The organism is Pseudomonas sp. Pseusp3 (genome assembly GCF_047304225.1).
Lineage (GTDB): Bacteria > Pseudomonadota > Gammaproteobacteria > Pseudomonadales > Pseudomonadaceae > Aquipseudomonas > Aquipseudomonas fluorescens_CD.
Map to the genome: position 1 here is coordinate 1 of NZ_JBGLYV010000035.1, position 57,671 is coordinate 57,671.

Consider the following 57,671-nt stretch of genomic DNA (forward strand, 5'->3'; position numbering starts at 1 on the left):
TCCGTTTATTATTACCATTGCGTTTATGAACTTTTATATCGACTTATCGAGAGTAGCATTGCTCTCGTACCCACTTTCTCGCCCCCCCCCCCAAGGAGCAAAACAATCATGAAACGCCAACTACTGCTTAGCCTTTCCCTCTCGATGCTGGCCAGCACTGCTTTTGCCCTGCCAGCCGCTGACCAGGCTACGCCACAAGTGAAACAGAACCACTCGGTGTTCAGCCAGACTGTCGCCGCCGATGGCTCTGAACGCACTCCACAAGGTCAGACCCTTGCCGAAGGCGGTAATGATCGCCTGAAAGAAAAAGGCCTGATCACTCAGGATGGCTCGGACCGTACTCCACAAGGCCAAACCCTGGCTGCCGATGGTTCCGATCGCACTCCACAGGGCCAGACCCTTGCCGCTGACGGTTCGGATCGCACCCCACAAGGTCAAACCCTTGCCGCTGATGGCTCGGATCGCACCCCACAAGGTCAAACCCTTGCTGCCGACGGTTCCGACCGCACTCCACAAGGTCAAACCCTCGCTGAAGGCGGTTCGGATCGTACCCCACAAGGTCAAACCCTTGCTGAAGGCGGTTCGGATCGTACCCCACAAGGTCAAACCCTTGCTGAAGGCGGTGGTGATCGTGTGATCGAACGCAACAGTGCCCTGAGCTAAGCCCCATGGCCGCCCTGAAAAGAAGCCCAATCCCCGGATTGGGCTTTTGACTTTTCAGCGGTCCGCTTGATAGATGTCGCACTTCCCCGCTCGATCCCCCCACAGTCGTTCGACGCAGGCAAAGCCGATTTGCTAGAGTGCGCCGCGTCCCTGTCCAGAAAACGCCCTTGCGATGCTGCCCCGCGCCGAACAGAAGCAACAGACCCGTAACGCCCTGATGGACGCTGCCCGGCGCCTGATGGACGGCGGCCGAGGATTCGGCAGCCTGAGCCTGCGCGAAGTAGCGAAAACCGCCGGCATCGTACCGACCGGTTTCTACCGCCATTTTGCCGATATGGATGAACTGGGCCTGGTGCTGGTCAGCGAAGTCGGCCAGACATTCCGCGAAACCATTCGCCTGGTACGACACAACGAATTCGTGATGGGCGGCATCATCGATGCCTCGGTGCGGATCTTTCTCGATGTGGTCAGCGCCAACCGTTCGCAGTTCCTGTTTCTCGCCCGCGAGCAATACGGCGGTTCGCTGCCGGTACGCAAGGCCATCGGCCGTTTGCGTGAAGACATCAGTTCGGACCTGGCGGCGGATTTGTCACTGATGCCGAAACTGCAGCATCTGGACATCGCAGACCTGAGCGTCATGGCGGATCTGATCGTCAAAAGCGTGTTCGCCACCCTGCCAGATATCATCGACCCGCCAACCGAAGCCTTGCCCGAGCACCTGACGCCCCAGGCGAAAATCACCCAGCAACTGCGTTTTATCTTTATCGGCCTCAAACATTGGCAAGGGCTGGGCAGCACTGAGTAAACCTGTGGGAGCGGGCTTGCTCGCGATGGCGTCGGCACAGTCAGCATTCATATGACAGACACACAGCCATCGCGAGCAAGCTCGCTCCTACAGTGACGCGCATCGCATCATCTTGGTGCGCAGCGCAAAAGCAGCGCACTAAATTCATCCAAAAACCTCACATCAAAAAATCCCGTCCTACACCACCGTCAGGCATTTCCTACGCATCACGTCGATTGGCAAGCCCCTTGCTCTAGCCTGAACAATGTTCATAGCTGGAAGCCTTCCGATGCTGGTGATTCACCGCAGAATCGACCCTCAACCCGTTTGGGCCGCCGAACTGCACCTTACGTTCGAAGCCCGCAGCAAAAGCCGTTTGCGCTGTTTCAGTGCCGAAGGCGAAGACGTCGGGTTGTTTTTGGAGCGCGGCCAGCCGCCGTTGCATGACGGCGAATGCCTGCAAGCCGAAGACGGGCGAATCGTGCGTGTCTGCGCCCGCCCCGAACAATTGCTGCACGTCACCTGCGCCAATGCCTTCGAACTGACTCGCGCGGCCTATCACCTGGGCAACCGCCATGTCGCCCTGCAGGTCGGCGACGGCTGGTTGCGCCTGCTCGACGATTACGTGCTCAAGGCTATGCTCGAACAACTCGGCGCCGTTGCCACGAACATCGAAGCGCCGTTCCAGCCGGAACACGGTGCCTATGGCGGTGGCCACCATCATTCGCGTCACGGCGATGAAGACTTCAACTACGCGCCGAAACTGCACCAGTTCGGCGTACGCCCATGAACCCGGCCTGGGCACTGCTGCGCCTGGCCAGCCCACAATTGCCGATTGGCGGCTACAGCTACTCCCAAGGGCTGGAAATGGCGGTGGATAACGGCCGCATTCACGACTCCGACAGCGCCCGACGCTGGATCAGCGATCAGATGTTGCTGAACCTGGCCCGCTTCGAGGCACCGTTATTGCTCGCCCATTGCATGGCCGCCAGTGAGGACAACTGGGGCCAATTGCTGCAACGCTGCGAGGAACACCGCGCCAGTCGCGAAACCCGCGAGTTGCATCAGGAGAGCCGGCAGATGGGCTACTCGTTGCAGCAACTGCTCAATGGCTTGCCGGAACTCGACACTGCCGCCCGCGCCTTCCTCGAACAACGCACCGAGCCACATCTGGCCCTGGGTTGGGCATTGGCCGCACGCGCCTGGCAGATCAACCCGCAGGACGCCCTGGCCGCGTGGCTGTGGAGCTGGCTGGAAAACCAGTTGGCGGTGCTAATGAAGACCTTGCCATTGGGTCAGCAAGCCGCCCAGCGCCTGACCAGCGAACTGTTGCCGCTGCTTCAACAGGCTCAACAGAACGCCACTCGAATCGATCCCGATCATTACGGCAGCGCCGCTTTCGGCCTGTCCCTGGCGTGTATGGCCCATGAGCGCCAATACAGCCGCCTGTTCCGTTCCTAGGGCCCCTTATTTTGGAGAATCACATGAACACACAACCCCTGCGTGTCGGCATCGGCGGCCCGGTCGGTTCCGGCAAAACCGCCCTGACCCTGGCCCTGTGCCTTGCCCTGCGCGAGCGCTACAACCTGGCCGTCGTGACCAACGACATCTACACCCGCGAAGACGCCGACTTTCTGGTGCGCAATGAAGCCCTGGCGCCGGAACGCATCATTGGCGTGGAAACCGGCGGCTGCCCGCACACGGCCATCCGCGAGGACGCCTCGATCAACCTCGAAGCCGTGGATCAACTCAATCGCCGTTTTCCGGGGTTGGACCTGATTCTCGTGGAGTCCGGTGGCGACAACCTCTCCGCGACCTTCAGCCCGGAACTGTCAGACCTGACCATCTACGTGATCGACGTATCCGCCGGCGACAAACTGCCGCGCAAGGGTGGGCCGGGGATCTGCAAATCCGACCTGCTGGTGATCAACAAGATTGACCTGGCGCCGCTGGTCGGCGCCTCACTGGACATGATGAACAGCGACACCCTGCGCATGCGCAACGGCAAGCCATTCGTGTTCAGCAATCAGAAAACCGGCCTGGGCCTGGAAGAGATCATCGCCTTCATCGAACGCCAGGGTTTGCTGAACGCGGCCTGATTACGAATTATCAACAAGGAAGCTTATCCATGACACTCAAACGCATTTTCGGCGCCCTGGCCCTGCTGCTGACTCCGGCCCTCGCCTTCGCCCATCCGGGGCACGGCGACAATGGCTTGATCGCCGGTATCAGCCATCCGCTTGGCGGTCTCGATCACCTGCTGGCGATGCTCGCGGTGGGGTTGTGGGCGGCGCAGCAGAAAGGTGCTGCGCGCTGGGCCCTACCATGCACATTCGTGGGCACCATGCTGATCGGCGGCTTGCTGGGCTTTGAAGGTTTGAACCTGCCGGCACTGGAAAGCGGGATTGCGGCATCGGTACTGGCGCTGGGCCTGGCGGTGGCATTGGCAGTGCGTCCACCACTGGGCATGGCGCTGGCTGCGACGGCGTTGTTTGCGCTATTCCATGGTGTGGCCCATGGTCTGGAACTGCCGGAGATGTCGAGTCCCTGGACCTACGCCGCAGGCTTCGTCGCGGCGACGGCTGTGTTGCACGCGGCAGGTTATGCGCTGGTGCGGGTGTTGCCGCAGGCGGCGGCACCGTTGGTGCGATTGGCGGGTGCGGCTTCGGCGGCGACCGGCGTGTGGTTGTTGGCGGGTTGATCACGTGAAGCGGCAAGCTGAACTGCTCTTGCTTGCAGCTTGCCGCTTGAGCTTGATTCCTGCCCCTCTGCTAACATGTCGCGCAATCGCCCCTGCCGTGACGACGCCAGCCAATGCCGCCTGTTTCCCGCTCCGCCTCTCAGCCTGAATTGACCGCTCTGTTCGCCTCGGTGCAACAGCATTTCCTGAACGTCATCGTGCCGCTCTGGCAGGGCCCGGGCTGGAATGCCGACATGGCGTTGCCCTACGAAGCGCTGGATGCCGAACATCGGCCGCTGCCCCCACAACGCTACCGGGCCATGGCCTGTGCGCGGCAGTTGTACCTGTTTGCCAGCCTGATCGGTCAGGTGCCCAAGGCTGAAGAACACGCGGCGGCGCTTTTCCGTTCCTTGCAACGGCATTTCCACGATGCCGAGCATGGCGGCTGGTTCTACAGCATCGACCCGCAAGGTACGCCGCTGGATCAGCGCAAGGACCTCTACACCCACGCCTTTATCCTGTTCGCCTGCGCGCATTATTGGGACAAGGTCCGCGAGCCATTGGTGGAATCAGTGCTCAACGCCGCACTGGAAGTGGTGTCGCAGCGCTTCGCCACCGGCGACGGCCTGTACGAAGCCAGCCTTGATCGTGATTGGTCCTCGCTCGACTCCGGGCCATTGCAGAATCCTCTGATGCATTTGGCCGAAGCCTTCCTCGCCACTCTGTCGGTGCGCGAAGACGCGGCTGTGCAGAACGCGCTCGTCGAGTTATGCACAGCCATGCAAAAGCGCTTCATCGACCCGCAACGCGCGGTGTTGATGGAGAAGCCGCTCGGAGCTGTGGATAACTGGTTCGAGCCGGGCCATCAGTTCGAATGGTATTTCCTGTTGCAATCCTCGCCACTGCTGCGCGGCTCGACACTGCATGCCTCGCTGGAGCGCGCGTTTGCGTTCACCGAGCAAAGGGGTGTCGATCCGCAGACCGGTGCCGTGGGAGCGATGCTGGAACTGGACGACCACCCTCGCGACGCAACCCAACGCATCTGGGCACAGGCCGAATACTTGCGTGCCCTGACCTTGCGCCCGGGCAGTGAAGCATCGGTACAACGCCAATTGCAGGCGTTGCAACAGCGCTTTCTGCATACGGGCGGTTGGTATGAGTGTCGCGATGAGCAGGGCGAAGTGAGCCGCAAGGACATGCCGTCAACCACGCCTTATCACCTGGCGACCTGTTATCGCGGGTTGGCGGAATATCTCGCCACAAGGTGAAATCCAATCACTCAATCCACTTGCGATCCCCGGTAAAGCTGATGGTCAGCCATCGCGCGGCGTCCGGCTCGCCAAGCCTTGTGGAAATTTCCTCACGCAGACTGTCCAGTTGCCCCACGCCGTCCAGCCAGTAATCCTTCGGCAACACGATGTGTATTTCGATGAAACAGGCCCTGCCGTGTTTCTGCACGTAGGAAATGTAATCGTCGAAACCATGCTCGACCTTCGCCACCTCCATCACCTGACGCACCTTGTCGTCCAGTTGATCCGGGACGATCCCCAGCACATCGCGTAAGGCCGGGCCAAGGATTTTGAAGGCCGGGGGGAGCATGCCCAAGGCCAGCAGAATCAGGATCATCGGATCGACATACACCGCCCACTTGTCGTACCCCTGAGTCTTGAGCAGCAGCGCGATCAGGAAACTCACCAGCAGGCCCGCCGACAGCATCGCGTCCACCAGCCAGCTGATGTTGTCGAACTGGATCAGTGATGATTTGAGTGTGCGATTGCGATGGCGGACGTAGAAGAAATAAATGAGCTCGACGACGGTGAACACCGCCGCATAGACGATCACCAGGCCTAGTTCGACCTCGCGGCCACCACTGATGATGCCGAACACACCGTTGAGAAACGCATAAACGGCCACCAGGAATATGAAACAACCTTCGATCACCAGCACCATGGGCTCCAGGTGCCAGGAACCGAATTGGAAGCGCTGATTGCTTTCTTTGGCGATCAGCCGGGCGGTGATCAGCATCAGGACCTTGATGAAGGCCGCGATTAACGAAAAGAAGCCATCGAACAGGATGGATTGGGCACCTGAAACAAAACCGGTGATGATCCCGGCAAATGTCACGGCGAGCATCAGGAAGGTCGATTGTTTGAGCAGCGACTGCTCGCCTCGATTACTCACTTGATCTCCTCTGGTACCTCTGGACCGCCGGGTGTGGCGGGTAGCTTGAGGGAGGAGTCTAGCTGATGTCCGGTTTTGCCTGTTCCGGCCCCTTCGCGAGCAAGCCCGCTCCCACAAGGATTACGTTGAACCTGTGGGAGCGGGCTTGCTCGCGAATAGCCGTTATACGGTCTTAAGATTTACGGTCGATGGCAAACCCGGCCCAGGTCTGGCTCACCGGCATCAGCTCCAGGCTGTTGATGTTGATGTGTGCCGGGGCGTTGAGCACCCAGAAGATGGTTTCGGCGATGTCTTGCGGCTGAATCGCCTCGGCGCCCGCGTAAGTGGCGTTGTAGCGCTCCTGGTCACCGGCAAAACGCACCAGCGAAAACTCGCTCTCGCACAGGCCCGGCTCGATGTTGCTGACCCGTACGCCCGTGCCTTGCAGGTCGCAGCGCAGGTTCAGGGAGAACTGTTTGACGAACGCTTTGGTCGCGCCATACACGTGGCTGCCCGGGTACGGATAGTTGCCGGCGATGGAACCCAGGTTGACGATGCCGGCACCACGACCGTGGGCAATCAGGCGTGGCAACAGCAGACGTGTGCTGTACATCAGGCCTTTGACGTTGGTATCGACCATCGTGTCCCAATCGTCCAGGTCGCACTTGGGTGCCGGGTCAACACCCAGGGCCAGCCCGGCGTTGTTGATCAACCCGCGCAGTTTGGCAAAGGATGGCGGCAGATTGGCAATCGCCTCCTCCATGGCCTTGCGATCACGCACGTCGAGCACCAGGCCATGGACTTCCGTTTGCTGGGACAGCTCGGCGCACAGCGCATTGAGGCGCTCTTCACGACGCCCCGTCAGCACCAGTTTCCAGCCGGCCTCGGCAAAACGACGGGCACAGGCTTCACCAAAACCGGAGGTCGCGCCGGTAATAAACAGGGTGTTGGACATCGTGTTCTCCTTGCTTCGGCTGATCGCCAGCCATTGGAATAGAAAATCAGCAGGCAGCATGCCCGGCCTTGTTCGCAGCGGCAACCACCGCTCAAGCTGTGCAAAAAACGCTCAACTCCGGCAAGCCCTTTACCAACGTGGCCTGCAGCCATGTGCGCGCACGTTATCCACAGGCCGGTCCACAGTCTTTGGGGGCAAGTGGAAAAGCTGCAAGCCGCTATCCACAAGGCTTTGCGTGGGGTTTTAAAACTTTTTTGCTTGACCCTCAAGTACCGGCTGTGTAGCCCTTGGCCATTTTCATGACTGACGGGTCAAACCGGCGATGGCGCCAAGCCAGTAACCACGGCCTTCAGCCGAGTCTTTCCAGAGTTTAATCACAGACTTATCCACAGGCTTGTCCACGCTGATTCCGCACACTTTCATCACGAACAAAAAGGTTGACAAAGCAGCCTTGAAGTTGCGCAAAACTGCCTGATCAAAAAACAATCACAGCTCTGCAGGCCACGGATTCAAAGGCCTCCAGCCAGCTACTCCCACGTTATTCACAGCCGGCTCCACAGCAAACGGGGACAAGTCAAAACCGTGGCAAAACAACTATTTGCAGCGGCTTTATGTCGCGCTTCGGGAGCTTTGGAATATTGTTTTCCACAATTTCCCGGATCCCCCTGTAGGAGCGAGCATGCTCGCGAAGAGCGTCGGGATAATGCGGGCATTCAGGTAGCCCGCGTCATCGTTGACGACCATCGCGAGCATGCTCGGCTCCTACAGGAGGCGTGGTGTTCGGGATAAGAAAAAGCCCCGGCGATTGCTCGACGGGGCTGTGGGTATTTCAGAAAGGTATCAGTGCCCGCCGAGGTAGGCGTTGCGCACATCCTCGTTGACCAGCAGCTCCTTGCCGGTGCCGGTCATGCGGATTTCGCCGTTGACCATCACGTACGCCCGGTCCGACAGACGCAAGGCGTGGTTGGCGTTCTGCTCCACCAGGAAGATGGTCATGCCGGTCTTGGCCAGTTCACGCAGGGTCGCGAAGATCTGCTTCACCACGATCGGCGCCAGGCCCAGGCTCGGCTCATCCAGCAGCAGCAACTTGGGCCGGCTCATCAGGGCCCGGGCGATGGCGAGCATCTGCTGCTCGCCGCCGGACATGGTCATCGCCCGCTGGGTACGCCGCTCTTCGAGCCGCGGGAACAGCTCGAACATGCGTTGCATGTCTTCCTTGGCGTACTTGTCACCGATCGGGATAGTGCCCATCAGCAGGTTTTCCTCGACTGTCATGTCGGGGAACACCCGCCGCCCTTCCGGCGACTGCGCGATGCCGTTGGAGGCGATGTAGTGGGACGACTTGTGAGTAATGTCCACGCCCTGATAAAGGATCTGCCCGTCGGCTGCCCGTGGCTGGCCGAAGATCGACATCAGCAGGGTCGACTTGCCGGCACCGTTGGAGCCGATCAGGCTGACAGTTTCGCCTTCCTTGATGTGCAGCGAGACTTTCTTCAAGGCCTGGATCGGCCCGTAAAACACATCCAGTTCCTTGAGTTCGAGGATGGGTTGGCTCATAGCACCACTTCCTCTTCATCGGCGCCCAGGTAGGCCGCAATCACTTTCGGATCGTTACGAATCGCATCGGGGCCGCCCTCGGCGATGACGATGCCGTGGTCCAGCACCACGATGTGGTCGGAAATGCTCATTACCATGCCCATGTCGTGTTCGATCAGCACCACGGTCAGATCGTGCTCGTCGCGCAGCAGCCGGATCATCGCGCTCAGCGCTTCGGTTTCCTGAGGGTTGAGGCCGGCAGCCGGCTCGTCGAGGCAGATGATCTGCGGACGGGTGCACATGGCGCGGGCGATTTCCAGGCGGCGTTGCTGACCGTAGGACAGCTCACCGGCCAGGCGGTTGGCGCAGTCCACCAGATCCACCACTTCCAGCCAGTAGAACGCGTGGTCCAGCGCATCGCTTTCGGCCTTGCGATAGCCCTTGGTGTTGAGGATGCCGGCCAGCATGTTGCGGTTGACCCACATGTGCTGGGCCACCAGCAGGTTTTCCAGCACCGACATTTCCTTGAACAGGCGAATGTTCTGGAAGGTCCGAGCCAGCCCGGCACGGTTCACCAGGTGGGTGCCGCCGAACGCCTTGTAGAACAGCCGACTGGCGAAGGATTTCGGCGAGACGAAATCGGTCGGCTTGAACGATTCGCCCAGCAATTTGATGACGTTGGTCTGCTGACCACGCACATTGAGTTCGATTTTGCCGCCGGTAGCCTTGTAGAACCCGGTCAGGCAGTTGAACACCGTGGTTTTGCCGGCGCCGTTGGGCCCGATCAGGGCGAAGATCGAATTGCGGTGGACTTTCAGGCTGACATCGTTCAACGCCTTGATGCCGCCGAAGTGCATCATCAGCTTTTCGACACTGAGTACGACTTCGCTCATGGCGCTACTCCTTTACGCGGGGTCACACCGGTACGGCTGATCCGAATCAGGCCGCGCGGTCGCCAGATCATCATCAACACCATCAGGATGCCGAACAGCAGCACGCGGTATTCGGCGAAGCCACGCAGCAGTTCCGGAGCCACGGTCAGCACGAATGCCGCAATGACGACGCCTATGGTCGAGCCCATGCCGCCGAGTACCACGATGGCAAGGATCAGCGCCGATTCGAAGAAGGTGAACGACGTCGGGTTGACGAAGCCCTGGTAAGTGGCGAAGAACACCCCGGCCAGACCAGCCGTCGAAGCGCCGATGGTGAACGCCGAGAGCTTGACCAGTACATGGTTCAGGCCCATGGAGCGGCAAGCGATTTCGTCTTCACGCAGCGCTTCCCAGGCACGGCCGACCGGCATGCGGGTCAGGCGGTGCTTGATGTGCAGCACGGCCAGGACCACCAGGAACAACACGGCGTAGATGAAGTAGTACTTCACATCAGGGTTGTAGGCGATGCCGAAGAACTCATGGAACGGCACCCCGCCCTCTTTCGCCCTTTTGCCGAACTCGATGCCGAAGAAGGTTGGCAACGGCGCTGCCATGCCATTCGGGCCGCCGGTCAGGGACAGCCAGTTATTGAGGATCAACCGGATGATTTCACCGAAGCCCAGGGTCACGATCGCCAGGTAGTCACCGTGCAGGCGCAGCACCGGGAAACCGAGGATGCAACCGGCCAGGCCGGCCGTGATCGCCGCCAGCGGCAACACCGTCCAGAAACCCAGCCCCAGGTACTGATAACCGAGCGCCAGGCCGTAGGCGCCGATGGCGTAGAACGCCACGTAACCCAGGTCGAGCAGGCCGGCCAGGCCGACCACGATGTTCAAACCCAGCCCCAGCAATACGTAGATCAGCCCGAGGATAACCACGCCCAGCAGGTAGGAGTTGGAGAAAAACGGGAACACCACGGCGATGGCAATCATCAGCGGGATGATCCAGCGCAACCGGGATTTGTAATCAGGCGCCAGTACATGAACCCCGGAGCCGGTGCTTTCAAAGCCTTCGAGAATTCTCAGGCCCTTTGGGGTTTGCAGGAACAGGCTCAAGGCAAAACGACCGGCCATGACGATAGCGACAATCCAGGCCACCCGGGTCGCTTCCAGGTTGAAGCCATAGCCATCGAGGACGATGCCGACAATCGGGCCGAATACAATCAGGGCCACGAGGCCGGCAAGAATCGCGTCAACCAGGCTTTTTTTGAGATCAATGGTTATTTTAGTGGTTGAAGACATCGCTTACACCTTCGACACAAGAGGACGGCCGAGCAGGCCCTGGGGCCGAAAGACCAGAACGAGAACCAGCAGCGAGAAGCTGAAGACGTCTTTGTAGTCCGAGTTGACCAGACCTGAGAACAGCGACTCGGAGATGCCGAGGATGATCCCGCCGAGCATGGCACCAGGCAGCGAGCCAATCCCGCCGAGCACCGCTGCGGTGAACGCCTTGATGCCGATGACGAAGCCTGCATAGAAGTCGAACGTGCCGTAGTTCATGGTAATCAGCACACCGGCCAGGGCTGCCATCGCTGCACCGATGATGAACACGTAGGAAATGATGCGGTCGGTGTTGATCCCCAGGATCGAGGCCATCTTGCGGTCTTGCTGGGTCGCTCGGCACATGCGGCCGAGCTTGGTGTATTTGATGACATAGGTCAGCAGGCCCATCCCGACAAACGCTGCGACCAGAATGAAGATCTTGGTGTAAGTGAGCTGGACGAAGCCGGTCCCGACTTCTACTCGCCATGCACCCGTCAGCAGTGTCGGAACGCCTTGTTGGCGGGCACCCTGGGCGATCTGTGCATAGTTTTGCAGGATCAGCGAAATCCCGATGGCGCTGATCAGCGGTGCCAGCCGGGTGGAGTTACGCAGGGGTTTGTAGGCAACACGCTCGATGACCCAGCCATACACCGCCGTGACGACGATGGTGAAGATCAGTGTACCGAGCATCAACAGGGGGAAGGATTCAATACCGAAGTATGCCAGCAGAGCCAGACTGATTGCCGCGAGGTAAGCGGAAATCATGTAAACCTCGCCGTGGGCGAAGTTGATCATGCCGATGATGCCATAGACCATTGTGTAGCCGATGGCGATCAGGCCATAGACCGACCCGAGGGTCAGGCCGTTGACCAGTTGCTGCAGGAAAATACCATCCATAACGCAATCTCACGCAATGAGAACCTGCACATGTGGCTGTGCGGTTCTTCTAAGGAAAATACAGATTTACGTCGGAGCAATGTCAGCCACGATCAGGCAGCCCATCACCGCCCCCTGTAGGAGCTGGCTTGCCAGCGAAAGCGGTGTATCAGCCAACATTGATGTCGACTGATCTGGCGCATTCGCGGGCAAGCCCGCTCCTACAAGGGATCAGTGGGCTCAGCCGATCAGGTCAGCCCTTACTTCTGTTTTTCCAGTTGGTGGTATTTGCCGTCCTTGTCCCACTGGTAAACCACGTAGTCGGAGACTTTCAGGTCGCCCTTGCTGTCCCAGGTCTTCTCGCCCATGACGGTCTTGACCGGGTTGGCTTTCAGCCATTTGGCAGCGTCTTCGCCCTTGTTGGACTTGGCGCCATTGAAGGCTGCGGCCAGGGTCTGAACCGAGGCGTAGGCGTACAGGGTGTAGCCTTCAGGTTCGGTGCCGGCCTTGCGGAAGGCGTCTACCACGGTCTTGCTGTCTGGCAGCAGACGTGGGTCGGCGCCGAAGGTCATCAGTACGCCATCAACGTTCTGTGGGCCACCGGCGGTGGTCACCAGTTCGTCCGTCACGATGCCGTCATCGGACATGAACTTGACGTCCTTGAGGCCCTGTTCACGCAGTTGCCGAACCAGTGGACCGGCTTCCGGGTGCAAGCCGCCGAAGTAGACCACGTCGGCACCGGCCGCACGGATCTTGGTGACGACGGCGCTGAAGTCTTTCTCGCCGCGGGTCAGACCCTCGTACAGCACCGGCTTCACGCCGCGTTTTTCCAGCTGAGCCTTGGTTGCGTCCGCCAGGCCCTGACCGTAGGTGTCCTTGTCGTGCAGTACGGCGACTTTCTTGCCCTTGAGCACGTCGACGACATAGTCGCCTGCCACGATACCTTGCTGGTCGTCACGCCCGCACATGCGGAACATGGCACTCAGGCCGCGCTCGGTCACCTTGGGGTTGGTGGAACCCGGGGTGATCGTGATGATGCCGGCTTCGTCGTAGATCTCGGAAGCAGGGATGGTGGACGAGGAACAGAAGTGACCTACTACGCCAGCGACTTTCTTTTCGGTCAGGTCCTTGGCGACCGTCACAGCCTGTTTCGGTTCGCAGGCATCATCGCCCTTGACCAGTACGATTTTTTCCCCGTTCACGCCGCCCGCTGCGTTCACCGCATCGGCCGCTGCCTGTGCACCCTTCATGTACTGCTCGCCAAATGCCGCGTTGGCGCCTGTCATCGGGCCCGCCACACCGATTTTCACGTCAGCTTGTGCAAATGCAGAAACACCCAGCGCAGTTGCCACTGCGAGAGCCAGAAAGCCTTTCTTGTAAAACGTATGGGACATGAGGTGGTGCTCCATGGTTTTTTTTTAATTGGCACTGCGACTTCACTGAATGCTCAGAGCAAGGGCCGTGCCATCGGTTTTTTATTCTGAAAAAAGTCGCTGCTTTCTTGTTATTTCGACTGTTTCGGGCCCATTTTCATTGGGCGTGCAACCGTCTAAACCGCGGAAGGTAAAACCATTATTTTTTTGAGGCGCAACCCGCCTGCGCCATCATTGCAACCGCGGCATTAAACGACGTGCAACCAGCCTGTAACAACGTGCGTCACCGAAGTGCACACTGCTGGTGCGGGGACTGCTACAACCCGCACCATTGACAGGCTAGCTGCAGATCGAAAAAGCGCCGCTTCCCGCTGCAAAAATCAACATTCAGATCACGATCCGCAGGCACTGGCCTGCGTGATACAGCGAGAATCCCGCCTCATACAGACAGCTGCGCAACCCCACCCCGGCCAGTGGCTGCATGGGGGCAAAGGGGATCGGTAGCGCTTGAGGATTTCCGTTACACAGGTAGTCGGCAAAGGCCTTGCCGACCACCGTCCCCGTGGTCACGCCCCGCCCGTTGTAACCGGTGACGGCCACCAGACCGGGCGCAGGTTCGAACAGGCGCATCAAATGATCGGGGGTGAAGGCGATGCGACCGGTCCAGGTGCACTCCCACTCCACCGGCTTGAGGTACGGGAAATAGTGTCGTTGTACCCGATCGGCCCAGGCCTTGAGAAACCAGGCCGGTTTCTGATTGCCATTACCGAGGCTACCCAGCAGCAGCCTTCCGTCTTTATCCCGACGGATGCTGCTCAGGACCTGGCGGGTGTCCCAGGAACCCTGGCCGCCGGGAAGAATCTGCCGGGCGGCCTCTTCGGTCAGCGGGACCGAGGCCACCTGATAGTAATAACCGGGGAAAAAATTGCGTCGCAGCTCCGTCCAGTCGCCTTCGGTGTAGGCATTGGAGGCAATCACCACTTTCTCGGCCATGACCGAACCCTGGGCGGTTTGCACTGACCAGCGCTGACCCTGGCGTTCGAGCCGGGTGACCGGAGAATGATCGAACAACTGCCCGCCCAGACCGATGGCCGCCTTGGCCAGCCCGGTGGTGTAGGCCATCGGGTTAAGCGTGCCGGCACGGCGATCGAGCAGCGCGGCGGCAATCTTTTGGGTGCCCGTGGCCTGCTCGCAAGCCTGACCGGTCAACAATTCCACCGGCGCCCCGCGGCGTTTCCATTGCTCTTCACGACTGCGCAAGTCGGCCTCGCCACGGGCGTTGTGCGCCATGTGCAGCGTGCCCTCGCGGCGCAGCTGGCAATCGATGTCGTACTTGTCCACCAGGCTGAACACCAGGGATGGCGCCGCGCCCAGCATGCGGTTGAGCTGGCTGCCGACTTGCGTGCCGAACCCGGCTTCGATCTCGTCCGGGGGAATCCACATCCCGGCATTGACCAGCCCGACGTTGCGCCCCGAACCACCGTGGCCGGCGCGATGGGCCTCCAGTACACAAACGGTCTTGCCTTGCTCCAGCAGATGCACCGCCGCCGACAAACCGGTAAAACCGGCGCCGATGACGCAGACATCCACCGTGACCTCACCCTTGAGGGCCGAATTGTCCGGCCTTTGCGGCGTCAGTTTTTCCCACAGACACTCTTCGCGTAACGGCATTGCCAGACTCCAACAGAAACCTAACCAACACACCATTCAACTGTAGGAGCAGCCGGTCGACGCTCGATTGCTCGCGATGGACGCCAACGATAACGCGTGCTTGCTGCATAAACGCGTTGCCTTGACGTTTTTCGCGAGCAAGCTCGCTCCTACAGGGGATCACCGATCAGTCGAACGTGATGCCCTGCGCCAACGGCAACTCCAGCGAATAGTTCACGGTGTTGGTCTGGCGGCGCATGTAGCCGCGCCATGCATCGGAGCCGGATTCACGACCACCGCCGGTTTCTTTCTCGCCACCGAATGCGCCGCCGATTTCCGCGCCGCTCGGGCCGATGTTGACGTTGGCGATGCCGCAGTCGCTGCCCACCGCCGACATGAACTGCTCGGCTTCACGCACGTCGGTGGTGAAGATGCACGAGGACAGGCCTTGTGGCACGGCGTTGTTCAGGCGCAGGGCCTCCTGGAAATCGCTGTAACCGACCACGTACAGGATCGGGGCGAAGGTTTCGTGGCAGACCACGTCGCTCTGCTCCGGCATTTCGACGATGGCCGGCGACACGTAGTAGGCATTCGGGAATTTGTCTTCCAGCTGACGCTGGCCGCCGAACACCCGACCGCCTTCGCTCAGGGCCTGTTCCAGCGCGTCCTGCATGTTGTCGAAGCTTTGCTTGTCGATCAGCGGACCGACCAGATTGCCTTCCAGCGGATGGCCGATGCGTACTTTCGAGTACGCGGCTTTCAGGCGAGTGACGATTTCTTCTTTCACCGACTCATGCGCAATCAGGCGACGCAGGGTGGTGCAGCGCTGACCGGCGGTGCCCACGGCGCTGAACAGGATCGCGCGAACGGCCATGTCCAGGTCGGCGCTCGGGCCGAGGATCATCGCGTTGTTGCCGCCCAATTCCAGAATGCTGCGGGCGAAGCGTGCGGCGATTTTCGGAGCCACTTCGCGCCCCATGCGGGTGCTGCCGGTAGCGCTGACCAACGCGACACGCGGGTCATCGACCAGCGCTTCGCCAGCATCGCGACCGCCGATGATGACCTGGCTCAGGTGTGCAGGTGCATCGCTGAAGTTCTTCAGCACGCGGTCGAACAGCGCCTGACAGGCCAGGGCGGTCAGCGGGGTTTTTTCCGACGGTTTCCAGATCACCGGATTACCGCAGACCAGCGCCAGCGTGGCGTTCCAGGCCCAGACCGCTACCGGGAAGTTGAAGGCGCTGATCACCCCGACGACGCCCAGCGGATGCCAGGTTTCGCGCATGTGGTGGCCTGGACGCTCGGAAGCGATGGTCAAGCCGTACAACTGGCGGGACAGGCCGACGGCGAAATCGCAGATGTCGATCATTTCCTGAACTTCACCCAGTCCTTCCTGAGTGATCTTGCCGGCTTCCCAGGAAACCAGTTCGCCGAGGTCGGCCTTGTATTCGCGCAGAATGTCGCCCAGTTGACGCACCAATTCGCCACGGCGCGGTGCCGGGACTTTACGCCACAGTTCGAACGCATGATCTGCGCGACTGATGTGCTGCTCGACTTCAGCCGCGCCTTCCCAGTTCACGGCGGCGATCCTGCTGCCATCGATCGGCGAATGCACCGGCACTTTGCCGTTCTGGTACAGGGCCGGATTCACACCTAGACGATCAAGCAATGCGGCAACCATGGGTCACTCCTCAAGCAAAAGACAGAACACGTGCAGCCGGAAAATCACGGCTGATCAGACCTGTAGTTTTAGCTGCCCGGAGGTTACTCAACAAACGACCTTTAAGAGAGATATCATTCCGTTTATTCATGCTGTGCATTGCTGGCAATAAGAAACAAGAACCAAGGACCGCCCATGCTGAATAAACGCTACTTGCCATCGATCGCTGCGTTGCAGTGCTTCGAAGCCGTCACCCGGCACTTGAGCTTCACCCGGGCCGCCGAAGAGCTGAACCTGACCCAAAGCGCCGTGAGCAAACAGGTCGCGCAACTCGAAGAGTTGTTGCAGCACCTGCTGTTTCGCCGGGTGCGCCGCCGCCTGCAGATGACGCCGGCTGGCGATCTGTACCTGGTTGAGGTGCGAAAAATCCTCACTCAGGTCGAGATGTCGACCCATTACCTGCGTTCCTACGGTGGCGAAACAGAAGTCCTGCGGGTTTCGACGCCCCCCACCTTCGGCGCGCGCTGGCTGGTGCCGCGCCTGAAAGGCTGGCGCTTGCGGCACCCGTCGATCCACCTGGACCTGTGCAGCGAGCAGGAAGCCGACGATCTGCTGCAAGGTCGCAGCGACCTGGCGTTCTACTTCGGCCAGGGCTCACGGCCCGGTACCGAATGCCTGAAGCTGTTCGGCGAAGAGTTGGTGCCGGTGTGCGCCCCCGGCAGCCTGCCGGACACGCCATTTACCGATCCGACGCAACTGACCGACCTGGTCCTGCTGCAAAACGCTTCCCGCCCCCAGGCCTGGCATGACTGGTTCGACCACCAGGGCTACCACACCGAGCACAGCTACCACGGCCCGCGTTTCGAAACCTTCTACATGTGCATCCGCGCCGCCCAGGTTGGCTGCGGCGTGGCGCTGCTGCCACGGTTTCTGGTGGAAGAGGAACTGGCCGACGGCAAGCTGGTCATTCCCTGGCAGCATGCAATGCCCAGCAGCGATGCCTATTACCTGGCATACCCGGAGCACTCGGCGGAAGTGCCCAAGGTGCGGGACTTTGTGAAGTGGATGCTGGAGCAGATCGATAGCCCGGAGATCTCGCAAATTTAGCGTTGCACGCTGTACCTGTGGGAGCGGCGGTGCGGCGATCCGACTTGCTCGCGAAAGCGGTGTGTCAGTCACCGTAAATGTTGAACGAGAAGCCGCCTTCGCGAGCAAGCCCGCTCCCACAGGGTTCTGTTGCGAACCAAAAAATTGCTGGCAATCCCTGCCACCGATATGCGCCACTAGCGCCATTGATCAATACCGCTGCAACGCTGGAGATTCCCGTTATGAGCGAGAGTGTGTTTGCCGATCGCATCGTGCAGAACCTGCTCGACACCGACTTCTACAAACTGACGATGATGCAGGCGGTGCTGCACAACTACCCGAACGTCGAAGTCGAATGGGAGTTTCGTTGCCGTAACAGCGAGGACTTGCGCCCCTACCTGGCGGAAATCCGTTTCCAGATCGAGCGCTTGGCCGAGTTGAGCCTGAGCGCCGATCAATTGAGCTTTCTGGAGCGCATCAGCTTCCTGAAGCCGGATTTCCTGCGTTTCCTCGGGTTGTTTCGCTTCAACCTGCGCTATATCCACACCGGCATCGAAAACGGTCAGCTGTTTATCCGCCTGCGGGGCCCCTGGCTGCATGTGATCCTGTTCGAAGTACCGCTGCTGGCGCTGGTCAGCGAGGTGCGCAACCGCTATCGCTACCGCGAAGTCGTGCTGGAGCGGGCCCGCGAGCAGCTCTACCGCAAGTTCGACTGGCTGAGCGCCAACGCCAGCAGTGATGAATTGTCCGAATTGCAGGTGGCCGACTTCGGCACCCGCCGTCGCTTCTCGTATCGCGTGCAGGAAGAAGTGGTGAATGTGCTCAAGCACGATTTCCCCGGACGCTTCGTCGGCACCAGCAACGTGCACCTGTCCCGGGAGCTGGACATGAAACCGCTGGGCACCATGGCCCACGAATGGATCATGGCGCACCAGCAACTCGGCCCACGGCTGATTGACAGCCAGATCGCCGCACTCGATTGCTGGGTCCGCGAATACCGTGGCCTGCTGGGGATCGCCCTGACCGACTGCATCACCATGGACGCCTTTCTCGGCGATTTCGATCTGTTTTTCGCCAAGCTTTTCGACGGTTTGCGCCACGACTCGGGCGATCCGGTGGTCTGGGCGGAAAAAGCCATTGCCCACTATCACAAGCTCGGCATCGACCCGATGAGCAAGACGCTGACCTTCTCCGACAGCCTGACCCTGCCCAAGGCCCTGGAGATATTCCGGGCGTTGCGCGGTCGGATCAATGTCAGCTTCGGCATCGGCACCAACCTGACCTGTGATATTCCGGGTGTCGAACCGATGAGCATCGTGCTTAAAATGAGCGCCTGCAACGACCAGCCGGTGGCAAAGATTTCCGACGAGCCAGGCAAGACGCACTGCAAAGACCCGAATTTCGTCGCTTACTTGCGACACGTTTTCCAAGTACCTGCCGCCCTTTCAAGTACATCAAGCAAGGAGTGAATTCATGCAAGCCGTACAGCGTGAGATTGCTGAACAGCTCAAGGTCCAGCCGCCATTCGCCGACGAAGCCGCCCTCGAGGCCGAAGTCGCCCGGCGGGTGACCTTCATCCAGGACTGCCTGGTCAACTCCGGGCTCAAGACCCTGGTATTGGGCATCAGTGGCGGTGTCGACTCCCTGACCGCTGGCCTGCTGGCCCAACGTGCCATCCGTGAACTGCGCCAGCGCAGCGGTGATGCCGCCTACAAATTCATCGCCGTGCGCCTGCCCTACGAAACCCAGTTCGATGAGCACGACGCCCAGGCTTCGGTGGATTTCATCAAGCCGGACGAGCGCCACACCGTGAACATCGGCCCGGCGGTCAAATCCCTGGCCAATGAAGTGGCGGCCTTTGAAGGCAAACATGCGGTGTCGGTGGATTTCGTGCTCGGCAACACCAAGGCGCGCATGCGCATGGTCGCCCAGTACACCATCGCCGGCGCGACCCATGGACTGGTGATCGGCACCGATCACGCGGCAGAAGCGGTGATGGGTTTCTTCACCAAGTTCGGTGACGGCGCCTGCGACCTGGCGCCACTGAGTGGCCTGGTGAAAAACCAGGTCCGCGCCATCGCCCGCAGCTTCGGCGCGCCGGAGTCGCTGGTGGAGAAAGTCCCGACCGCCGACCTTGAAGACCTGTCGCCCGGCAAACCGGACGAAGCTTCCCACGGCGTGACCTATGCCGAGATCGATGCGTTCCTGCACGGCAATCCGGTGCGCGAGGAAGCATTCAGGATCATTTGCGACACCTACAACAAGACCCATCACAAGCGCGTGATGCCGTTTGCACCTTGAGGTGTGAGTGAATGAAAAAGCCCGCTGAAGTGTTGAGCTTCAGCGGGCTTTTTCTTTGGCCAGAACATGCGTTGATGCTTCTGGCCCCTTCGCGAGCAAGCCCGCTCCCACAGGTACTGTGTTGTCCCTGTGGGAGCGGGCTTGCTCGCGAAGAACGATGACGCGGTGTGCCTGATTACTTCAGGGTCACGGTACCTTTCATCATCGAGATGTGGCCCGGGAACGAGCAGAAGAAACCGTATTTTTCAGCGGCATCCAGCTTCGACACGTCGAAGGTCACCGAGTCGGTTTCATTGGCGCCGATGATCTTGGTGTGGGCGATCACGCGGGCGTCGCCTTCCTTCAGGTAGTTCTTGTCGATGCCGGCGCTCAGGCCGTCGGTGGCGATCGGCTGCATGTCGGCTTCTTTGCTCAGCACCCAGTTATGGCCCATGACGTTCTTCGGCAAGCTGCCGGAGTGCTTGAGTTCCACGGTAAACGTCTTACAGCTCTTGTCGATTTCAATGGCCTTCGTGTCGAAAGACATCTGGTCGGTGGAGTCGACGGTGACTTTGCACTCTGCAGCCATCAATTGGCTGCTGGCCAGTGTCAGCAGGGATACCGCAACAAGTTTGGCAAACATGGTGAATCTCCAAGGCAGGGTTAGCAGAAATGCGAATGGACAGAAGACTGCCTGAAAACTTCGCAAGTTCATATGACTTGAATCAAAAATTGTATACAACTTTCGGGCTATGGGCACGATGCAAACAATCTACCGGCCAGGCGTCTGGTCCGGCCCTATCATCAGGCCGTCCCCCCCTCTCCACCCAAAAAAGCCGGAGCACTGATCATGTCCATCAACAGCCTGTTGTGCAGTTTGCTCGCCGCCTACGCCTGCGGCGCCAGCGGAACGTACGAAACGCCGAAACACGAAGTCTAGCCCTTGGAGGGCCGTGCGCATGCCTTTACTCTGTGGCCCTGATCGACCAAGGAGCAAGGCATGTCTTTAACATCCGTTTGTGTATTTTGTGGTGCCAGCACCGGCACCAACCCGGCTTACCATGAAGCAGCCGTGGCTCTTGGCCGGGCTTTGGCCGAACGCAAGCTGACCCTGGTGTACGGCGGTGGCGCCGTGGGCCTGATGGGCATTGTCGCTGATGCGGCCCTGGCGGCCGGCGGTGAAGTGATCGGCATCATCCCGCAAAGCCTCAAGGACAAGGAAATCGGCCACAGCGGCCTGACTCGCCTGGAAGTCGTTGATGGCATGCACGCGCGCAAGGCCCGGATGGCCGAGCTCAGTGATGCCTTTATCGCGCTGCCCGGTGGCCTTGGCACCCTCGAAGAACTGTTCGAAGTCTGGACCTGGGGCCAGCTCGGCTACCACGGCAAACCGTTGGGTTTGCTGGAGGTGAACGGTTTCTACAGCAAATTGACGTCTTTTCTCGATCACATCGTCGGCGAAGGCTTCGTTCGCGGGCAGCACCGTGACATGCTGCAAGTGAGCGAGTCGCCGCAAACCCTGCTCGATGCCCTGGATGCCTGGCAACCGTCCATAGCGCCAAAATGGGCCGAGCAAAAACCCAGCTAACGGCTCGACACCGATACAGGGCAGAATATGCGCCGCTCAACCTCACCTTCGACCCCAGAGGATCGCCCATGGCCAAACCTAATTACTCCTTCGCCAAACGTCAGAGAGACTTGGCCAAGGAGCAGAAGAAAGAGGAAAAGCTTCAGCGCAAGAAAGCTACAGCTGAAGAAGCTGCCCTGAACCCTGAGGGTGAAGTGGCGGCAGGAGATGATGTTGATGCACCGAAAGACTCGGCGCCCGACGCCTGAGAACCTCCGGGCCGGTTGATCTGATCCGGCCCACCGGATCTGTGTCCGTGTAGGAGCGAGCTTGCTCGCGAAGATATCGAAGACAGCGCGTTTTTCCAGACAGGACGCGTCATCGTTGACGTCCATCGCGAGCAAGCTCGCTCCTACAGGGTGGATCGTTGTTATTCCAGTGGCATCACCGTTACCCGAACTTCCGGGTCGTGGTTCCCTCCTCCCAGTATTACCCCCCGCAATGGCGACACATCGGAAAAATCCCGGCCCCAGGCCAGGGTGATGTGCTCCAGCGCCGGTTGCACATTGTTGGTCGGGTCGAAATCCACCCACCCCAGCACCGGGCAAAACACCGATACCCAGGCGTGAGACGCATCAGCACCAATCAGCCGTGGCTGGCCCGGCGGTGGCTGGGTCAGCAAATAGCCGCTGATGTACCGTGCCGCCAACCCACGGGAGCGCACGCAAGCGAGCATCAGGTGAGCAAAGTCCTGACAGACCCCGCGTCGGCGCTCCAGCACCTCTACCAGCGGCGTCGCCACCTGTGTCGCTTCGGCATCGAAGGTGAACTCGCTGAAGATTTTCTCCATCAGCGCCTGCACGCCGAGTAGCAACGGTCGACCCGCCGGGAAGCAACTTTCGGAAAACTCCACGAAGTTTTTCTTCAAATGCACATACGGCGATTCAAACCGGTATCGGCAGGCTTCCAGCAATTGAGGCGACAGCGGCTGGCTGCTGTAGGTCAGCGCACTTCGTGTGCCTTCCCACGCCGGAGACCGGCTGAAGTCCGACACAGGTCGGGGCAACACCTCGATCGTGAGGCTGGCGTTGACCAGCAGTTCATCGTGGGGACGCTCGAACGCCAGCCGGGTCAGCGGGTTGCCGAATACATCCAGTTCATCGCGACGCGAGGTCGGCTGCGGACTGATCTGCAACTGCCGGTCGGTGCAGCGCTGCCATTCACAAGGCCGCGGCCACAAATGCGCCAGTTGCTGGGCCAGGGACACCGGGCTGTCGTAGTGATAATGGGTGTCGTGGAAAATCTGGTAGTGAGCGCTCATCAGACGGACACCGTGCGCTGGCTGACATCGTCGACATGGGCGAAGTGTCGCAGCGCCAGGCGATCGGAAACCTGCCCGCTGGCGTCAGCGATCTCTTGCAGCAGCGCGGCCAGCCCCTCGATGGCGGCGCGAACACTCGCGTCACCGAACAGCGGGTTTTCCAGGCAGCCCAGATCGAATCGCGCCAGACGCTCGACCAATTGCGGCAGTGCGGCTTCGCGCGGCACCGCAAAGTCATCATTGAGGCGCTTGAGGGTGCGCGTCACCAGTTTCAACTGGAACAACACGGCGTGAGGGTTCTGCTCGTCGAGCAACAACAGGTCGAGCACCGGGATCAGCTGCGCCACCGCCAGGTAGCGAGAACGGTAGGTGATACTGCTGTTGCCCAGTTCCAGCAACCATTCCAGCCCGGCCTGATCGAAAGCCCCGGCACCCCGCAGGAACGCCGCCAGGCTGCCGCTGAGAAATTGCAGTCGCTCGAGCCGCCGGCCAATCATCAGGAAACGCCAGCCTTCGTCCCGGGTCATGTCATCCAGGGCAAAGCCGGACAGCGCCGCCAGGGACATCACCAGACGGTTGAGGAAGTCCAGCAACTCGCCGAAATCCGGCTCTTCGGTTTCCAGCTCCATGGCTTCACGCTGCAATTCCACCAGCGCCTGCCAGTTTTCCCGCGAGAGCTTGCCGCGCACCTGCGAAGCCGCCCACTGCAAGCGTTGCAGGTTGGAACGCAGGCTGAACGGCCAGTCATCGCCGAGCAGCGCCGCCAACAAGCGTTCCGGCAACTCACCCTCATCGGGCAGCAGCATCAGCCGCTCGCCCAGATCCACCGCCGCCTGCAGGGCTTGCGGGTCGTCGCCATCGACATAGCGCGCCAGCATGATGCGCAGCAAACGGGCACTGTCGTCGCAACGTTCGCAGTAACGACCAAACCAGAACAGGTTTTCCACCACCCGCGATGGCAGGTACGGATCGCGCCGCACCAGGTCATGCACACCGATGTTGCGTTGGGCCTTCCATTGCTCGCCGCTGGGCGCACGATCGCCCAGCACCCAGGTGTCCTTGCTGGCGCCGCCGCGCTGCATCGACACCACTTCGGCATCGGCCTGGGCGGCGACCCGGGTCAAGCCACCGGGCAGCACCCGATATCCCTCGCGGCTGGCGACCGCATACACGCGCATGCCGATGGCACGAGGTTGCAACTGACCGTCTTCGGCTTGCCAGATCGGCGCCTGAGACAATTGCGCAAGTTCTTGCGCCACATAAGCGTATGGCCGTGCCTGCATGCGCTCGGCGAGCTCCTGGCGCTGTTTTTCACTCAAGTCACGGCCAAATACCGGTGCAAAGCTCTGGGACGGAAACGCCGGCTTGATCAGCAGTTCCGGCAGTTTTTCCAGGGCCTGGGCCAATACCGGCGCCTCGCCGCACCACCAGGTGGCGATGGACGGCAGGATCAGTTCTTCGCCGAACAGGAATTGATTGATCTTCGGCAGGAAACCCAACAGACCGGGCGACTCCAGCACACCGCTGCCCAGAGCGTTGGCCACCAGCACCCGCCCCTGCCGCACAGCCTCAAGCAGCCCCGGCACCCCCAGGGCCGAGTCGGTACGCAGCTCCAGCGGGTCGCAGAAATCATCGTCGAGCCGGCGCATGATCGCGTGGACCCGGCGCAGGCCACTGAGGGTCTTCAGGTAGACCGTGGCGTCGCGCACCGTCAGGTCGCCGCCCTCCACCAGTGGGTAGCCAAGCTGTCGAGCGAGGTACAGATGTTCAAAATAGCTTTCGTTGAAACGCCCCGGCGTCAGTAGCACGACCAGTGGCGCGTCCCCGTCACTCGGGGCCTGACGAGCCAGCGTTTCCTGCAAGGTGCGGAAGAACCCGGCCAGGTGTTGCACTTTCAGATCGCGGTACAACTCGGGAAAGGCCCGGGACACAATCGTGCGGTTTTCCAGCGCATACCCGGCACCCGAAGGCGCCTGGGTACGATCCGCCGTGACCCACCAGCGGCCATCGGGTGTGCGCGCCAGATCCACGGCATACAGATGCAGAAAGACCCCGTCAGGCGGGCTGATGCCCTGACAGGGCCAAAGAAAATTATTGTGACCGAACACCAGTTCCGCCGGCAGCAACCCCTCGGCAATCAGGCGCTGTGGCCCGTACAGGTCAGCCAGCACGGCATTGAGCAACCTGGCCCGTTGTGCGATGCCGACCGCCAGGCGCTCCCACTCATCATCAGCGATGATATGCGGCAGCAGGTCCAGCTCCCATGGCCGGTCAGCGCCCTTGGGATCGGCATAAACGTTATAGGTAACGCCGTTTTCCTGAATCTGCCGGGTCAGCAGGGCCTGACGCTGCACCAATTGCGCCGGCGTGCTGCGTTGCAACTGCTCGAACAGCCGGCGCCAGTGCGGGCGCACGGCGCCACAGTCGTCGAGCAGTTCATGATAGGTGCCCGCCGTCAGCGGGTAGCGGTCTAGCAGGTCAGGCATGGAAAGCTCGGCAGACAGCAATGAATGGTCAGACTAACGCAGGCTCGTGACGCCCGGATATACGAAAAATCCGAGCGTCGCGCACGGTTCAGAAACGTCGCAAATCGAGTGTCATCGGTAGCTCGTCGTTAATTTCCATGTTGGGTACAGGAAGCTTCCCTGGCGTGTGTCCGATACGGAAGAAACGCGCCATGCGCCGGCTCTCGGCCTCGTTGGCATTGACCGGCAAGCTGTCGTAATTGCGCCCGCCCGGATGAGCGACGTGGTACTGGCAGCCGCCCAGCGATCGCTGCATCCAGGTATCGAGCAGGTCAAATACCAGCGGCGCATGGACCGGGATGGTCGGTTGCAGGCAGTTGGCCGGTTGCCAGGCTCGAAAGCGTACGCCGGCCACGAACTCGCCGACCCGCCCCGTGGGCTGCAACGGCACCGGGATACCATTACAGGTCAGCAGATATCGCTGGGGCGGCAAGCCGCTGAGCTTGACCTGCAAACGCTCCAGCGACGAATCCACGTAACGCACCGTACCGCCCATGGCGCCCTCTTCACCCAGCACGTGCCAGGGCTCGAGCGCCTGGCGCAGTTCCAGCGCGATACCACTGACGGCGTAATCGCCAACCTTGGGAAAACGGAACTCCAGATGCGCGGCGAACCATTCGGCCCGCACCGGATAACCGGCGGCGTTGAGGTCGACGATGACATCGGCGAAGTCTTGCTCGATAAAGTGCGGCAACAGGAAGCGATCGTGCAGCTCCGTGCTCCAGCGCGCCAGTTTCTGCGGTGCATAGGGCTCGCGCCAGAACCGCGCCACCAGCGCCCGCAGCAACAACTGTTGCGCCAGGCTCATGCGGGCGTGGGGCGGCATCTCGAACGCACGCAGCTCCAGCAATCCGAGACGTCCGGTGGCACCGTCCGGCGAATAGAGTTTGTCGATGCAGAACTCGGCGCGGTGGGTGTTGCCGGTCACATCGATCAGCAGGTTGCGCAGCAGTCGATCCACCAGCCATGGCGGACATTCCTCACCCGCTTCAGGCATTTGCGCGAAGGCAATTTCCAGTTCGTACAAGGCATCGTTGCGTGCTTCGTCGACCCGCGGTGCCTGGGACGTCGGGCCGATGAACAATCCGGAAAACAGGTAGGACAGCGACGGATGGTTGTGCCAGTAGCTGATCAGGCTGCGCAGCAGATCCGGGCGACGCAGAAACGGCGAGTCCCCCGGGGTCGCGCCACCCAGCACGAAATGGTTACCGCCTCCCGTACCGGTGTGCCGACCGTCGATCATGAATTTCTCAGTGGTCAGCCGGGTCTGGCGCGCTTCTTCGTAAAGGAATTCAGTGCGCTCGACCAATTCATCCCAGGTTGCGGACGGCTGCACGTTGACTTCGATCACCCCCGGATCCGGGGTGATACGGAAGTTGCTCAGGCGTGGATCGCTCGGCGGCTCGTAGCCCTCCAGCAATACCGGGCACATCAGCTCTTCAGCGGTGGCTTCGATGGCAGCGACCAGTTCGAGGTAATCCTCGACCCGCTCCAGCGGTGGCATGAACAGGTACAAACGGCCTTCCCGCGCCTCGGCGCAGAACGCCGTGCGGGTCAGCCAGTCGGCGGATTCATCGATCTTCGGTACGCGCTCCTGCACCTCGGCAGTCTCGCCCCGGCTTTGCAGTTGCGCGGTGTCGGGCAGCGGCGGGAAATCCTGATTCGGGTCTCGCGGATGAATAAACGGATATTCCGCCGCTTTCACCCACGGCTGCGAACCCAGCGGCAAGCGATAACCCAGCGGCGAGTCCCCCGGCACCAGTCGGCAGTGCTCATCGCGCAGATACCAGCGGCCGCTCTGCCACTGATCGCCCTTGGCGGTGCGCGCCAGCGGAAGGACCTGGCCGATGACCTTGTCCAGGCCTTGACTGAAGACCTTGCGCAGACGCGCACGCTCCAAAGGCTCTTCCAGGCGCGAATCTTCGGCGCTGACGTTTTGCGGCAACATCCCTTCGCGCCAGAGGTAATAAAAATTGTCTTCGTAGGCTGGAAACACAAAGCGTGTCGGAATGTTCAAACGCTCGGCCACGCTTGCCAGAAAACGCCCGGCCAGTGCGCCATCGACACCGTAGTCTTCCTGTTCATCGGCGATCAGCGCGCTGTTGTGCCAGATCGGCACGCCGTCACGGCGCCAATAGCAATTGAGCGACCAGCGCGGCAGTTGCTCGCCGGGGTACCACTTGCCCTGCCCGAAATGCACCAGCCCCTTGGGCGCGTAGTGTCTACGCAGGCGCTGGAACAGCTCGGCGGACAGCCGCCGTTTATCCGGCCCCAGTGCCGTGGTGTTCCACTCGGCGCCGTCCGGGTCATCAATGGACACGAAGGTCGGCTCGCCGCCCATGGTCAGGCGCACATCGCCTTCCAGCAAATCGGCATCGATCTGTCGGCCCAGGGCTTGAATCGCCAGCCATTGGTCGTCGGTGTAGGGCTTGGTGACCCGTGGTGCTTCCCAAACCCGCTCCACAGACATTTCGTGGCTGAATTCACACTCGCACGGTTCCACCAGGCCACTGATCGGCGCCGCAGAGGACGGATCGGGACTACAGGCCAACGGAATATGTCCTTCACCGGCAAACAGCCCGGAGGTCGCATCCAGGCCGATCCAGCCGGCACCGGGCAAGTACACCTCGCACCAGGCGTGCAGGTCAGTGAAATCCACTTCGGTGCCGGACGGGCCGTCAAGACTTTTGACGTCGGCGGTCAGCTGGATCAGGTAGCCCGATACGAAACGCGCCGCCAGTCCCAGGTTGCGCAACAGTTGCACCAGCAACCAGGCGGAATCGCGGCACGAACCGGAGGCCTGTTCGAGGGTGTGTTCAGGTGTTTGTACGCCGGGCTCCATGCGAATCAGGTAGTCGATGTCTTCGCTCAGGCGCTGGTTGAGCGCGACGAGAAAATCCACGGCAGGCAACGGCGTGCGGTCGATGCCGTCCAGATAGGCCTTGAACTTCGGCGTCAGGGGCAGGGTTTCCAGGTACGGCGCCAGTTCCTTGCGCTCGTCGGCGGCATAGGTAAAAGGGATTTTTTCCGCGTAGGGCTCAAGGAAGAAATCAAACGGATTGAAGATCGCCATCTCAGCCAGCAGGTCGACTTCGATCCGCAGCTCTTCAGTCTTCTCCGGGAACACCAGCCGCGCCAGATAATTGCCTTGAGGATCCTGCTGCCAGTTGATGAAGTGCTGCTCGGGCGAGACTTTCAGCGAATAGGACAGAATCCGCGTGCGGCTGTGAGCGGCGGGACGCAGGCGAACAATCTGCGGGCCAAGCTCGACAGCGCGGTCATAGCGGTAATGCGTGACATGGTGCAATGCGACATGAATCGACACGGCGTGCCTCCTGCGAGCCTTGAGCGTTTTGGAAAGCGCGCAAGACTTATGCCATCCAGCAACGCTGGCGCTTTCCTCGGTTGCCTGAGGCAGTACAGCACCAAAATCGGGCGATGCGCAGAATTGGCTTGCAAGAGTTGCACGTATTTGTGGCGTTCAGTTGCATAGTCGCCGCCAAACCCGGCCTCTTCGCGAGCAAGCCCGCTCCCACAGGGGGGAATGCATTTCATTGTGGGAGCGGGCTTGCTCGCGAAGAGGCCAGTTGCCACACCCCACTTTCAGGCTGTGATACAGCTTTTACTCCTCCAGAAACGCAAAACGCCAACCCGAAGGTTGGCGTTCTGTTCAGCGCAGGCGCGGCTTAGCGCGGCACGACCGGCTTGCGAGCCGGCTTCGGCCCCTTGCCCTTGGCCGCTTCCTTGCGCTCCTTGGCCGCCTGCTGGTTGCGGGCGAACGCCGCAGCCTTGGCCTGTTCGCGCTTGTCCCACGGATTGCCGCCATCGCTGGCACGCGGTGGCAGGCCAGTGTGCTGGGTGAGGATCTTGGTGGTCTTTTCCTTGGCCACTTTATGGCTGCCGGCCGGCGTCGAATTCTTGCGACGGGCGCTCTGGTAGCTGTCGGTCGATGGCTGGTGCAAAGGAATCAACTGGTTCTTGCCCGGCCCGATCAGGTCGGCGCGGCCCATGCGGGTCAGAGCCTCACGCAGCATCGGCCAGCCTTTCGGGTCGTGATAACGCAAGAACGCCTTGTGCAGACGACGCTGCTCTTCGCTCTTGACGATGGTCACCGCGTCACTCTTGTAGGTGACCTTGCGCAGCGGGTTCTTGCCCGAGTGGTACATCGCGGTGGCGGTGGCCATCGGCGACGGGTAGAACGCCTGCACCTGGTCGGCACGGAAGCCGTTGCCCTTGAGCCACAGGGCCAGGTTCATCATGTCTTCGTCGGTGGTGCCCGGGTGGGCGGCGATGAAGTACGGAATCAGGTACTGCTCTTTCCCGGCTTCCTTCGAATACTTCTCGAACATGCGCTTGAACTTGTCATAGCTGCCGATGCCCGGTTTCATCATCTGGTTGAGCGGACCTTCCTCGGTGTGTTCCGGGGCGATCTTCAGGTAGCCACCGACGTGGTGGGTCACCAGTTCCTTGACGTACTCCGGCGACTCGACCGCCAGGTCATAGCGCAGGCCGGAAGCGATCAGGATTTTCTTCACACCCGGCAACTCACGGGCACTGCGGTACAGCTGGATCAGCGCCGAGTGGTCGGTGTTCAGGTTCGGGCAGATGCCAGGGAACACACACGATGGCTTGCGGCACGCGGATTCGATTTCCGGGCTCTTGCAGGCGATGCGGTACATGTTCGCGGTCGGGCCGCCGAGGTCGGAGATCACGCCGGTAAAACCCGGGACCTTGTCGCGAATCTCTTCGATTTCGCGAATGATCGATTCGTGGGAACGGTTCTGGATGATCCGGCCTTCGTGCTCGGTGATCGAGCAGAAGGTGCAGCCGCCGAAGCAGCCACGCATGATGTTCACCGAGAAACGGATCATCTCGTAGGCCGGGATCTTTTCCTTGCCGTACGCCGGGTGCGGAATGCGCTGATAAGGCATGCCGAACACGTAGTCCATTTCTTCGGTGGTCATCGGAATCGGTGGCGGGTTGAACCAGACGTCCACTTCGCCGTGCTTCTGCACCAAGGCGCGGGCGTTGCCCGGGTTGGTCTCCAGGTGCAGCACGCGGTTGGCGTGGGCGTAGAGCACCGCGTCGTTGCGGACCTTTTCCACCGACGGCAAACGGATAACGGTCTTGTCGCGGGTCATGCGCGGGCTGGCCAGGATCTGCACGACCTTGGCTTCCTGCGGATCCTCGACCGGGCCCTTCTCCTGCTCGATGGCGCAGGCGGCGGTGTCCTGGGTGTTGACGTACGGGTTGATGATCTTGTCGATCTTGCCCGGACGGTCGATACGCGTGGAATCGACCTCGTACCAGCCTTGCGGCGTGTCACGACGGATGAACGCGGTGCCGCGCACGTCGGTGATGTCTTCGATCTTGTGACCATAGGACAGGCGCTGGGCAACCTCGACGATGGCCCGCTCGGCGTTGCCGTACAGCAGGATGTCGGCGCTGGCGTCGATCAGGATCGAGTTACGCACACGGTCCTGCCAGTAATCGTAGTGAGCGATGCGGCGCAGCGACGCTTCGATGCCGCCGAGGACGATCGGCACGTGCTTGTAGGCTTCCTTGCAGCGCTGGCTGTACACCAGGCTGGCGCGGTCCGGACGCTTGCCGGCCAGGCCACCCGGCGTGTAGGCATCGTCGGAACGGATTTTCTTGTCGGCGGTGTAGCGGTTGATCATCGAGTCCATGTTGCCGGCCGCGACACCGAAGAACAGGTTCGGCTCGCCGAGCTTCATGAAGTCGTCTTTGGACTGCCAGTTCGGCTGGGCAATGATCCCGACGCGGAAGCCCTGGGACTCCAGCAGCCGGCCGATGATCGCCATGCCGAACGACGGGTGGTCGACGTACGCATCACCGGTGACGATGATGATGTCGCAGGAATCCCAGCCGAGCTGATCCATCTCCTCCCTGCTCATGGGCAGGAACGGCGCTGGCCCGAAACATTCGGCCCAGTACTTGGGATAGTCAAATAACGGCTTGGCTGCTTGCATGTCGATAACCGGTGTTGGCTTTCATTGAATTTCGCGGGCGCGGAATATAGCACAAATTTTGACCAATTCCGACGGCTGTGGTCGGAAATTGCGTGCACCCCATGTGGGAGCGGGCTTGCTCCGGGCGGCGCTCCGACGAAGGCGGGGTGTCAGTCGATATTGATGTTGCCTGACACTCCGCCTTCGCGAGCAAGCCCGCTCCCACAGGTTATTCGTCGTCATCGAAGTTGTAGCTACCCGGCGCCAGGTTCTCGAAACGGGTGTATTTACCGATGAAGGCCAGACGGATAAAACCGATCGGGCCGTTCCGCTGCTTGCCGATGATGATCTCGGCAATGCCCTTGTGCTCGGTTTCCGGGTGATACACCTCGTCGCGATAAACGAACATGATCACGTCGGCGTCCTGCTCGATCGCTCCGGATTCCCGCAAGTCGGAGTTCACCGGACGCTTGTTCGGCCGCTGTTCCAGGGAACGGTTGAGCTGCGAGAGCGCCACCACCGGGCAGTTGAATTCCTTGGCCAGGGCTTTCAGGGATCGGGAGATCTCGGAAATCTCGTTGGTCCGGTTGTCACCGCTGGAGCCCGGGATCTGCATCAATTGCAGGTAGTCGATCATGATCAGGCCGACATCGCCATGCTCACGCACCAGGCGGCGGGTCCGGGCGCGCATTTCCGACGGGCTGATGCCCGCGGTATCGTCAATGAACAGCTTGCGGTCGTTGAGCAGGTTGACCGCCGAGGTCAGGCGCGGCCAGTCGTCGTCTTCCAGTTGACCGGAACGGACCTTGGTCTGGTCGATGCGCCCCAGGGACGACAACATACGCATGATCAGCGATTCGCCTGGCATCTCGAGGGAGTAAACCAGGACAGCCTTCTCGCTGCGCAATACGGCGTTTTCCACCAGGTTCATCGCAAAGGTGGTTTTACCCATGGACGGACGGCCGGCGACGATGATCAAGTCGGCCGGTTGCAGGCCGCTGGTCTTCTCGTCGAGGTCGGTGTAGCCGGTGGACAGGCCTGTAATGGCGTTGTCGGTGTTGAACAGGGTGTCGATGCGGTCGATGGCCTTGGTCAGCAGGTCGTTGACGCCCACCGGGCCACCGGTCTTTGGTCGGGCCTCGGCGATCTGGAAAATCTGGCGTTCGGCTTCGTCGAGAATCTCGGCGGCGGTGCGACCTTCCGGGTTGAAAGCGCTATCGGCGATTTCAGTGCTGATACCGATCAACTGGCGCAGTGTCGCCCGTTCACGAACGATCTGCGCATAAGCCTTGATGTTGGCGACGGATGGCGTGTTTTTCGCCAGCTCACCGAGGTAACCGAGGCCGCCGACTTGCGAAGTCTGACCTTCCTTGTCCAGTTGTTCGGACAGGGTCACGACGTCGATCGGCATGTTCTGATCGGCCAGCTTGGCGATCGCACGGAAAATCAGGCGGTGGTCATGTCGATAGAAATCGCCGTCAGAGACTTGATCGAGCACGCGTTCCCAGGCGTTGTTGTCCAGCATCAGACCACCGAGCACGGCCTGTTCGGCCTCGATGGAGTGCGGCGGCACCTTCAGGGCGGCGGTTTGCAGATCGTATTGCTCGGGAGCGGAGATATCGTTCATGGCCACTTGTGTTTTGGGTGATGAAAAGCAGGGGGTTCAGAAAGACAAAGGGCACGACCTGTAAACAGGATCGTGCCCGATGTTACCGGCAAGCACCCGAGGGTGCCAGCCGACAAGTGCTGCTTAAGCTGCTACCACGACAACGCGTACGGTGGCTTCAACTTCGGCGTGCAGGTGCACGGCTACGTCGAATTCGCCTACGTTGCGGATGGTGCCGTTCGGCAGACGAACTTCGCTCTTCTGCACTTCAACGCCGGAGGCGGTCAGTGCGTCAGCGATGTCGTGAGTACCGATCGAACCGAACAGCTTGCCTTCGTCGCCAGCGGTGGCAGTGATGGTCACTTCCAGCTCGGCCAGTTGGGCAGCGCGGCTTTCAGCCGATGCTTTGCGATCTGCTGCAGCTTTTTCCAGCTCGGCACGACGCTCTTCGAACGCAGCCAGGTTGGCTGGGGTCGCAGCGGTAGCTTTGCCGTAAGGCAGCAGGTAGTTACGACCGTAACCAGCCTTAACGTTCACTTTGTCACCCAGGTTGCCCAGGTTGGTGACTTTTTCCAGAAGGATCAGTTGCATGTGAAAATCCTCTTAACTTTTAACCTTCACCGTTCGCGTTATCGGCATCTTTCGGTGCCGAACGACCGCGAAAATCAATCAGGCTGTCGACGATGGCCAGGACCACCAGCAACGGATAGATCAGCTGCATGAACAGCAACAGCGTCACGTACAACCCCACCAGCCAGAACCTGGCCAGTCGCTTCTGCGCCACCAGCCCGTGAATCAGGGCCAGCCCGGCGAACACCAGCGGTACGCTGCACAACGGCGTCAACATGGCCATCTGCGAGCCGATGTTCGGCCCCAGAAGCATGCACGCCAGCAGCAACATCGCCGGCAACAGCGGGAAGCGGATGGCGCGAAACTCGCGACCAAAACCGCCCGGGTTGTACAACAACGCCTGCCAGTAGCGCCCGACAAGCAGGCTCAGCAAGCTGACGATTTGCAACAACGCCGCAATCAGGCCGGTCAGGACCGGTGCAATCAGGGACGCGAAACGCGCTTGTTCGTCTACCGACATCTTCTGGTAGACATCACCGAGTAGCGACGGCATGACCTTGATCAAAGCCTGCGCCAGCATCTCGATCTGGGGAGCAAAAGCTGTCCCCAACACCACTGAAAACACCACTCCCATCGCTATGCTGACCAGCAGCACGCGGTTCCAGGACTCGCTTGCGCGCAAAACCAACGCAAGGCTCGCAGACCCCAGCAGCACCAGAAGTGCCCGTGGGTCGTCGGAGTACAGCCACCAGACCAATGCCGGCAGCAGTCCCAGAGCAAGAACGCCCAGGGCGTCCCTCAATCCGCGCCGCAGGAGCACAAGGCATCCGGCGGCAGCACCCAACCAATACAACAACGGCATCGCCGCGCATCCAGCCACTACGAGAGTGGCCTGCATACGGCCGCGCATGATGAACTCAGCTATGGCCCGCATGCATTCAATCCTTTGCTACGAGTCGACTGCCCGGTCTCAGCGGCCGTGGCTGTCGGTGTAGGCCAGCAGGGCCAGGAAGCGGGCGCGCTTGATAGCGGTGGCCAGCTGACGCTGATAACGAGCTTTGGTACCGGTGATGCGGCTTGGAACGATTTTGCCGGTCTCGGATACGTAGGCTTTCAGGGTGTTGAGATCTTTGTAATCGATCTCTTTCACGTCTTCAGCGGTGAAGCGGCAGAATTTACGACGACGGAAGAAACGTGCCATTTGATAGGCTCCTTAAAAGGTCCGTGGATTACTCGTCAGCGTTATCGCTGTTGTCGCTGTCATCACTGTCAACGCTTTCAGCGCCTTCGTGCTCAGGACGGTCGCGACGCTCACGGCGCTCACTGCGGTTTTCTTCAGCCTTGAGCATCTCGGACTGGCCGGTAACGGCTTCGTCGCGACGGATGACCAGGTTACGGATCACTGCATCGTTGTAGCGGAAGTTGTCTTCCAGCTCGGCCAGGGCCTTGCCAGTGCACTCAACGTTCAGCATCACGTAGTGAGCCTTGTGAACATTGTTGATTGCGTAGGCCAGTTGACGACGGCCCCAATCTTCCAGACGGTGGATTTTGCCGCCGTCTTCTTCGATCAGCTTGGTGTAACGCTCAACCATGCCGCCGACTTGCTCGCTTTGATCCGGGTGGACCAAAAAGATGATTTCGTAATGACGCATGAATGCTCCTTACGGGTTGTAGCCTGCCGCTCAAAAGCGGTCAGACAAGGAGTGAATGACACTTATGGACTTGCGTGGGTAAGGCACATGAATGCCTGCCGTCACAGCAAGGGGCGCAATTGTAGAGAAGGGGCGAGGGAGGCGCAAGGTAATTGGTGATTATTTGAACAAACCTCGACACCCAAAAGCACTGTAGGAGCGAGCTTGCTCGCGAAGGTCGTCAACGATAACGAGGGGAAGCTGATGCCCCGCGGTGATCTTGAGTCCTTCGCGAGCAAGCTCGCTCCTACAAGTCGGTCGTGCGCCAATCAGGCTTTCTTGGCGGCCGCCGCAGCTTTCGCACCACGCTGACGCCGCGCCTCGAACAGGCACACGCCAGTCGCTACCGACACGTTGAGACTGCTGACGCTACCGGCCATCGGCAGATGCACCAGGTAGTCACAATGCTCGCGGGTCAGGCGACGCATGCCCTTGCCTTCGGCACCCATGATCAGGATGGTCGGCCCGGTGAGATCCTGGTCATACAGACTGACTTCGGCCTCCCCCGCCGTACCGACAACCCACAAGCCACGCTGCTGGAGCTTTTCCAGGGTGCGCGCCAGGTTGGTCACGGCCACCAGCGGAATCACTTCCGCCGCACCGCAGGCAACCTTTCGCACTACCGGCGTCAGGGTCGCGGACTTGTCCTTCGGCACGATCACAGCCAGTGCACCCGCCGCATCGGCAGAACGCAGGCAGGCGCCGAGGTTGTGCGGATCGGTCACGCCGTCGAGCACCAGCAACAACGGGGCGCCCTCGGTACGATCAAGCAGTTCGTCGAGCATCGCCTCGCCCCAGACCTGGCTAGGACTTACGTCCGCCACCACGCCCTGGTGCACGCCTTCAACCCAGGCGTCCATTTCACGACGCTCGGCCTGGCCGATCTGGACACGGTTTTCGTTGGCCAGTTCGATCAACGTCTGCACCCGCGGATCACCGCGACCTTCGGCCAGCCAGATCTGCTTTACGCGTTTCGGGTGATGACGCAACAACGCTTCTACAGCGTGTACGCCGTAGATCTTTTCCAACTGACTCATGGCTTGGCCTTAGGTTTACGCGCCCCGCCAGTCTTGGCTGGAGCCGAGCCCGCTTTTGGCGGACCTTTACGATGTTTGCTCGGTTTGGCTGGTTTGCCGCCGACAGCCTTGTCAGGCGCCGACCGGCTGGTCTTTCCCCCAGACGCCGCTTTACCGCCGCTTTTCGCACCGGCCAGCAACGCCTGTTTCATTTCACGACTCTTGCGCACTTCGGCGTTTTTCGCCGCCGCATCGCTTGGGCGATAGGCCTCGACAGCCTTTTCCTTGGCAGGACGACGACCGGTTTTCGCCGGGGCCGGTTCTGCGACTGTTTTTGTAGAGAGGGCCGCAGGTGCTGCCGCTTCCGTGCCACGCTTTTTGCGACCGATCGGCGCGCTGATGGTTTTTTCAGCCATCTCGAAGTCGATCTTGCGTTCGTCGAGGTCGACGCGCATGACCCGCACTTCCACGGTGTCGCCAAGGCGGAAACTGCGACCGGTACGCTCACCGGCCAGGCGGTGGTGCACAGGATCGAAGTGGTAGTAATCGCCCGGCAGCGCAGTGACGTGCACCAGGCCTTCGACGTAGATATCGGTCAGCTCGACGAACAGACCAAAACCGGTCACCGCGGTGATCACGCCCGGGAACGATTCGCCAACGCGATCCTTCATGAACTCGCACTTGAGCCAGTTCACCACGTCGCGGGTCGCTTCGTCGGCACGGCGCTCGCTCATCGAGCACTGCTCGCCGAGCTGCTCCAGGGCCGCTTCGTCGTACGGATAGATGCGCGCCTTCGGAATCGTCATCGCACCGGCACGACGAACGTGCGGGGTGTCCTGCTTCGAATGGATCACGCTGCGAATCGCCCGGTGCGTGAGCAAGTCCGGGTAGCGGCGGATCGGCGAAGTGAAGTGCGTGTACGCCTCGTAATTCAGGCCGAAGTGGCCTTGGTTATCGGCGCTGTACACCGCCTGGCTCAACGAACGCAGCATGACGGTCTGGATCAGGTGGAAATCCGGACGATCCTTGATACCGGCCAGCAGTGCCTGGTAATCCTTCGGCGACGGACCATCCTTGCCTTTGTGCAGGGACAGGCCGAGCTCGCCGAGGAAGGCGCGCAGCTTTTCCAGGCGCTCCGGTGGCGGACCATCGTGAACGCGATACAGCGCAGGGATTTCGTGCTTTTTCAGGAACTCGGCGGTGGCCACGTTGGCCGCCAGCATGCATTCCTCGATCAGCTTGTGCGCATCGTTGCGAATGGTCGGCCGGATTTCGGCGATCTTGCGCTCGGAACCGAAGATGATCCGGGTTTCCTGGGTTTCGAAATCGATCGCGCCACGTACGTGACGGGCGGCCAGCAATACCTTGTACAGCGAGTAGAGCTGCTTGAGGTGCGGCACCACGTCGGTGTATTCACCGCGAAGCTTGCGCGCCTCGGTGGCTTTCGGCGTTTCCAGCATCGCGCTGACCTTGTTGTAGGTCAGGCGGGCATGGGAGTGGATCACCGCTTCGTAGAAGCAGTAGTCGGTCATCTCGCCGGATTTGGAGATGGTCATCTCGCAAACCATGGCCAAGCGATCGACTTGCGGGTTCAGCGAGCACAAACCGTTGGACAGCTGCTCAGGCAGCATCGGAATCACGCGCTCGGGGAAGTACACCGAGTTGCCGCGAACCTGCGCCTCGGCATCCAGCGCCGAACCGAGCTTCACGTAGCTGGATACGTCGGCAATCGCCACGTACAGCTTCCAGCCGCCGGAGAACAGGCGCAGCTTGCCCGGACGGGCTTCGCAGTAGACCGCGTCATCGAAGTCGCGGGCATCTTCGCCGTCGATGGTGACGAACGGCAGATGACGCAGGTCGATACGCTTCTCTTTGTCTTTCTCTTCGACTTCCGGCTTGAGCTTGCCGGCTTCCTTGAGCACGGCCTCGGGCCAGACGTGGGGAATGTCATAGGTACGCAGGGCAACGTCGATCTCCATGCCCGGCGCCATGTAATTACCCACGACTTCAACCACGTCGCCTTGCGGCTGGAAGCGTGGCGTCGGCCAGTGAGTGATCTTCACTTCGACGAACTGACCGATCTGCGCGTTGGCGTTACGGCCCGGTGTGACCAGCACTTCCTGCTGGATCTTCGGGTTGTCGGCAACGACGAAACCGATACCGCCCTCTTCGAAGTAGCGACCGACGATGCTTTCGTGGGCGCGGGACACCACTTCGACGATCATGCCTTCGCGGCGACCGCGACGGTCCAGGCCGGATACACGGGCCAGGGCACGGTCACCGTCGAACACCAGACGCATCTGCGCCGGGCTCATGAACAGGTCGTCACTGCCGTCGTCCGGCACCAGGAAGCCGAAGCCGTCGCGGTGACCGCTGATGCGGCCCAGGATCAGGTCGAGCTTGTCCACCGGCGCATAAGTGCCGCGACGGGTATAGATGAGTTGAGCATCGCGCTCCATGGCGCGCAGGCGGCGGCGCAGGGCTTCGATCTGGTCTTCTGTGGTCAGACCAAACTCTTCGACCAGTTGCTCGCGGTTAGCAGGCGAACCTCGATCAGCAAGGTGCTGAAGGATCAGTTCGCGGCTAGGAATGGGGTTTTCATATTTTTCCGCTTCACGAGCGGCCTCGGGATCGAGGGACTGCCAATCGGCCATTAGAGAGTTTTCACCTTGTCTATATGCGGGTTAGTTTGGCATAGGCGTAATGAAACGGGAAATTTCAAGCTAAGACGACCCATCTAAAGCCCTGTATCGACACCTCAAAGCTGAATTGCAGACCGCTGGTGAATTTTTTCAGGTTTTTTTGAGGCCGGGGGTTTACAGTTAAAAAGACGCTCCGTATAGTGCGCGCCATCGACGACGCAGACGTTGCCGATAATGCCCAGATGGTGAAATTGGTAGACACGCCAGCTTCAGGTGCTGGTGACCTTACGGTCGTGGAAGTTCGAGTCTTCTTCTGGGCACCAATTTCGAGCTTGAGACTAGATCAATTTCAAGGCTCACACAAAAACCCGCGAAAGCGGGTTTTTGCATTTTGGGCCCCTGGTTTATTAATTTTAAAATCAGGGGTTTACAGATCAAAACGCTCTCCGTATAGTGCGCCACATCAACAGCGGCAACGCTGAAGATGAATGCCCAGATGGTGAAATTGGTAGACACGCCAGCTTCAGGTGCTGGTGGCCTTACGGCCGTGGAAGTTCGAGTCTTCTTCTGGGCACCAATTCAAATTCAAGGTTACGGCCTTGGATTTCACAAAAACCCGCGAAAGCGGGTTTTTGCGTTTCTGGCATTTGAAAACACGTCTCCCCCCCTCTCCCTGTAGGAGCGAGCTTGCTCGCGATGCATGCTCAGGCGACGCATTTCTTCAGACAACCCTCGATTACGTTCACGTCCATCGCGAGCAAGCTCGCTCCTACAAGGGATGTGAGCCAATTAGCAAACATATGCCAGCCACCGCAAGGCGCATTTGAGAAACAATATCGTTTATCATTGTTGCAAGTTTTTGCAATGCGACAGTGAGGAACCCTGCGAATGATGTTTCGAAATACCCTGCGCCGCGGCCTGACCATTACCCTGCTTGGCCTGGCACTCGCCACTCCCCTCACCCAAGCCGCCGACCCGGTTTCCCTGACTCTCTACAACGGCCAACACAAGGAAGTCGGCGACGCAGTCGCCAAAGCCTTCGAAGCCAAGACCGGCATCCACGTCAATGTGCGCAAAGGCAGCAGCAATCAGCTCGCCAGTCAGATCGTCGAAGAGGGCGATCGCTCCCCCGCCGACGTCATCTACACCGAAGAGTCGCCGCCACTGAACAAACTCGGCGAACAAGGCCTGCTGGCCAAGACGGATGACGCCACACTGGCCGTTCTGCCCAAGGAATACGTGGCCGGCAACGGCACCTGGATTGGCGTGACCGCCCGGGTGCGCGTCGTCGCCTTCAACCCGAAGCTGATCGATGAAAAAGACTTGCCCGCCTCGGTGATGGATTTCTCCAACCCCAAATGGCAAGGCAAAGTCGGCTTCGTGCCCACCAGCGGCGCCTTCCAGGAACAGGCCGTCGCGATCATCAAGGTGCACGGCATGGACGCCGCCGAAGAATGGCTGACCGGACTGCGCGCATTCGGCAAAACCTACAGCAACAACATGGTTGCACTGAAAGCCGTGGAAAATGGCGAAGTGGCCACTGTGTTGGTCAACAACTACTACTGGTTCGCCCTGCAGCGTGAAAAAGGCCAGCTCGACTCGAAGCTGCATTACTTCACAGGCGGCGATGTCGGCGGGCTCATCACCGTTTCCAGTGCAGCAGTCCTCAAATCCAGCAAACACCCCCAGGAAGCACAGCAATTGCTCGCCTATATGGCCAGCGAGGAAGGCCAGCGCGTGATCACCCAGACCACCGCCGAATACCCTCTGCACAAAGGCATGGAATCTGATCGCGGGCTCAAGCCATTCAGCGAACTGCAGGCGCCGAACGTGACGCCAGCCGACCTCGGCAATGCCGAAGAAGCCCTGGACCTGGAACGCGACGTTGGCTTGAACTGATGAGCGCATCGCTATCTGTCGCCAGCCTGCGCCGCAAGCGTCCCCCCATAGGGTTGGTGTTGCCGGTATTGCTGCTGGTCGTACTCAGCTTCCTGCCGCTGGCCTATGTCGGACTCAAAGCCTGGCAAGCAGGCTGGGCCCAAGCCTTGCACCTGCTGTGGCGGCCCTACGTATTCGGCCTGCTGCGCAACACCCTTGCATTGATGCTGGGCGTCACCCTCGCCTGCGGCGTGATCGGCCTGTCACTGGCGTGGCTGCTCGAACGCAGCAATCTGGCGGGACGCAGGATTTGGGGTGTAATCCTGTGCCTGCCGTTTGCCGTACCGGCCTTTGTCAGCAGCTTCACCTGGGTTTCGCTGAGCGCGCACTTTGAGGGGCTCGGCGGGGCGATCCTGGTGATGAGCCTGTCCAAGTACCCGCTGATTTTTCTGCCTGTGGCGGCAACCCTGCGCAACCTTGATCCATCCCTTGAAGAATCGGCCCGCACCTTGGGCCAGAATCGCTGGGGCGTGTTTTTCCGCGTCACCCTGCCCTTGCTCTGGCCATCGCTGCTGGCGGGCTCGTTGCTGATTGCGCTGCACATGCTGGTGGAGTTCGGCGCCCTGTCGATCATCGGCCTGCAAACCTTCACCACGGCGATCTATCAACAGTTCGAGCTGGAGTTCAGCAATGCCAACGCAGCGATGCTCTCCGCCGTACTGCTGATACTGTGCCTGGCGCTGCTGTGGCTGGAACTGCGCGTGCGCGGCAAGGGTCGACACGTGCGCACCGGCCAGGGTGCGGCGAGACACGCGGAACAGGTTCAACTGGGGCTGTGGGCAGTGGCAGGACAGCTTTATTGCCTGCTGCTGGCAATCATTGGCAGCGGGATTCCGCTGGGTATGCTGGGCTACTGGCTGGCGGTGGGATCATCGGCAGCCTTTCCCGTGGCGGCGATCGGCGAAGCATTGCTGTCATCCCTCGCACTGTCGCTGGGAGGCGCGGGGTTTTGCCTGGTGCTGGCAGTGCCGGTCGGCCTGCTGGTCGTACGCTACAAAGGGCAACTGGCGATCTGGGCCGAGCGCTTGCCGTATCTGCTGCACGCCCTGCCGGGGCTGGTCATTGCCCTGACCCTGGTGTATTTCGCCCTGCACTACTTGCCGATGCTTTACCAGACTTCGGCGTTGCTGCTCATCGCCTACACCCTGTTGTTTCTGCCACTGGCCCAGGCACCGATCCGCACCGCCCTGAACAAAGCGGCGCCGCAACTTGAAGAGGCGGCACGTACGCTGGGCGCCTCATCATTCAGCGCTTTTTGCCGAGTGACACTGCCGATTATCTTTCCGGCGCTGGGGGCGGCCTTTGCGCTGGTGTTCCTGGATGCGATGAAGGAACTGACGGCGACACTGCTGCTGAGCCCGACCGGACTCAATACCTTGGCGACAGAGGTGTGGGCGCATACCGCGAATGTGGAGTTTGCGGCGGCGGCACCTTATGCGGCGCTGTTGATTCTGGTGTCGGGATTGCCGGTTTATCTGCTGACGACGCGGATGTATCTGAGTCGCTGAGATCGCCTTCGCGGGCAAGCCCGCTCCCACACTGGATCTGCTGTGAACTCACTATTTGTGAACAGCAGAGATTAAATGTGGGAGCGGGCTTGCTCGCGAAGGGGTCGGGCCAGGCAACCCGTCAAGCCCTGAACTGCCCCAGGCTCGCCTTCAACTGCGCCGCCAGACCATCGAGCACCTTGCCGCTCGCCGTGGTCTCCACGACAGCCTGCGCCGCTTTCTCGGCCTGGGCGTGAATGGTCTGGACCCGCCCTCGCACGGCCTGCGCGCCCTGCGCCTGATGCGCCGCAGCCTGGGTAGCCAAACCGATCGCCGCGTGGACCTGCTCGACGGATGCCTGCACCGACTGCTGCAACCGGGCACTGTCGCGCAGCACCAGCAAACCTTCACTGGCCTGGCGCCCGGCCTGACCAATCGCTGCCACCGCCTCACGCGCACCTTGCTGCAACGCAACGATGTGCGCCTGAATATCGCCGGTGGAGCTCTGCGTCTTGCTCGCCAGCGCCCGCACCTCATCTGCCACCACCGCAAACCCGCGCCCGGTCTCGCCGGCACGCGCCGCTTCAATAGCCGCGTTCAGCGCCAGCAGGTTGGTCTGTTCAGCGATGCCGTGAATTACCGTCAACACCACTTCGATCTGCTCACTTTGCTGTGCCAGGCGCTCGATCACTTGCGCACCGGTGTTGACCTGACCCGCCAACTCCTCGATCAGGCTGCCGACTTTCGCCGAGGTCCGGGTGTTTTCGTCGGTAGCCTGACGAATGTCCACGACCTGCTTCAGCGCCGCCTGCATGGCGTGGCTTTCCGACTGCGCTTCATCAGCCATCTGCGACAAGGCACGCAAACTCTCCGCCACCTCGTCGCGCTGCATGCCTGCCGCCGCATCCGCACCGGCATTGCGCAAGGTCATGGCGCCAATTTCCACACCGGTACGCTGGGCCACATCGCCCGCCTCGCGCACGATCGGCTGCAACTTATCCACAAAGCGATTGACCGCCGAGGCCATGTCGCCGATCTCGTCCTTGCTGTTGATCTGCACACGCTTGGTCAGATCGCCCTCGCCCGCCGCCAGGTCATCCATGGCAACGATCAGCATTTTCAGGCGATTGACCACTCGGCGACCGAGCACCACCGCCAACAACAGCAAGACACCGAAACCCACCACCGCCAGACACACACCGATACGCCAGCGCAATGTCGCGGCCGCTTCCTGTACGGTGCCGGTGGTGTTGGCTTTCATTTCAGCCGCCGTGGACTGAGCCGACTGCAGACGCGAACGCATGGCCGCTGCGCTGTCGGCGGCCGCGCCCTTGAGGCTGTCGCCCACCAGTTGATCGCTGCTGGCGATCAAGGCCGCGAAGCGCTTGTCGAGGGCCGCGAGATCAGTCTCCACCGAAGCAGTCGAGACCCCCATCAGGACCTTGCCGATTTCCACGCCATTGGGGTTGATCGAAGCCTCGACGTAGAAGACCGAAGGGTCGTTTTTCGCCGCATCCAGCACCTTGTCGAGCGCCCGCTCGCCCTGGCCTTTTTCCAGCAGTGCCTTGTTGATCGGGTTTTCCCGGTTGAGGTAGCGCGTCAGGTGCTGGCCGGTGGCGTCGTCATACACAACGAACAGCACATTGGGGTTGCGCTGGGCCCGACGGGCGAACTCGGACAGTGTCGGAACGTCGTTGTCCCACATGGCGCGGGGCGCGACTGAGGCCAGAAGCTGCGCCATATCGCTGGCGGAGTCCTTCAGGTCCTTTTCCAGGGTCGAACGCAATTGCGCCTGCTCTTGCTCAAGACGTGAGGATAAACCGGCCGTGAGGCGCTGGCGTGTACTGGTAGAGAGGCTGTCCAGACTGGATGTGACTTCGCGCCCTGCCTGCTCGAGCTCAGCGGAGAGCTTTTGGCTGTCCGCGCCCAGGCGCATGCCAAGATCGGCTTCCAGCGCGGTCACCGTGCTCCGGGTCAGAGCAACAGCCACCAGCACCTGCACCAAAAGGGCGATACCCAGGGTAACGAACACGGGCCGCAACAAACGGCTTTGTAACAATGAGAGAACGGCCGACATCTGAAATCCCTCTGCTTTGGCGCCATTAAATTGATAGCACGTCGGAAGCAATGCTTTTTTAATGTTCACAGCAAAGGTCATGCCGTTCGACAGGCATAAACGACAAAGGCCCCGATTAAGGGGCCTTTGTGTTTTACATCAACGACTTATCAAGCAAACGGATGACGCAGAACGATGGTTTCGTTGCGGTCAGGACCCGTCGAAATAATGTCGATCGGCGCGCCGACCAACTCTTCGACGCGCTTGATGTAGTTGCGTGCAGCCTGCGGCAGCTCTTCCAGAGTCTTGGCGCCGAGGGTGGATTCTTTCCAGCCCGGCATCTCTTCGTACACTGGCTCCAGGCCGATGTAGCTGTCGGCATCGGTCGGTGCGTCGATCACTGCACCGTCAGCGTTCTTGTAGCCAACGCAGATGTTGATGGTTTCCAGGCCGTCCAGCACGTCGAGCTTGGTCAGGCACAGGCCCGAGATGCTGTTGACGTCGATGGCGCGACGCAGGATGACAGCATCGAACCAGCCGCAACGACGGGCACGGCCGGTGGTCGCACCGAACTCGTGGCCACGCTTGGCCAGGAATGCACCCACGTCGTCGAACAGCTCAGTCGGGAACGGACCCGAGCCAACACGGGTGGTGTAGGCCTTGGTGATGCCGAGGATGTAATCCAGGAACATCGGGCCAACACCCGAACCGGTAGCGATACCGCCAGCGGTGGTGTTGGAGCTGGTGACGTACGGGTAGGTACCGTGGTCGATGTCCAGCAGGGAGCCCTGGGCGCCTTCGAACATGATGTCTTTGCCGGCGCGACGCAGGTTGTGCAGCTCGGCAGTGACGTCCAGCATCATCGGCTTGAGCAGCTCGGCGTACTCCATGCACTCGTCCAGAGTCTTCTGGAAGTCGATGGCTGGCTCTTTGTAGTAATTGACCAGTACGAAGTTGTGGTAATCCAGCAACTCGCCCAGCTTGGCGGCGAAACGCTCGCGGTGGAACAGGTCGCCGATGCGCAGGCCGCGACGTGCAACCTTGTCTTCGTACGCCGGGCCGATGCCGCGACCGGTGGTGCCGATCTTCAGCTCGCCACGGGCCTTTTCACGGGCCTGGTCCAGCGCTACGTGGTAGGACAGGATCAGCGGGCAGGAAGGGCTGATACGCAGGCGCTCGCGCACCGGTACGCCTTTCTCTTCCAGCTTGACGATTTCACGCATCAGGGCGTCAGGTGCAACCACCACGCCGTTGCCGATCAGGCACTGTACGCCTTCGCGCAGCACTCCCGACGGAATCAGGTGCAAGACGGTCTTTTCACCGTCGATCACCAGGGTGTGGCCAGCGTTGTGGCCACCCTGGTAGCGCACTACGGCGGCAGCATGTTCGGTCAGCAGATCAACGATCTTGCCTTTGCCCTCATCACCCCATTGGGTGCCCAGGACTACGACATTCTTACCCATAACACTTGTCCTCATTCGCGCAAACTTGGTGCCGGCGGCAGCCGGCAGGAAAACTCAAGAAGCCAGTGGCGATACTTGCCAAAGCCCGTTCTGCTGAATCAATTGCCGGTCGCAGTCCGCTTCACGGGCGGCGGCCAAAGGTTGTCCAGGCAAGGCCTGAACGACACGCTGACCCTCACTGCGCAACTGGCAAACCTGCTGCCAGAGTGCTGCATCCGTACTGTCAGGCATCCAGATACCGCCAGACGGTAGCTCGATCTCAGCACGCCCCAGGGTCACCAGGGTTTTCAAATCGGTGGAAAAGCCGGTTGCCGGACGGGCGCGACCGAAGTCGGCGCCGATGTCGTCGTAACGACCGCCCTGGGCAATGGACTGGCCAACACCCGGCACGAACACGGCGAACACCACACCGGTGTGGTAGTGGTAACCGCGCAGCTCGCCCAGGTCGAAATACAGCGGCAGCTCAGGGAAACGTACGGACAATCGCTCGGCAATCGCCAGCAGGTCGTCCAGCGCCGCCGTCACCTGCGCCGGAGCCTTGGCCAGGCGTTCACGGGCAGCCACCAGCACCTCACGACCACCGCACAGATCGACCAGTGCGCGCAGCATGGCTGACAGATCGGCCGGCAAGCCCTCGGTCAAGGTAATGACCTCGTCGATGGCCTTGCGTTGCAACGCATCGAACAACTGCTGTTCAACTTCACCAGACAAACCGGCGGCGCGGGCCAGGCCGCGATAGATGCCGACATGGCCGAGGTCCATGTGCACATCCGGCACATCGGCCAGTTGCAGCATGGCCAGCATCAGGCTGATGACTTCGACGTCGCTGCTCGGGCTGCCGTCGCCGTACAGCTCGGCACCCAGTTGGATCGGGCTGCGCGAGGACGACAAGGCACGAGGCTGAGCATGCAGCACGCTACCTGCATAACACAGACGGCTCGGACCTTCGCGGCGCAGGGTGTGCGCATCGATGCGCGCCACTTGCGGCGTGATGTCGGCACGGAAACCCATTTGCCGGCCCGATTGCGGGTCGATGACCTTGAAGGTCCGCAGGTCCAGGTCCTGGCCCGCGCCAGTCAGCAGGGATTCCAGGTACTCGATATGGGGAGTCACGACAAACTCGTAACCCCAGCTCTGGAACAGATCCAACACCTGACGACGCGCGACTTCAATACGCGCCGCTTCCGGTGGCAGTACTTCTTCGATGCCATCTGGCAGAAGCCAGCGGTCTACCGTTGCCATTACGCCTTCCCCTATATCCGGGCGACCAGCCTGTCGGCGAGCCTTGAGTGAAGCAGAAAATGATCAGCTCATACACAATCCACGCGCATGAGCGACGGAGCGAAAAGCCCTTCTACCGGCTTCGCCAACCACTTTCCTCGAAAAACTGTCGAGCCAATCGGCCCGGCGTCCGCTTAAAAACAGCAATCAAACATGCAGACGCAAAAAAGCCGGGAATTTCCCGGCTGCCGCATCATACACACGTTTTCCCAAAGGATCACCCCGCCAGAGGTTTTAGCCGCCCGGCGGGAGGATTCAGGTCAACGCCGTATCAAGGCTTGGCTTTTTCCAGGTAGTGGAAGAAGTCGCTGCTTGGGTCGAGAACCATGACGTCGGATTTGTTCGCGAAGCTTTCACGGTAGGCGCGCAGGCTACGGTAGAACGCGTAGAACTCCTGATCCTGACCGTACGCCTTGGAGTAGATCGCAGCAGCCTGGGCATCGCCGTCACCGCGAACCTCTTCGGATTCACGATAGGCTTCAGCCAGCAGCACGCGGCGTTGACGATCGGCGTCGGCACGGATGCCTTCGGCCAGCTCGTTACCCTTGGCGCGGTGCTCGCGAGCTTCACGCTCACGCTCGGTGCTCATACGCTCGAACACGCTGCGGTTCACTTCTTTCGGCAGGTCGATGGTCTTGACCCGAACATCGACAACTTCGATGCCCAGCTCTTTTTCAGCCATCTTGTTCAACGAAGCAGTAATGTCCGCCATCAGCGCATCGCGCTCACCGGAGACCACTTCGTGCAACGTGCGCTTACCGAACTGGTCACGCAGGCCCGACTCCAGACGACGGGACAGACGCTCGTCGGCGATCTGCTTGAGGCCGGAAGTCGCGGTGTAGAAACGCTCTGCGTCCTTCACGCGCCACTTGGCGAAGGCATCGACCATCACGGCTTTCTTTTCCAGCGTCAGGAAGCGTTGCGTCGGTGCATCCAGCGTCATCAGGCGTGCGTCGAATTTGCGCACCTGGTTAACGTAAGGCACTTTCACGTGCAGGCCTGGCTGAACATCGGTCTGGACCACGCGACCGAACTGCAGCAACACCGCACGCTCGGTCTGAGCCACGATGTAGAAGCAGTTCCAGGCTGCGATCGCCACGACGACGCCGACAATAAGGGCGATCAGCGATTTATTGCTCATCAGCGACTCTCCCTGGTACGTGCCTGCTGCTGCAGATCTGCTGCCGCACGCGTATTCGCTTCATTGCTGGTGGCTGCCGCACTGCTGCTCATCGGAGTGCTGGTGCTGCGACCACTTTCGACCATCTTGTCCAGCGGCAGGTACAGCAGGTTGCTCTGGCCGTTCTTGTTGCCGGTCACGAGAACCTTGCTGGTGTTGCTGAAGACTTCCTGCATGGTGTCCAGGTACAGGCGCTGGCGGGTAACTTCAGGCGCCTTGCGGTACTCGGCGACCAGCTTGGTGAAGCGGTCGGCCTCACCCTTGGCGCGCGAGACGGTTTCGTCACGATAACCGTTGGCATCCTCGAGGATGCGCTGGGCCTGGCCACGAGCTTCCGGCACGACGCCGTTGGCATAGGTTTCGGCCTGGTTGCGCGAACGCTGCTCGTCTTCCCGGGCACGGATCACGTCATCGAAGGCTTCCTGAACTTCGCGCGGTGCCGCTGCGCTCTGTACGTTGACCTGGGTAACGGTGATACCGGTGCGATAGGTGTCCATGAAGCGTTGCAGGCGCTCCTTGATTTCGCTGGCCATCAATTCACGACCTTCGGTCAGTACCTGATCCATTGCGGTGGAACCCACCACATGGCGCAAGGCGCTGTCGGTCGCGTGCTGCAGGCTGATTTCCGGTTGGTCGACGCTCAGCACGAAGTCCTGCAGGTTGCTGATCCTGTACTGCACGGTCAGTGGCACTTCGACGATGTTCTCGTCTTCGGTCAGCATCTGGCCCTGCTTGGTGTAGGCACGCTCGCGCGTGACGTTTTCCATGTACTTCCTGTCGATCGGCGGGAAGTAGATATTCAGGCCCGGACCCACGGTTTCGTAGTACTTGCCGAAGCGCAGCACCACGGCTTGCTCCTGCTCGTCGACGACATAAACCGCGCTGTACAGCCAAACGGCGGCCAGCACGACCAGGCCGATGCCGAGCAGGCCGCCAAAGCCGCCACTCTTGCCCGGACCACCGCCGTCGTCGCCACCACGTTTCTTACCACCACCGAACAAACCGTTCAGGCTTTCCTGCAGCTTTCGGAAGGCCTCGTCGAGATCTGGTGGTCCCTTGCGGTCGCCGTTGTTACGACGCTTGCCACCCCAAGGATCCTGATTATTCGAGTTGCCACCCGGCTCATTCCAAGCCATAGCGCTCTCCATCTGATAAAGCAAAGACGCACCCACGGCGCGCCGACCAATGCTACAGAATGCCTGTCACCACGACACAACCGCTTTCTCAGGCTTTTATTGCAAAGTGTGTTGCTCGATGAATTCCATCGGTTGCAAACCTTCGCGGCTCACCAGCCGATTCAATTCGGCCCGCGGCAAACGAACGGCCAGTAAACTGATGCCTTCGTCATCGTGTTCTTCTTTCTGTACCGCACCAAGTTCGAAAAACTGCGCACGCAGTCGAGCAAATCGGTTCGGCAATCGCAAGGTGCCAACAAACAATTCATCGCCAAGCAACTCGGCCACGGCCTGCTTGAGCAGGTCCAGCCCTGTACCGTCTTTCGCCGAAAGCCAGACCCGCTGCGGCTTGCCATCGGCATCCCGCTGGATCTGCGGCTCCACGCCCTCGAGCAAATCGAGTTTGTTATAGACCTCCAGGATCGGCAAGTCTTGAGCCCCGATCTCTCCGAGCACCACCATGACCTGTTCAATCTGGGCCATACGCTCGGGTTCATGAGAGTCGATCACGTGCAGCAACAGGTCGGAGTTGCTCGACTCTTCGAGCGTAGCCCGAAAAGCTTCAACCAGTTTGTGCGGCAAGTGACGAATGAAGCCCACGGTGTCTGCCAGCACGATCGGCCCGAGGTCCTCGAGTTCGAGTCGGCGTAGCGTCGGGTCGAGGGTGGCGAAGAGCTGGTCAGCGGCGAAAACGTCGGAATCGGTCACCGAGTTGAACAGCGTCGATTTGCCGGCGTTGGTATAACCCACCAGCGAAACCGTCGGAATGTCCGCCCGCTTGCGGCCACGGCGCGATTGCTCGCGTTGGCTGCGGACCTTTTCCAGGCGCCCCTTGATCTGCCGCAGGCGAACCCGCAACAGGCGCCGGTCGGTTTCCAGCTGGGTTTCACCGGGACCGCGCAGGCCGATACCGCCTTTCTGCCGTTCAAGGTGAGTCCAGCCGCGAACCAGCCGCGTACTCATGTGCTCAAGCTGGGCCAGTTCGACCTGGAGCTTGCCTTCATGGGTGCGGGCGCGTTGGGCGAAAATATCGAGAATCAGACCCGTGCGGTCGATCACGCGACACTCGAAAACACGTTCGAGGTTACGTTCCTGACTGGGCGTGAGGATGTGATTGAAAATCACCAGATCTACCTGCTCGGCTTTGACCAGGTCGCGCAACTCCTCGACCTTGCCGCTGCCAATCAGGTATTTGGCGGTTGGCCGATTACGCGGCACGTTGAAAAACGCGACGGTCTCGGCGCCTGCCGACATTGCCAACTCCTGAAACTCCTGCGGATCTTCGCGCGCCTCAGGGTCCTGACCATCCAAGTGAACGAGAATGGCTCGCTCACCACCACCGTGGCGCTCAAAGAACAAAGGAGACTCCTATCAGGCGTTACCTGGCTCAGCGTCACCTGCTTCGGATTCGGTTGCGCTAGGCAGACGAATTGGACGAACCGGCACCACTGTAGAGATCGCGTGTTTGTAGACCATCTGGCTGACGGTGTTTTTCAGCAGGATAACGAACTGGTCGAAGGACTCGATCGTGCCTTGCAGTTTGATACCGTTGACCAGGTAGATGGACACCCCAACTTTCTCTTTACGCAAAGTATTCAAGTAAGGGTCTTGTAGCGAATGCCCTTTTGACATGTGCCGCACTCCTTTAAGGATTCAATATAAAAAAATAGGTAAACAGATGGCTTTGGCCGCCACACCCCCAAGGATAGACGGCAATTGCAAGGACTCAGCTCAATATGGAGATGGTCCCAAGGTATTTCAAGGCGCGCGGCAGATTGTCGCAATCCAGACTGTCCAGCCAATGCAGATCAGTCCAGCTGCGCAGCCAGGTGAACTGGCGTTTCGCCAATTGGCGCGTGGCAATGATTCCACGCTCCTGCATCTCGGCTGACGTCAGCTTGCCATCCAGGTAGTCCCAGACTTGGCGGTAGCCTACTGCACGTATAGACGGCAACCCGGCATGCAGGTCACTTCTCTTACGCAGGGCTACGACCTCGTCAATGAATCCCTGTTCCAACATTAAAGTGAATCTTTGTTTAATTCGCTCGTGCAGTACCTGGCGATTTGCCGGAGCAATGGCCAAGTTCGCAACAGTATAGGGCAATTGTTGCTGTCCCGAAGCGGCTGCTTCAGTACTTTGCACAGATTGTCGCAAACGCAGGGCAGTCATGCTTTGACCGCTGACACGATAAACTTCCAGTGCTCGACTCAACCGCTGGGGATCGTTCGGATGTATTCGCGCCGCAGACTCCGGATCAATCACCGCCAATTGTTCGTGCAAGGCTTGCCAGCCAAGGCGTGCAGCCTCTTCTTCGATTTGCGCACGGACGTCGGGATCGGCGGCCGGCATATCCGCCAGGCCCTCAACCAAAGCCTTGTAATAGAGCATTGTGCCGCCCACCAGCAACGGAATTTTTCCACGCGAGGTGATATCGGCCATGGCTTGCAGGGCGTCACGACGGAATTCCGCAGCCGAATAGCTCTCGGCCGGGTCGAGAATATCGATCAGACGATGCGGATATTGCGCCAACAGCTCTTTGGAAGGCTTGGCAGTGCCGATGTCCATGCCACGGTAGACCAGCGCCGAATCGACGCTGATCAACTCGCAGGGCAGGACTTTGGTGAGTTCGATGGCCAGGTCGGTCTTGCCGGCGGCAGTCGGCCCCATCAGGAAAATCGCAGGTGGGAACTGGTTCATCAACGACCGCGCAAGAACAGTTTGTCCAGATCGTCCAGGCCCAGCTGGGTCCAGGTCGGTCGGCCATGGTTGCATTGACCGCTGCGCTCGGTGTTTTCCATGTCACGCAGCAGACCGTTCATTTCCGGCAGGGCCAAACGCCGATTCGCCCGAACCGCACCGTGGCAGGCCATGGTCCCGAGCAATTCGTTCAGGTGTGCCTGGATGCGGTCGCTGGTGCCGAACTCCATCAGGTCGGCCAGGACGTCGGCGACCAGCCGGTTGGCTTCGGCCTGCTTGAGCAGCGCCGGAATCTGCCGGATCGCCAGGGTTTCCGGGCCCAGGCGCTGCAATTCAAAGCCAAGGCGCTGGAACCAGGCGACGTGCTCCTCGGCGCAATCGGCTTCACGCTGGCTGACGGCCAGGGACTCCGGCACCAGCAACGGCTGGCCGCTCAGGCCCTCGCTGGCCATCGCCACCTTCAAACGCTCATACATGATTCGTTCGTGGGCGGCGTGCATATCCACCAGCACCAGGCCTTGAGCGTTTTCCGAAAGAATGTAGATGCCCTTGAGTTGTGCCAGTGCATAACCCAGCGGCGGAATGTCGTCTTGCCCGGCCGGTAGCGCGACGGCATTGGCCTCGGGCAGCGGCGCAAAAAACTCGCGATAGGCGGCCTGCGCCTCGGCGACAGGCACACCGGACTGCGGACGCGGCGTGTATTGGTACTGATAACCGGCGCCAGAACCCGAACCTGCCGGCGTATTGAAGGACGGCTGAGCCTGAGGCTGCTCCAGCAGCGCATTGGCGGCCAGGCGCATTTCGCCCTGGGGTCCGAATTCACCGGCTTCAAGGCCGGTAGGCCGGACGATTGCAGTGGCAACCGGCGCCGCAAGATGATCGTCGGGCCGCACATCGCCCAAGGCGCGGTGCAAGGTGCCATAGAGGAAATCGTGGACCATGCGTCCTTCACGGAAGCGCACTTCGTGCTTGGTCGGGTGCACGTTGACGTCGACGCCAGTCGGATCGACTTCGAAAAACAGTACAAAGGTCGGGTGCCGACCGTTGAACAGCACGTCGCGATAGGCCTGGCGCACGGCGTGGGCCACCAGTTTGTCGCGTACGGCACGGCCATTGACGAAGAAATACTGCAAATCGGCCTGGCTGCGGTTGAAGGTCGGCAAGCCGACCCAGCCCCATAGATGCAGGCCGTTGCGCTCGATTTCGATCGGCAGTGCCTGCTCCAGGAAGCCCGGCCCGCAGATCGCCGCCACACGCCGGGCACGGGCCGCATCATCATGGGCCTCGTGCAGGCTGAGGATGGTCTTGCCGTTGTGGCGCAGATGGAACGCCACATCGAAGCGCGCCAGGGCCAGGCGCCTGATCACTTCCTGCAGGTGATCGAATTCGGTTTTTTCGCTCTTGAGAAACTTGCGCCGCGCCGGCGTGTTGAAGAACAGGTCGCGCACTTCAACCGACGTGCCCACCGGGTGGGCCGCTGGCTGCACGCGAGGCGCCATGTCACGCCCTTCGGTCTCGACCTGCCAGGCCTGGTCGGCGTCACGGGTTCGGGAGGTCAGGGTCAGGCGCGCGACGGAGCTGATCGATGCCAGGGCCTCACCACGAAACCCCAGGCTCATGACCTGTTCGAGGTCTTCCAGGTTACGGATCTTGCTGGTGGCGTGACGGGCCAGCGCCAGCGGCAGGTCATCGGCGGAAATGCCGCTGCCATCGTCGCGCACCCGCAGCAGCTTGACGCCGCCCTGCTCCACATCGACATCGATACGCCTGGCGCCGGAGTCGAGGCTGTTTTCCAGCAACTCCTTGATCACCGAAGCCGGACGTTCGACCACCTCACCCGCCGCAATCTGGTTCGCCAGTCGCGGGCTGAGCAGCTCGATTCGAGCGCCACCGTTCACAACCTGATTCATTCTTTGGCCGCCAATTCAGTGCCCGGAATAGTCAGGTGCTGACCGATCTTGAGCTCATCGCTCGACAGGTTGTTGGCGCTGCGCAGGGTCGCGGGCGACACCTGATAGCGCACGGCGATCATCGCCAGGGTCTCGCCCGGGTTGACGCGGTGGTCACGTGGACCTTGTACAATCTTGCCGGAGTCGCGCAGCCAGGCAATATAAGTGCCCGGTGGCGGGTTCTGCTGGAAGAACTGGCGCACGCCGCTGCTGATCGAACGCGCCAGCGCCTGCTGGTGGTTCGACGCGGCAAGCTTCGAGGCTTCGTTGGCGTTGGAGATGAACCCGGTTTCCACCAGGATCGACGGAATATCCGGCGACTTCAGTACCATGAACCCGGCCTGTTCGACCCGTTGCTTGTGCAGAGGCGTCACCCGGCCAATGTTGCTCAGGACCTTCTGGCCCACGTTCAGGCTGGACGTCAGGGATGCCGTCATCGACAGGTCAAGCAGCACGCCGGCGAGCATGCGGTCCTTGTCATCGAGGCTGACGTTGCCGGCACCACCGATCAGGTCGGAACGGTTTTCGCTGTCGGCCAGCCAGCGGGCCGTCTCCGAAGTGGCACCGCGGTCAGACAGGGCAAATACCGAGGCACCGAAAGCGGCGGCAGAAGGCGCGGCGTCGGCGTGGATCGAGACAAACAGGTCCGCGCCTTTCTTGCGGGCAATTTCGGTACGGCCGCGCAACGGAATGAAGTAGTCGCCGGTACGGGTCAGTTCGGCGCGGAAACCTTTCATGCCGTTGATCTGGCGCTGCAATTCGCGGGCGATCTGCAACACCACGTCTTTCTCGCGTTCACCGCGAGAGCCCGATGCCCCCGGGTCTTCGCCACCGTGTCCGGCGTCGATCACCACAATGATGTCGCGCTTGCCGGCCGGGGCGGGCGGTAGCTTGATTGCCGGCTCGGCAGGCGTGACCGGCACGGCGGGCACCGTGGCGACCGATGGCGTTGGTGCTGGAGAAGGCGCGGCATCTGCGGCGTTATCGAACAGATCGACTACCAACCGGTTGCCGTACTGGGCGTTCGGCGCCAGGGAGAAGCTTTTCGGTGTCACGGCCTTTTTCAGGTCGATGACCACCCGCAGGTCGGTCGGCGTGCGTTGAGCCGAGCGCATGGCGGTAATCGGGGTATTCGAGGTGTTGACGTTGAGTGGTGCACCGAGGGTCGCGCCATTGATGTCGATGACCAGGCGATCCGGAGCCGTCAGGGTAAAGACGCTGTGTTGCACCGGGCCGGTCAGGTCAAACACCAGTCGTGTGTTGTCCGGTGCCCGCCACAGACGAACACTGTTGACCTTCGAATCGGCCACAGCGTCGACGGTTACCGCCAAAAACAACACCCCTACGGCAGCCATCAACGCGCGAAAGCGCATACCTAACCCCATCATCTATTTGGATTCCAATGCCAAAGCGGCACACCAGGCCTCGCCACGCGAGCCCTGGGATAAAATTTTCAGCGAACGCCCGCTGTCTTGCGGGCTAATGGTAATGGTCAGGTCCGGCTTTGGCAAAAAGCCTGCACCTTTGGCGGGCCACTCGATCAGACACAGGGCATCGTCTTCGAAGTAGTCGCGAATACCGAGGAACTCCAGTTCTTCCGGATCGACCAGACGGTACAAATCGAAATGGAAGGCGCGAATGTCGCCGATTTCGTAGGGTTCGACCAAGGTGAAGGTCGGGCTTTTCACAGCCCCGACATGCCCCAGACCGCGGATGATGCCTCGGGACAACGTGGTTTTGCCCATCCCCAGGTTACCCTCGAGAAAAATCAGGCCATGGCCTTGGGTGATTCGGGCAATGCGTGCGCCAAAGTCGCTCATGGCCTGCTCATCGGCCAGGTACAGGGTTACTTCAGACACGGTGCTTGCTCCTCCAACAACTGACGAATGGCTGGAATCAGATCACTGGCCGCCAGCCCACGGCCAAATTTTCCTTGTTGTTCACCGGCATTGGCGTGCAGCCAGACCGCCAGGCAGGCCGCGTCGAATGGTTCCATGCCCTGGGCCAGCAACGCGCCGAGCAAACCGGCCAGTACATCGCCCAAACCGGCAGTGGCCATCGCCGGATGCCCCTGATGACACAGCCCCAGACGTCCGTCGGGATGGGCGATCAGGCTGCCGGCACCTTTCAGCACCACCACTGCCGAATATTTCTTGCTCAACGCCAGCGCTGCGGCCAGGCGATCAGCCTGCACTTCGGCAGTGCTGATCCCCAACAAACGTGCCGCTTCGCCCGGATGCGGAGTGATCACGCAATCCTTGGGCAAACGGACAAAACCGCCTGCCAGCAGGTTCAACGCGTCGGCATCCCACACTTGCGGCAATGGCGCGTTAGCGGCGACCGACAACAATGAACGCCCCCAACCGGCCTGCCCGAGGCCCGGACCGACCACCAGCACCGAGACTTTCTCCAGCAGCCCCATCAACTGATTGGCCGACGAAGTGCCCAGCGCCATGGCTTCCGGCACTCGACTCAACGCCGCTGACAGATGCTCGGGACGGGTTGCCAGCGAAACCATTCCAGCGCCGCTGCGCAATGCGCTTTCGGTGCTGAGCAGGATCGCTCCGCCAAGGCCATGATCGCCACCGATCAACAGCACATGCCCGAAACGCCCCTTGTGAGACGTCGGTGGGCGAGCCGCCGGCCGCGGAAGATTAACCGCGTTGAGACGTCGGGCGCGAACGGGAATATCACTGTATGTTTCGGCCGTGGCTTGCAGATCGTTGAACACCAGCTCGCCGACGTGATCCGCTGCATCGCCCGTGAACAGGCCTGCTTTCAGCCCGATGAAAGTCACTGTGAGATCGGCGCGCACTGCGACACCCAACTCTCGCCCGGTGTCGGCACACAGTCCGGAAGGAATATCGACCGCCGTCACCGGCAGGCCGCTGGCGTTGATCGCTTTAATGGCGGCAGAGCAAGGCTCGCGCACTTCGCCGCTCAGACCGGTGCCGAGCAAGGCGTCGAGGACAACACCACGCAACTCGCCCTGGCCGCTCCAGCCCTGCACCGCGACGCCTTCAGCCAGCGCCTCGGTATGGGCCAGCGCTGCATCGCCCTGCAAGCGCTGCGGATCACCGACCGCCAACACGCGCACCTGCCACCCGGCACGCCGTGCCAGCACGGCCACCAGATAACCGTCGCCAGCGTTGTTGCCATGCCCGGCGAGCACGGTCAATTCATTCGCCGACGGCCATTGCCGAACCAGCGCCCGCCACGTTGCGCGGGCTGCGCGCTGCATCAATTCGAAGCCCGGCGTGCCCGCGGCGATCAGCCGTGCGTCGAGCGCTCGCACCTGTGCTGCACCGTACAGCACGTCGGGTAATTCATCTTTAGTGTGCGGCATGCGTCTTCAGGCTCCGATGTCTGGCAGAATTATACGCACCTCAGCTCCGGTTTCTCTCGCCTCATGTCCGCCATCACCACAGACCTGCCTGCCCTCGCCCAATCCATCAAGGACTGGGGCCGCGAGCTGGGCTTTCAGCAAGTCGGCATCAGCGGCCTCGACCTGGGCGAGCATGAGCAACACCTGGAGCGCTGGCTCGCCGCCGGCTACCACGGCGAAATGGACTACATGGGCGCCCATGGCAGCAAACGCTCGCACCCGGAAGAACTGGTGCCCGGCACTTTGCGTGTGGTTTCG

General features: G+C 60.7%; 49 protein-coding genes and 2 tRNA genes (1 of these 51 running past the window's edge). 17 read left to right on the forward strand and 34 right to left on the reverse strand.

Annotated features, from left to right (window positions below):
* Positions 1 to 108 precede the first annotated feature (108 nt).
* The 7 genes from ACCD00_RS14105 to ACCD00_RS14135 all read left to right on the forward strand — a co-directional run bounded on the left by ACCD00_RS14105 (position 109) and on the right by ACCD00_RS14135 (position 5,395).
* Positions 109 to 663 carry a hypothetical protein gene (locus ACCD00_RS14105; RefSeq protein WP_413425358.1) on the forward strand — a complete coding sequence of 185 codons (555 nt, stop codon included), beginning with the start codon at positions 109 to 111 and terminating at the stop codon, positions 661 to 663.
* Between the two features lie 172 nt (positions 664 to 835).
* Entirely contained in the window at positions 836 to 1,468 is a 633-nt protein-coding gene (locus ACCD00_RS14110) for a TetR family transcriptional regulator (protein ID WP_008016847.1), read from the forward strand.
* Positions 1,469 to 1,736: 268 nt separating this feature from the next.
* Positions 1,737 to 2,237, forward strand: coding sequence for an urease accessory protein UreE (gene ureE, locus ACCD00_RS14115; RefSeq protein WP_413425360.1), 501 nt, complete (start codon positions 1,737 to 1,739; stop codon positions 2,235 to 2,237).
* On the forward strand, positions 2,234 to 2,908 hold the full coding sequence (locus ACCD00_RS14120; RefSeq protein ID WP_413425362.1) for an urease accessory protein UreF: 675 nt from the start codon (positions 2,234 to 2,236) through the stop codon (positions 2,906 to 2,908). The genes ureE and ACCD00_RS14120 overlap by 4 nt, the downstream gene beginning before the upstream one ends.
* Positions 2,909 to 2,931: 23 nt before the next feature.
* On the forward strand, positions 2,932 to 3,546 hold the full coding sequence (ureG, locus tag ACCD00_RS14125) for an urease accessory protein UreG (protein ID WP_413425364.1): 615 nt from the start codon (positions 2,932 to 2,934) through the stop codon (positions 3,544 to 3,546).
* Between the two features lie 29 nt (positions 3,547 to 3,575).
* On the forward strand, positions 3,576 to 4,148 hold the full coding sequence (locus ACCD00_RS14130; protein ID WP_413425366.1) for a HupE/UreJ family protein: 573 nt from the start codon (positions 3,576 to 3,578) through the stop codon (positions 4,146 to 4,148).
* Between the two features lie 113 nt (positions 4,149 to 4,261).
* Entirely contained in the window at positions 4,262 to 5,395 is a 1,134-nt protein-coding gene (locus ACCD00_RS14135; protein ID WP_413425368.1) for an AGE family epimerase/isomerase, read from the forward strand.
* A gap of 7 nt (positions 5,396 to 5,402) precedes the next feature.
* Here the strand turns inward: ACCD00_RS14135 and ACCD00_RS14140 are convergent, their stop codons facing one another.
* The 10 genes from ACCD00_RS14140 to ACCD00_RS14185 form a co-directional block, all read right to left on the reverse strand.
* Positions 5,403 to 6,308, reverse strand: coding sequence for a cation diffusion facilitator family transporter (locus tag ACCD00_RS14140; RefSeq protein ID WP_413425370.1), 906 nt, complete (start codon positions 6,306 to 6,308; stop codon positions 5,403 to 5,405).
* 172 nt (positions 6,309 to 6,480) lie between these two features.
* Positions 6,481 to 7,242 carry an SDR family oxidoreductase gene (locus ACCD00_RS14145; RefSeq protein WP_413425372.1) on the reverse strand — a complete coding sequence of 254 codons (762 nt, stop codon included), beginning with the start codon at positions 7,240 to 7,242 and terminating at the stop codon, positions 6,481 to 6,483.
* A 297-nt stretch (positions 7,243 to 7,539) separates the two neighbouring features.
* Entirely contained in the window at positions 7,540 to 7,728 is a 189-nt protein-coding gene (locus ACCD00_RS14150) for a hypothetical protein (protein ID WP_413425374.1), read from the reverse strand.
* Positions 7,729 to 8,082: 354 nt separating this feature from the next.
* A complete protein-coding gene (locus ACCD00_RS14155) occupies positions 8,083 to 8,799 on the reverse strand; it encodes an ABC transporter ATP-binding protein (RefSeq protein WP_008016858.1) in 717 nt (238 codons plus the stop codon).
* Positions 8,796 to 9,671, reverse strand: coding sequence for an ATP-binding cassette domain-containing protein (locus tag ACCD00_RS14160; protein ID WP_111284314.1), 876 nt, complete (start codon positions 9,669 to 9,671; stop codon positions 8,796 to 8,798). Before ACCD00_RS14160 ends, ACCD00_RS14155 begins: the two co-directional genes overlap by 4 nt.
* Complete coding sequence (gene livM, locus ACCD00_RS14165; protein WP_413425376.1) at positions 9,668 to 10,951, reverse strand: high-affinity branched-chain amino acid ABC transporter permease LivM; 1,284 nt, start codon at positions 10,949 to 10,951, stop codon at positions 9,668 to 9,670. Before livM ends, ACCD00_RS14160 begins: the two co-directional genes overlap by 4 nt.
* Positions 10,952 to 10,954: 3 nt before the next feature.
* Positions 10,955 to 11,869 carry an ABC transporter permease subunit gene (locus tag ACCD00_RS14170; protein ID WP_008001868.1) on the reverse strand — a complete coding sequence of 305 codons (915 nt, stop codon included), beginning with the start codon at positions 11,867 to 11,869 and terminating at the stop codon, positions 10,955 to 10,957.
* 239 nt (positions 11,870 to 12,108) lie between these two features.
* A complete protein-coding gene (locus ACCD00_RS14175; RefSeq protein ID WP_111284308.1) occupies positions 12,109 to 13,242 on the reverse strand; it encodes an ABC transporter substrate-binding protein in 1,134 nt (377 codons plus the stop codon).
* A gap of 366 nt (positions 13,243 to 13,608) precedes the next feature.
* Complete coding sequence (locus ACCD00_RS14180; protein WP_413425379.1) at positions 13,609 to 14,892, reverse strand: NAD(P)/FAD-dependent oxidoreductase; 1,284 nt, start codon at positions 14,890 to 14,892, stop codon at positions 13,609 to 13,611.
* Between the two features lie 166 nt (positions 14,893 to 15,058).
* Positions 15,059 to 16,549 (reverse strand): aldehyde dehydrogenase family protein, encoded by a 1,491-nt coding sequence (locus ACCD00_RS14185; RefSeq protein WP_413425381.1) that lies wholly within the window; start codon positions 16,547 to 16,549, stop codon positions 15,059 to 15,061.
* Between the two features lie 174 nt (positions 16,550 to 16,723).
* Here ACCD00_RS14185 and ACCD00_RS14190 point away from each other — a divergent pair, with 174 nt between their 5' ends.
* The 3 genes from ACCD00_RS14190 to nadE all read left to right on the forward strand — a co-directional run bounded on the left by ACCD00_RS14190 (position 16,724) and on the right by nadE (position 19,915).
* Positions 16,724 to 17,635: a LysR family transcriptional regulator gene (locus ACCD00_RS14190; protein WP_413425383.1), complete on the forward strand. Its 912-nt coding sequence runs from the start codon at positions 16,724 to 16,726 to the stop codon at positions 17,633 to 17,635.
* 221 nt (positions 17,636 to 17,856) lie between these two features.
* On the forward strand, positions 17,857 to 19,083 hold the full coding sequence (gene pncB, locus ACCD00_RS14195) for a nicotinate phosphoribosyltransferase (RefSeq protein ID WP_413425385.1): 1,227 nt from the start codon (positions 17,857 to 17,859) through the stop codon (positions 19,081 to 19,083).
* A gap of 4 nt (positions 19,084 to 19,087) precedes the next feature.
* Positions 19,088 to 19,915: an ammonia-dependent NAD(+) synthetase gene (nadE, locus tag ACCD00_RS14200; protein WP_413425387.1), complete on the forward strand. Its 828-nt coding sequence runs from the start codon at positions 19,088 to 19,090 to the stop codon at positions 19,913 to 19,915.
* A gap of 175 nt (positions 19,916 to 20,090) precedes the next feature.
* Here nadE and azu read toward each other — a convergent pair whose 3' ends face one another.
* Positions 20,091 to 20,537: an azurin gene (azu, locus tag ACCD00_RS14205; protein WP_008016873.1), complete on the reverse strand. Its 447-nt coding sequence runs from the start codon at positions 20,535 to 20,537 to the stop codon at positions 20,091 to 20,093.
* 357 nt (positions 20,538 to 20,894) lie between these two features.
* Here azu and ACCD00_RS14210 point away from each other — a divergent pair, with 357 nt between their 5' ends.
* Both ACCD00_RS14210 and ACCD00_RS14215 read left to right on the forward strand, forming a co-directional pair.
* On the forward strand, positions 20,895 to 21,482 hold the full coding sequence (locus tag ACCD00_RS14210) for a TIGR00730 family Rossman fold protein (protein WP_413425389.1): 588 nt from the start codon (positions 20,895 to 20,897) through the stop codon (positions 21,480 to 21,482).
* Between the two features lie 68 nt (positions 21,483 to 21,550).
* Positions 21,551 to 21,730 (forward strand): hypothetical protein, encoded by a 180-nt coding sequence (locus ACCD00_RS14215; RefSeq protein ID WP_413425391.1) that lies wholly within the window; start codon positions 21,551 to 21,553, stop codon positions 21,728 to 21,730.
* Between the two features lie 161 nt (positions 21,731 to 21,891).
* On the opposite strand, the gene ACCD00_RS14220 is transcribed toward ACCD00_RS14215, so the two are convergent.
* From ACCD00_RS14220 to rnr, 11 genes are all read right to left on the reverse strand, one after another.
* Positions 21,892 to 22,782 carry a transglutaminase family protein gene (locus ACCD00_RS14220; protein ID WP_413425393.1) on the reverse strand — a complete coding sequence of 297 codons (891 nt, stop codon included), beginning with the start codon at positions 22,780 to 22,782 and terminating at the stop codon, positions 21,892 to 21,894.
* Complete coding sequence (locus ACCD00_RS14225; protein ID WP_413425395.1) at positions 22,782 to 25,268, reverse strand: circularly permuted type 2 ATP-grasp protein; 2,487 nt, start codon at positions 25,266 to 25,268, stop codon at positions 22,782 to 22,784. Before ACCD00_RS14225 ends, ACCD00_RS14220 begins: the two co-directional genes overlap by 1 nt.
* Positions 25,269 to 25,356: 88 nt before the next feature.
* Positions 25,357 to 28,632: a DUF2126 domain-containing protein gene (locus tag ACCD00_RS14230; protein ID WP_413425397.1), complete on the reverse strand. Its 3,276-nt coding sequence runs from the start codon at positions 28,630 to 28,632 to the stop codon at positions 25,357 to 25,359.
* Positions 28,633 to 28,993: 361 nt separating this feature from the next.
* Positions 28,994 to 31,297, reverse strand: a complete 2,304-nt coding sequence (locus ACCD00_RS14235) for a YgiQ family radical SAM protein (RefSeq protein ID WP_008016881.1) — start codon at positions 31,295 to 31,297, stop codon at positions 28,994 to 28,996.
* Between the two features lie 208 nt (positions 31,298 to 31,505).
* Positions 31,506 to 32,903 carry a replicative DNA helicase gene (gene dnaB, locus ACCD00_RS14240; RefSeq protein WP_057397743.1) on the reverse strand — a complete coding sequence of 466 codons (1,398 nt, stop codon included), beginning with the start codon at positions 32,901 to 32,903 and terminating at the stop codon, positions 31,506 to 31,508.
* Positions 32,904 to 33,026: 123 nt separating this feature from the next.
* Positions 33,027 to 33,473, reverse strand: a complete 447-nt coding sequence (rplI, locus tag ACCD00_RS14245; protein ID WP_007973276.1) for a 50S ribosomal protein L9 — start codon at positions 33,471 to 33,473, stop codon at positions 33,027 to 33,029.
* Between the two features lie 19 nt (positions 33,474 to 33,492).
* On the reverse strand, positions 33,493 to 34,386 hold the full coding sequence (locus ACCD00_RS14250; protein WP_322615617.1) for a hypothetical protein: 894 nt from the start codon (positions 34,384 to 34,386) through the stop codon (positions 33,493 to 33,495).
* A 36-nt stretch (positions 34,387 to 34,422) separates the two neighbouring features.
* Complete coding sequence (gene rpsR / locus ACCD00_RS14255) at positions 34,423 to 34,653, reverse strand: 30S ribosomal protein S18 (protein WP_002551829.1); 231 nt, start codon at positions 34,651 to 34,653, stop codon at positions 34,423 to 34,425.
* Positions 34,654 to 34,681: 28 nt separating this feature from the next.
* Positions 34,682 to 35,104: a 30S ribosomal protein S6 gene (rpsF, locus tag ACCD00_RS14260; protein ID WP_007982042.1), complete on the reverse strand. Its 423-nt coding sequence runs from the start codon at positions 35,102 to 35,104 to the stop codon at positions 34,682 to 34,684.
* A 308-nt stretch (positions 35,105 to 35,412) separates the two neighbouring features.
* Entirely contained in the window at positions 35,413 to 36,180 is a 768-nt protein-coding gene (rlmB, locus tag ACCD00_RS14265; protein ID WP_413425400.1) for a 23S rRNA (guanosine(2251)-2'-O)-methyltransferase RlmB, read from the reverse strand.
* Complete coding sequence (rnr, locus tag ACCD00_RS14270) at positions 36,177 to 38,813, reverse strand: ribonuclease R (RefSeq protein ID WP_413425402.1); 2,637 nt, start codon at positions 38,811 to 38,813, stop codon at positions 36,177 to 36,179. The genes rlmB and rnr overlap by 4 nt, the downstream gene beginning before the upstream one ends.
* Before the next feature lie 224 nt (positions 38,814 to 39,037).
* On the opposite strand from rnr, the gene ACCD00_RS14275 reads away from it, so the two are divergent.
* The 4 genes from ACCD00_RS14275 (at position 39,038) to ACCD00_RS14290 (ending at position 42,247) form a co-directional block, all read left to right on the forward strand.
* Positions 39,038 to 39,124: transfer RNA gene (locus tag ACCD00_RS14275), tRNA-Leu, on the forward strand.
* A 167-nt stretch (positions 39,125 to 39,291) separates the two neighbouring features.
* A tRNA-Leu gene (locus ACCD00_RS14280) sits at positions 39,292 to 39,378 on the forward strand.
* A gap of 311 nt (positions 39,379 to 39,689) precedes the next feature.
* On the forward strand, positions 39,690 to 40,700 hold the full coding sequence (locus ACCD00_RS14285; RefSeq protein WP_413425404.1) for an extracellular solute-binding protein: 1,011 nt from the start codon (positions 39,690 to 39,692) through the stop codon (positions 40,698 to 40,700).
* Positions 40,700 to 42,247, forward strand: coding sequence for an ABC transporter permease (locus tag ACCD00_RS14290; protein ID WP_413425406.1), 1,548 nt, complete (start codon positions 40,700 to 40,702; stop codon positions 42,245 to 42,247). Before ACCD00_RS14285 ends, ACCD00_RS14290 begins: the two co-directional genes overlap by 1 nt.
* 121 nt (positions 42,248 to 42,368) lie before the next feature.
* Here the strand turns inward: ACCD00_RS14290 and ACCD00_RS14295 are convergent, their stop codons facing one another.
* The 12 genes from ACCD00_RS14295 to ACCD00_RS14350 form a co-directional block, all read right to left on the reverse strand.
* Positions 42,369 to 44,303, reverse strand: a complete 1,935-nt coding sequence (locus tag ACCD00_RS14295; RefSeq protein ID WP_413425408.1) for a methyl-accepting chemotaxis protein — start codon at positions 44,301 to 44,303, stop codon at positions 42,369 to 42,371.
* Positions 44,304 to 44,452: 149 nt separating this feature from the next.
* Complete coding sequence (locus tag ACCD00_RS14300) at positions 44,453 to 45,745, reverse strand: adenylosuccinate synthase (protein ID WP_008016891.1); 1,293 nt, start codon at positions 45,743 to 45,745, stop codon at positions 44,453 to 44,455.
* Between the two features lie 54 nt (positions 45,746 to 45,799).
* Complete coding sequence (locus tag ACCD00_RS14305) at positions 45,800 to 46,987, reverse strand: ATP phosphoribosyltransferase regulatory subunit (protein ID WP_413425410.1); 1,188 nt, start codon at positions 46,985 to 46,987, stop codon at positions 45,800 to 45,802.
* A gap of 310 nt (positions 46,988 to 47,297) precedes the next feature.
* Positions 47,298 to 48,167 carry a protease modulator HflC gene (gene hflC, locus ACCD00_RS14310; RefSeq protein ID WP_413425412.1) on the reverse strand — a complete coding sequence of 290 codons (870 nt, stop codon included), beginning with the start codon at positions 48,165 to 48,167 and terminating at the stop codon, positions 47,298 to 47,300.
* Positions 48,167 to 49,342 (reverse strand): FtsH protease activity modulator HflK, encoded by a 1,176-nt coding sequence (hflK, locus tag ACCD00_RS14315; protein ID WP_413425414.1) that lies wholly within the window; start codon positions 49,340 to 49,342, stop codon positions 48,167 to 48,169. The genes hflC and hflK overlap by 1 nt, the downstream gene beginning before the upstream one ends.
* 96 nt (positions 49,343 to 49,438) lie before the next feature.
* Entirely contained in the window at positions 49,439 to 50,740 is a 1,302-nt protein-coding gene (gene hflX / locus ACCD00_RS14320) for a ribosome rescue GTPase HflX (RefSeq protein WP_413425416.1), read from the reverse strand.
* A gap of 12 nt (positions 50,741 to 50,752) precedes the next feature.
* Complete coding sequence (gene hfq, locus ACCD00_RS14325) at positions 50,753 to 51,013, reverse strand: RNA chaperone Hfq (RefSeq protein WP_007902656.1); 261 nt, start codon at positions 51,011 to 51,013, stop codon at positions 50,753 to 50,755.
* Between the two features lie 94 nt (positions 51,014 to 51,107).
* Positions 51,108 to 52,079 (reverse strand): tRNA (adenosine(37)-N6)-dimethylallyltransferase MiaA, encoded by a 972-nt coding sequence (gene miaA, locus ACCD00_RS14330; RefSeq protein WP_413425418.1) that lies wholly within the window; start codon positions 52,077 to 52,079, stop codon positions 51,108 to 51,110.
* Complete coding sequence (gene mutL, locus ACCD00_RS14335; protein WP_413425420.1) at positions 52,079 to 53,989, reverse strand: DNA mismatch repair endonuclease MutL; 1,911 nt, start codon at positions 53,987 to 53,989, stop codon at positions 52,079 to 52,081. The genes miaA and mutL overlap by 1 nt, the downstream gene beginning before the upstream one ends.
* Positions 53,986 to 55,416: an N-acetylmuramoyl-L-alanine amidase gene (locus ACCD00_RS14340; RefSeq protein ID WP_413425422.1), complete on the reverse strand. Its 1,431-nt coding sequence runs from the start codon at positions 55,414 to 55,416 to the stop codon at positions 53,986 to 53,988. The genes mutL and ACCD00_RS14340 overlap by 4 nt, the downstream gene beginning before the upstream one ends.
* Entirely contained in the window at positions 55,417 to 55,887 is a 471-nt protein-coding gene (gene tsaE, locus ACCD00_RS14345) for a tRNA (adenosine(37)-N6)-threonylcarbamoyltransferase complex ATPase subunit type 1 TsaE (protein ID WP_413425424.1), read from the reverse strand.
* Entirely contained in the window at positions 55,875 to 57,374 is a 1,500-nt protein-coding gene (locus ACCD00_RS14350; RefSeq protein WP_413425426.1) for an NAD(P)H-hydrate dehydratase, read from the reverse strand. The genes tsaE and ACCD00_RS14350 overlap by 13 nt, the downstream gene beginning before the upstream one ends.
* Positions 57,375 to 57,437: 63 nt before the next feature.
* On the opposite strand from ACCD00_RS14350, the gene queG reads away from it, so the two are divergent.
* On the forward strand, positions 57,438 to 57,671 hold the start of the coding sequence (gene queG / locus ACCD00_RS14355) for a tRNA epoxyqueuosine(34) reductase QueG (protein ID WP_413425428.1). Its footprint extends 831 nt past the window's final position; only the first 234 of its 1,065 coding nucleotides appear in the window; it begins with the start codon at positions 57,438 to 57,440; the stop codon falls past the right edge of the window.

What these genes read in the sequence shown, in the direction of transcription:
- ACCD00_RS14105 (WP_413425358.1), top strand. Translation starts at nt 109, where the DNA reads ATGAAACGCCAACTACTGCTTAGCCTTTCCCTCTCGATGCTGGCCAGC.
- ACCD00_RS14110 (WP_008016847.1), top strand. Translation starts at nt 836, where the DNA reads ATGCTGCCCCGCGCCGAACAGAAGCAACAGACCCGTAACGCCCTGATG.
- ureE (WP_413425360.1), top strand. Translation starts at nt 1,737, where the DNA reads ATGCTGGTGATTCACCGCAGAATCGACCCTCAACCCGTTTGGGCCGCC.
- ACCD00_RS14120 (WP_413425362.1), top strand. Translation starts at nt 2,234, where the DNA reads ATGAACCCGGCCTGGGCACTGCTGCGCCTGGCCAGCCCACAATTGCCG.
- ureG (WP_413425364.1), top strand. Translation starts at nt 2,932, where the DNA reads ATGAACACACAACCCCTGCGTGTCGGCATCGGCGGCCCGGTCGGTTCC.
- ACCD00_RS14130 (WP_413425366.1), top strand. Translation starts at nt 3,576, where the DNA reads ATGACACTCAAACGCATTTTCGGCGCCCTGGCCCTGCTGCTGACTCCG.
- ACCD00_RS14135 (WP_413425368.1), top strand. Translation starts at nt 4,262, where the DNA reads ATGCCGCCTGTTTCCCGCTCCGCCTCTCAGCCTGAATTGACCGCTCTG.
- ACCD00_RS14145 (WP_413425372.1), bottom strand. Translation starts at nt 7,242, where the DNA reads ATGTCCAACACCCTGTTTATTACCGGCGCGACCTCCGGTTTTGGTGAA.
- ACCD00_RS14155 (WP_008016858.1), bottom strand. Translation starts at nt 8,799, where the DNA reads ATGAGCCAACCCATCCTCGAACTCAAGGAACTGGATGTGTTTTACGGG.
- ACCD00_RS14160 (WP_111284314.1), bottom strand. Translation starts at nt 9,671, where the DNA reads ATGAGCGAAGTCGTACTCAGTGTCGAAAAGCTGATGATGCACTTCGGC.
- livM (WP_413425376.1), bottom strand. Translation starts at nt 10,951, where the DNA reads ATGTCTTCAACCACTAAAATAACCATTGATCTCAAAAAAAGCCTGGTT.
- ACCD00_RS14170 (WP_008001868.1), bottom strand. Translation starts at nt 11,869, where the DNA reads ATGGATGGTATTTTCCTGCAGCAACTGGTCAACGGCCTGACCCTCGGG.
- ACCD00_RS14175 (WP_111284308.1), bottom strand. Translation starts at nt 13,242, where the DNA reads ATGTCCCATACGTTTTACAAGAAAGGCTTTCTGGCTCTCGCAGTGGCA.
- ACCD00_RS14180 (WP_413425379.1), bottom strand. Translation starts at nt 14,892, where the DNA reads ATGCCGTTACGCGAAGAGTGTCTGTGGGAAAAACTGACGCCGCAAAGG.
- ACCD00_RS14185 (WP_413425381.1), bottom strand. Translation starts at nt 16,549, where the DNA reads ATGGTTGCCGCATTGCTTGATCGTCTAGGTGTGAATCCGGCCCTGTAC.
- ACCD00_RS14190 (WP_413425383.1), top strand. Translation starts at nt 16,724, where the DNA reads ATGCTGAATAAACGCTACTTGCCATCGATCGCTGCGTTGCAGTGCTTC.
- pncB (WP_413425385.1), top strand. Translation starts at nt 17,857, where the DNA reads ATGAGCGAGAGTGTGTTTGCCGATCGCATCGTGCAGAACCTGCTCGAC.
- nadE (WP_413425387.1), top strand. Translation starts at nt 19,088, where the DNA reads ATGCAAGCCGTACAGCGTGAGATTGCTGAACAGCTCAAGGTCCAGCCG.
- azu (WP_008016873.1), bottom strand. Translation starts at nt 20,537, where the DNA reads ATGTTTGCCAAACTTGTTGCGGTATCCCTGCTGACACTGGCCAGCAGC.
- ACCD00_RS14210 (WP_413425389.1), top strand. Translation starts at nt 20,895, where the DNA reads ATGTCTTTAACATCCGTTTGTGTATTTTGTGGTGCCAGCACCGGCACC.
- ACCD00_RS14215 (WP_413425391.1), top strand. Translation starts at nt 21,551, where the DNA reads ATGGCCAAACCTAATTACTCCTTCGCCAAACGTCAGAGAGACTTGGCC.
- ACCD00_RS14220 (WP_413425393.1), bottom strand. Translation starts at nt 22,782, where the DNA reads ATGAGCGCTCACTACCAGATTTTCCACGACACCCATTATCACTACGAC.
- ACCD00_RS14225 (WP_413425395.1), bottom strand. Translation starts at nt 25,268, where the DNA reads ATGCCTGACCTGCTAGACCGCTACCCGCTGACGGCGGGCACCTATCAT.
- ACCD00_RS14235 (WP_008016881.1), bottom strand. Translation starts at nt 31,297, where the DNA reads ATGCAAGCAGCCAAGCCGTTATTTGACTATCCCAAGTACTGGGCCGAA.
- dnaB (WP_057397743.1), bottom strand. Translation starts at nt 32,903, where the DNA reads ATGAACGATATCTCCGCTCCCGAGCAATACGATCTGCAAACCGCCGCC.
- rplI (WP_007973276.1), bottom strand. Translation starts at nt 33,473, where the DNA reads ATGCAACTGATCCTTCTGGAAAAAGTCACCAACCTGGGCAACCTGGGT.
- ACCD00_RS14250 (WP_322615617.1), bottom strand. Translation starts at nt 34,386, where the DNA reads ATGCGGGCCATAGCTGAGTTCATCATGCGCGGCCGTATGCAGGCCACT.
- rpsR (WP_002551829.1), bottom strand. Translation starts at nt 34,653, where the DNA reads ATGGCACGTTTCTTCCGTCGTCGTAAATTCTGCCGCTTCACCGCTGAA.
- rpsF (WP_007982042.1), bottom strand. Translation starts at nt 35,104, where the DNA reads ATGCGTCATTACGAAATCATCTTTTTGGTCCACCCGGATCAAAGCGAG.
- rlmB (WP_413425400.1), bottom strand. Translation starts at nt 36,180, where the DNA reads ATGAGTCAGTTGGAAAAGATCTACGGCGTACACGCTGTAGAAGCGTTG.
- rnr (WP_413425402.1), bottom strand. Translation starts at nt 38,813, where the DNA reads ATGGCCGATTGGCAGTCCCTCGATCCCGAGGCCGCTCGTGAAGCGGAA.
- ACCD00_RS14285 (WP_413425404.1), top strand. Translation starts at nt 39,690, where the DNA reads ATGATGTTTCGAAATACCCTGCGCCGCGGCCTGACCATTACCCTGCTT.
- ACCD00_RS14290 (WP_413425406.1), top strand. Translation starts at nt 40,700, where the DNA reads ATGAGCGCATCGCTATCTGTCGCCAGCCTGCGCCGCAAGCGTCCCCCC.
- ACCD00_RS14295 (WP_413425408.1), bottom strand. Translation starts at nt 44,303, where the DNA reads ATGTCGGCCGTTCTCTCATTGTTACAAAGCCGTTTGTTGCGGCCCGTG.
- ACCD00_RS14300 (WP_008016891.1), bottom strand. Translation starts at nt 45,745, where the DNA reads ATGGGTAAGAATGTCGTAGTCCTGGGCACCCAATGGGGTGATGAGGGC.
- ACCD00_RS14305 (WP_413425410.1), bottom strand. Translation starts at nt 46,987, where the DNA reads ATGGCAACGGTAGACCGCTGGCTTCTGCCAGATGGCATCGAAGAAGTA.
- hflC (WP_413425412.1), bottom strand. Translation starts at nt 48,167, where the DNA reads ATGAGCAATAAATCGCTGATCGCCCTTATTGTCGGCGTCGTCGTGGCG.
- hflK (WP_413425414.1), bottom strand. Translation starts at nt 49,342, where the DNA reads ATGGCTTGGAATGAGCCGGGTGGCAACTCGAATAATCAGGATCCTTGG.
- hfq (WP_007902656.1), bottom strand. Translation starts at nt 51,013, where the DNA reads ATGTCAAAAGGGCATTCGCTACAAGACCCTTACTTGAATACTTTGCGT.
- miaA (WP_413425418.1), bottom strand. Translation starts at nt 52,079, where the DNA reads ATGAACCAGTTCCCACCTGCGATTTTCCTGATGGGGCCGACTGCCGCC.
- mutL (WP_413425420.1), bottom strand. Translation starts at nt 53,989, where the DNA reads ATGAATCAGGTTGTGAACGGTGGCGCTCGAATCGAGCTGCTCAGCCCG.
- ACCD00_RS14340 (WP_413425422.1), bottom strand. Translation starts at nt 55,416, where the DNA reads ATGATGGGGTTAGGTATGCGCTTTCGCGCGTTGATGGCTGCCGTAGGG.
- ACCD00_RS14350 (WP_413425426.1), bottom strand. Translation starts at nt 57,374, where the DNA reads ATGCCGCACACTAAAGATGAATTACCCGACGTGCTGTACGGTGCAGCA.